General features: G+C 54.5%; 64 protein-coding genes (1 of these 64 cut by a window edge). 42 read left to right on the top strand and 22 right to left on the bottom strand.

Annotation, left to right across the window (positions count from 1 at the left end):
- Nucleotides 1–1178, top strand: partial view of an AAA family ATPase gene (locus tag C443_RS02735; RefSeq protein ID WP_005533589.1) — the 3' portion only. The gene continues 58 nt to the left of window position 1, outside the view; the window shows 1178 of its 1236 coding nt (coding positions 59–1236); the start codon falls outside the window, past its left edge; the stop codon is at nt 1176–1178.
- Nucleotides 1175–2932: a 5-methylcytosine restriction system specificity protein McrC gene (locus C443_RS02730; RefSeq protein ID WP_005533587.1), complete on the top strand. Its 1758-nt coding sequence runs from the start codon at nt 1175–1177 to the stop codon at nt 2930–2932. The genes C443_RS02735 and C443_RS02730 overlap by 4 nt, the downstream gene beginning before the upstream one ends.
- A gap of 25 nt (nt 2933–2957) precedes the next feature.
- On the opposite strand, the gene C443_RS02725 is transcribed toward C443_RS02730, so the two are convergent.
- The 5 genes from C443_RS02725 to C443_RS02705 form a co-directional block, all read right to left on the bottom strand.
- Nucleotides 2958–3785: a hypothetical protein gene (locus C443_RS02725; protein WP_049943856.1), complete on the bottom strand. Its 828-nt coding sequence runs from the start codon at nt 3783–3785 to the stop codon at nt 2958–2960.
- A gap of 2 nt (nt 3786–3787) precedes the next feature.
- A complete protein-coding gene (locus C443_RS02720; RefSeq protein WP_005533585.1) occupies nt 3788–4171 on the bottom strand; it encodes a hypothetical protein in 384 nt (127 codons plus the stop codon).
- Between the two features lie 252 nt (nt 4172–4423).
- A complete protein-coding gene (locus tag C443_RS02715; protein ID WP_204366041.1) occupies nt 4424–5296 on the bottom strand; it encodes a hypothetical protein in 873 nt (290 codons plus the stop codon).
- Nucleotides 5297–5353: 57 nt separating this feature from the next.
- On the bottom strand, nt 5354–8026 hold the full coding sequence (locus tag C443_RS02710; RefSeq protein WP_049943855.1) for a DUF1156 domain-containing protein: 2673 nt from the start codon (nt 8024–8026) through the stop codon (nt 5354–5356).
- Nucleotides 8026–11232, bottom strand: coding sequence for a DUF499 domain-containing protein (locus C443_RS02705; protein WP_005533579.1), 3207 nt, complete (start codon nt 11230–11232; stop codon nt 8026–8028). Before C443_RS02705 ends, C443_RS02710 begins: the two co-directional genes overlap by 1 nt.
- 132 nt (nt 11233–11364) lie before the next feature.
- Here C443_RS02705 and C443_RS02700 point away from each other — a divergent pair, with 132 nt between their 5' ends.
- Both C443_RS02700 and C443_RS02695 read left to right on the top strand, forming a co-directional pair.
- On the top strand, nt 11365–13113 hold the full coding sequence (locus C443_RS02700; protein WP_005533577.1) for a DEAD/DEAH box helicase: 1749 nt from the start codon (nt 11365–11367) through the stop codon (nt 13111–13113).
- Nucleotides 13106–14263 (top strand): hypothetical protein, encoded by a 1158-nt coding sequence (locus C443_RS02695; protein WP_005533575.1) that lies wholly within the window; start codon nt 13106–13108, stop codon nt 14261–14263. The genes C443_RS02700 and C443_RS02695 overlap by 8 nt, the downstream gene beginning before the upstream one ends.
- A 599-nt stretch (nt 14264–14862) precedes the next feature.
- Here C443_RS02695 and C443_RS02690 read toward each other — a convergent pair.
- On the bottom strand, nt 14863–16119 hold the full coding sequence (locus tag C443_RS02690) for a Cdc6/Cdc18 family protein (protein ID WP_005533573.1): 1257 nt from the start codon (nt 16117–16119) through the stop codon (nt 14863–14865).
- Between the two features lie 762 nt (nt 16120–16881).
- On the opposite strand from C443_RS02690, the gene C443_RS02685 reads away from it, so the two are divergent.
- From C443_RS02685 to C443_RS02660, 6 genes are all read left to right on the top strand, one after another.
- Entirely contained in the window at nt 16882–17922 is a 1041-nt protein-coding gene (locus tag C443_RS02685; RefSeq protein WP_005533571.1) for a hypothetical protein, read from the top strand.
- Nucleotides 17923–17974: 52 nt separating this feature from the next.
- Nucleotides 17975–18850: a hypothetical protein gene (locus tag C443_RS02680; RefSeq protein WP_005533568.1), complete on the top strand. Its 876-nt coding sequence runs from the start codon at nt 17975–17977 to the stop codon at nt 18848–18850.
- A gap of 119 nt (nt 18851–18969) precedes the next feature.
- Nucleotides 18970–19233 carry a hypothetical protein gene (locus C443_RS02675; RefSeq protein ID WP_005533566.1) on the top strand — a complete coding sequence of 88 codons (264 nt, stop codon included), beginning with the start codon at nt 18970–18972 and terminating at the stop codon, nt 19231–19233.
- A 130-nt stretch (nt 19234–19363) separates the two neighbouring features.
- Nucleotides 19364–19912, top strand: coding sequence for a hypothetical protein (locus tag C443_RS02670; protein ID WP_005533565.1), 549 nt, complete (start codon nt 19364–19366; stop codon nt 19910–19912).
- Between the two features lie 97 nt (nt 19913–20009).
- Entirely contained in the window at nt 20010–20969 is a 960-nt protein-coding gene (locus tag C443_RS02665; RefSeq protein WP_005533563.1) for an ArdC-like ssDNA-binding domain-containing protein, read from the top strand.
- A gap of 71 nt (nt 20970–21040) precedes the next feature.
- Complete coding sequence (locus tag C443_RS02660; protein ID WP_193363473.1) at nt 21041–21793, top strand: hypothetical protein; 753 nt, start codon at nt 21041–21043, stop codon at nt 21791–21793.
- On the opposite strand, the gene C443_RS02655 is transcribed toward C443_RS02660, so the two are convergent.
- Nucleotides 21758–22645 (bottom strand): hypothetical protein, encoded by an 888-nt coding sequence (locus C443_RS02655; protein WP_005533558.1) that lies wholly within the window; start codon nt 22643–22645, stop codon nt 21758–21760. The two genes, C443_RS02660 and C443_RS02655, sit on opposite strands and share 36 nt — an antisense overlap.
- A gap of 100 nt (nt 22646–22745) precedes the next feature.
- Between C443_RS02655 and C443_RS02650 the strand changes: the two genes are divergently transcribed.
- The 6 genes from C443_RS02650 to C443_RS02625 are packed head-to-tail and all read left to right on the top strand — an operon-like array spanning nt 22746 to nt 27131.
- Complete coding sequence (locus C443_RS02650; RefSeq protein WP_005533557.1) at nt 22746–23687, top strand: DUF6610 family protein; 942 nt, start codon at nt 22746–22748, stop codon at nt 23685–23687.
- A 56-nt stretch (nt 23688–23743) separates the two neighbouring features.
- A complete protein-coding gene (locus tag C443_RS02645) occupies nt 23744–24577 on the top strand; it encodes a DUF6884 domain-containing protein (protein ID WP_005533556.1) in 834 nt (277 codons plus the stop codon).
- Between the two features lie 44 nt (nt 24578–24621).
- Nucleotides 24622–25302, top strand: a complete 681-nt coding sequence (locus tag C443_RS02640) for a hypothetical protein (RefSeq protein ID WP_005533555.1) — start codon at nt 24622–24624, stop codon at nt 25300–25302.
- Nucleotides 25303–25337: 35 nt separating this feature from the next.
- Nucleotides 25338–25802, top strand: a complete 465-nt coding sequence (locus tag C443_RS02635; RefSeq protein ID WP_005533554.1) for a hypothetical protein — start codon at nt 25338–25340, stop codon at nt 25800–25802.
- A gap of 37 nt (nt 25803–25839) precedes the next feature.
- Nucleotides 25840–26604, top strand: coding sequence for a hypothetical protein (locus C443_RS02630; protein ID WP_005533553.1), 765 nt, complete (start codon nt 25840–25842; stop codon nt 26602–26604).
- Nucleotides 26592–27131 carry a hypothetical protein gene (locus C443_RS02625; RefSeq protein WP_005533552.1) on the top strand — a complete coding sequence of 180 codons (540 nt, stop codon included), beginning with the start codon at nt 26592–26594 and terminating at the stop codon, nt 27129–27131. The genes C443_RS02630 and C443_RS02625 overlap by 13 nt, the downstream gene beginning before the upstream one ends.
- A 138-nt stretch (nt 27132–27269) precedes the next feature.
- On the opposite strand, the gene C443_RS21385 is transcribed toward C443_RS02625, so the two are convergent.
- Entirely contained in the window at nt 27270–27419 is a 150-nt protein-coding gene (locus tag C443_RS21385; protein ID WP_160163339.1) for a hypothetical protein, read from the bottom strand.
- Nucleotides 27420–27423: 4 nt separating this feature from the next.
- Entirely contained in the window at nt 27424–28233 is an 810-nt protein-coding gene (locus C443_RS02620; protein ID WP_049943854.1) for a hypothetical protein, read from the bottom strand.
- A 212-nt stretch (nt 28234–28445) separates the two neighbouring features.
- On the opposite strand from C443_RS02620, the gene C443_RS02615 reads away from it, so the two are divergent.
- From C443_RS02615 to C443_RS02545, 15 genes are all read left to right on the top strand, one after another.
- Nucleotides 28446–28703, top strand: a complete 258-nt coding sequence (locus C443_RS02615; protein WP_005533550.1) for a hypothetical protein — start codon at nt 28446–28448, stop codon at nt 28701–28703.
- 328 nt (nt 28704–29031) lie between these two features.
- On the top strand, nt 29032–30660 hold the full coding sequence (locus C443_RS02610) for an LA2681 family HEPN domain-containing protein (RefSeq protein WP_005533546.1): 1629 nt from the start codon (nt 29032–29034) through the stop codon (nt 30658–30660).
- 323 nt (nt 30661–30983) lie between these two features.
- Complete coding sequence (locus C443_RS02605; protein WP_005533545.1) at nt 30984–31274, top strand: hypothetical protein; 291 nt, start codon at nt 30984–30986, stop codon at nt 31272–31274.
- Nucleotides 31271–31585: a hypothetical protein gene (locus C443_RS02600; RefSeq protein ID WP_005533543.1), complete on the top strand. Its 315-nt coding sequence runs from the start codon at nt 31271–31273 to the stop codon at nt 31583–31585. Before C443_RS02605 ends, C443_RS02600 begins: the two co-directional genes overlap by 4 nt.
- The gene (locus C443_RS02595; protein WP_005533541.1) at nt 31576–31782 is read left to right on the top strand and encodes a hypothetical protein; all 207 of its coding nucleotides are present in this window, start codon (nt 31576–31578) and stop codon (nt 31780–31782) included. Before C443_RS02600 ends, C443_RS02595 begins: the two co-directional genes overlap by 10 nt.
- Complete coding sequence (locus tag C443_RS02590) at nt 31779–32015, top strand: hypothetical protein (RefSeq protein ID WP_005533539.1); 237 nt, start codon at nt 31779–31781, stop codon at nt 32013–32015. The genes C443_RS02595 and C443_RS02590 overlap by 4 nt, the downstream gene beginning before the upstream one ends.
- Nucleotides 32016–32071: 56 nt before the next feature.
- On the top strand, nt 32072–32437 hold the full coding sequence (locus C443_RS02585; protein ID WP_005533537.1) for a hypothetical protein: 366 nt from the start codon (nt 32072–32074) through the stop codon (nt 32435–32437).
- Between the two features lie 230 nt (nt 32438–32667).
- Entirely contained in the window at nt 32668–32871 is a 204-nt protein-coding gene (locus tag C443_RS02580) for a hypothetical protein (protein ID WP_005533535.1), read from the top strand.
- Nucleotides 32864–33079 (top strand): hypothetical protein, encoded by a 216-nt coding sequence (locus tag C443_RS02575; RefSeq protein WP_005533533.1) that lies wholly within the window; start codon nt 32864–32866, stop codon nt 33077–33079. The genes C443_RS02580 and C443_RS02575 overlap by 8 nt, the downstream gene beginning before the upstream one ends.
- Before the next feature lie 118 nt (nt 33080–33197).
- The gene (locus C443_RS02570; protein WP_005533532.1) at nt 33198–33395 is read left to right on the top strand and encodes a hypothetical protein; all 198 of its coding nucleotides are present in this window, start codon (nt 33198–33200) and stop codon (nt 33393–33395) included.
- Between the two features lie 128 nt (nt 33396–33523).
- Complete coding sequence (locus C443_RS02565) at nt 33524–34210, top strand: hypothetical protein (protein WP_005533530.1); 687 nt, start codon at nt 33524–33526, stop codon at nt 34208–34210.
- Between the two features lie 52 nt (nt 34211–34262).
- Nucleotides 34263–35162: a transcription initiation factor IIB gene (locus C443_RS02560; protein WP_049943853.1), complete on the top strand. Its 900-nt coding sequence runs from the start codon at nt 34263–34265 to the stop codon at nt 35160–35162.
- Nucleotides 35163–35446: 284 nt separating this feature from the next.
- Nucleotides 35447–35659, top strand: coding sequence for a hypothetical protein (locus C443_RS02555; RefSeq protein WP_005533526.1), 213 nt, complete (start codon nt 35447–35449; stop codon nt 35657–35659).
- Between the two features lie 28 nt (nt 35660–35687).
- On the top strand, nt 35688–35867 hold the full coding sequence (locus C443_RS02550; RefSeq protein ID WP_005533525.1) for a hypothetical protein: 180 nt from the start codon (nt 35688–35690) through the stop codon (nt 35865–35867).
- 74 nt (nt 35868–35941) lie between these two features.
- Nucleotides 35942–36328 carry a hypothetical protein gene (locus tag C443_RS02545; protein ID WP_049943852.1) on the top strand — a complete coding sequence of 129 codons (387 nt, stop codon included), beginning with the start codon at nt 35942–35944 and terminating at the stop codon, nt 36326–36328.
- A 13-nt stretch (nt 36329–36341) separates the two neighbouring features.
- On the opposite strand, the gene C443_RS02540 is transcribed toward C443_RS02545, so the two are convergent.
- Nucleotides 36342–36704 (bottom strand): hypothetical protein, encoded by a 363-nt coding sequence (locus C443_RS02540; protein ID WP_005533523.1) that lies wholly within the window; start codon nt 36702–36704, stop codon nt 36342–36344.
- 106 nt (nt 36705–36810) lie between these two features.
- Between C443_RS02540 and C443_RS02535 the strand changes: the two genes are divergently transcribed.
- The 4 genes from C443_RS02535 to C443_RS02520 all read left to right on the top strand — a co-directional run bounded on the left by C443_RS02535 (nt 36811) and on the right by C443_RS02520 (nt 38697).
- Nucleotides 36811–37251, top strand: a complete 441-nt coding sequence (locus C443_RS02535; RefSeq protein WP_005533521.1) for a hypothetical protein — start codon at nt 36811–36813, stop codon at nt 37249–37251.
- A gap of 51 nt (nt 37252–37302) precedes the next feature.
- Nucleotides 37303–37575 carry a helix-turn-helix transcriptional regulator gene (locus C443_RS02530; protein ID WP_005533519.1) on the top strand — a complete coding sequence of 91 codons (273 nt, stop codon included), beginning with the start codon at nt 37303–37305 and terminating at the stop codon, nt 37573–37575.
- Nucleotides 37576–37632: 57 nt separating this feature from the next.
- Nucleotides 37633–38370, top strand: coding sequence for an N-6 DNA methylase (locus C443_RS02525; RefSeq protein WP_005533517.1), 738 nt, complete (start codon nt 37633–37635; stop codon nt 38368–38370).
- 63 nt (nt 38371–38433) lie between these two features.
- Nucleotides 38434–38697, top strand: coding sequence for a DUF7389 domain-containing protein (locus C443_RS02520; protein ID WP_005533515.1), 264 nt, complete (start codon nt 38434–38436; stop codon nt 38695–38697).
- A gap of 260 nt (nt 38698–38957) precedes the next feature.
- Here C443_RS02520 and C443_RS02515 read toward each other — a convergent pair whose 3' ends face one another.
- Both C443_RS02515 and C443_RS02510 read right to left on the bottom strand, forming a co-directional pair.
- The gene (locus C443_RS02515) at nt 38958–40148 is read right to left on the bottom strand and encodes a Cdc6/Cdc18 family protein (RefSeq protein WP_005533514.1); all 1191 of its coding nucleotides are present in this window, start codon (nt 40146–40148) and stop codon (nt 38958–38960) included.
- A gap of 447 nt (nt 40149–40595) precedes the next feature.
- Nucleotides 40596–41618: a tyrosine-type recombinase/integrase gene (locus C443_RS02510; protein WP_005533511.1), complete on the bottom strand. Its 1023-nt coding sequence runs from the start codon at nt 41616–41618 to the stop codon at nt 40596–40598.
- A 601-nt stretch (nt 41619–42219) separates the two neighbouring features.
- Between C443_RS02510 and C443_RS02505 the strand changes: the two genes are divergently transcribed.
- Together C443_RS02505 and C443_RS02500 are read left to right on the top strand one after the other, a co-directional pair.
- Complete coding sequence (locus C443_RS02505) at nt 42220–43308, top strand: hypothetical protein (protein ID WP_005533509.1); 1089 nt, start codon at nt 42220–42222, stop codon at nt 43306–43308.
- 146 nt (nt 43309–43454) lie between these two features.
- Nucleotides 43455–43997 (top strand): hypothetical protein, encoded by a 543-nt coding sequence (locus C443_RS02500; protein WP_049943851.1) that lies wholly within the window; start codon nt 43455–43457, stop codon nt 43995–43997.
- Nucleotides 43998–44000: 3 nt separating this feature from the next.
- On the opposite strand, the gene C443_RS02495 is transcribed toward C443_RS02500, so the two are convergent.
- From C443_RS02495 to C443_RS02465, 7 genes are all read right to left on the bottom strand, one after another.
- Complete coding sequence (locus C443_RS02495) at nt 44001–44726, bottom strand: hypothetical protein (protein ID WP_005533508.1); 726 nt, start codon at nt 44724–44726, stop codon at nt 44001–44003.
- Nucleotides 44726–45793, bottom strand: coding sequence for a hypothetical protein (locus C443_RS21060; protein ID WP_152423000.1), 1068 nt, complete (start codon nt 45791–45793; stop codon nt 44726–44728). The genes C443_RS02495 and C443_RS21060 overlap by 1 nt, the downstream gene beginning before the upstream one ends.
- Before the next feature lie 237 nt (nt 45794–46030).
- Nucleotides 46031–48076 carry a minichromosome maintenance protein MCM gene (locus C443_RS02485; RefSeq protein WP_005533504.1) on the bottom strand — a complete coding sequence of 682 codons (2046 nt, stop codon included), beginning with the start codon at nt 48074–48076 and terminating at the stop codon, nt 46031–46033.
- A 211-nt stretch (nt 48077–48287) separates the two neighbouring features.
- Nucleotides 48288–48857, bottom strand: a complete 570-nt coding sequence (locus C443_RS02480; RefSeq protein ID WP_318249584.1) for a hypothetical protein — start codon at nt 48855–48857, stop codon at nt 48288–48290.
- Between the two features lie 104 nt (nt 48858–48961).
- Nucleotides 48962–49327, bottom strand: a complete 366-nt coding sequence (locus C443_RS02475; RefSeq protein WP_005533501.1) for a hypothetical protein — start codon at nt 49325–49327, stop codon at nt 48962–48964.
- Nucleotides 49320–50093, bottom strand: coding sequence for a ParA family protein (locus C443_RS02470; protein ID WP_005533498.1), 774 nt, complete (start codon nt 50091–50093; stop codon nt 49320–49322). Before C443_RS02470 ends, C443_RS02475 begins: the two co-directional genes overlap by 8 nt.
- 175 nt (nt 50094–50268) lie before the next feature.
- Nucleotides 50269–50562, bottom strand: a complete 294-nt coding sequence (locus C443_RS02465) for a helix-turn-helix transcriptional regulator (protein ID WP_005533497.1) — start codon at nt 50560–50562, stop codon at nt 50269–50271.
- 149 nt (nt 50563–50711) lie between these two features.
- On the opposite strand from C443_RS02465, the gene C443_RS02460 reads away from it, so the two are divergent.
- The 4 genes from C443_RS02460 to C443_RS02445 all read left to right on the top strand — a co-directional run bounded on the left by C443_RS02460 (nt 50712) and on the right by C443_RS02445 (nt 54138).
- Nucleotides 50712–50999 carry a hypothetical protein gene (locus tag C443_RS02460; RefSeq protein ID WP_005533494.1) on the top strand — a complete coding sequence of 96 codons (288 nt, stop codon included), beginning with the start codon at nt 50712–50714 and terminating at the stop codon, nt 50997–50999.
- 57 nt (nt 51000–51056) lie between these two features.
- A complete protein-coding gene (locus tag C443_RS02455; RefSeq protein ID WP_005533492.1) occupies nt 51057–51881 on the top strand; it encodes a hypothetical protein in 825 nt (274 codons plus the stop codon).
- 599 nt (nt 51882–52480) lie between these two features.
- On the top strand, nt 52481–53062 hold the full coding sequence (locus C443_RS02450; protein WP_005533489.1) for a hypothetical protein: 582 nt from the start codon (nt 52481–52483) through the stop codon (nt 53060–53062).
- Between the two features lie 65 nt (nt 53063–53127).
- Nucleotides 53128–54138, top strand: coding sequence for a hypothetical protein (locus C443_RS02445; protein WP_005533488.1), 1011 nt, complete (start codon nt 53128–53130; stop codon nt 54136–54138).
- Nucleotides 54139–54159: 21 nt separating this feature from the next.
- Here C443_RS02445 and C443_RS02440 read toward each other — a convergent pair whose 3' ends face one another.
- Nucleotides 54160–54420 carry a hypothetical protein gene (locus C443_RS02440; protein WP_005533487.1) on the bottom strand — a complete coding sequence of 87 codons (261 nt, stop codon included), beginning with the start codon at nt 54418–54420 and terminating at the stop codon, nt 54160–54162.
- Between the two features lie 85 nt (nt 54421–54505).
- On the opposite strand from C443_RS02440, the gene C443_RS02435 reads away from it, so the two are divergent.
- A complete protein-coding gene (locus C443_RS02435) occupies nt 54506–54754 on the top strand; it encodes a hypothetical protein (protein ID WP_005533486.1) in 249 nt (82 codons plus the stop codon).
- 229 nt (nt 54755–54983) lie between these two features.
- Here the strand turns inward: C443_RS02435 and C443_RS02430 are convergent, their stop codons facing one another.
- Both C443_RS02430 and C443_RS02425 read right to left on the bottom strand, forming a co-directional pair.
- The gene (locus C443_RS02430; protein ID WP_005533485.1) at nt 54984–55169 is read right to left on the bottom strand and encodes a hypothetical protein; all 186 of its coding nucleotides are present in this window, start codon (nt 55167–55169) and stop codon (nt 54984–54986) included.
- Entirely contained in the window at nt 55166–55423 is a 258-nt protein-coding gene (locus tag C443_RS02425) for a hypothetical protein (RefSeq protein ID WP_152422998.1), read from the bottom strand. Before C443_RS02425 ends, C443_RS02430 begins: the two co-directional genes overlap by 4 nt.
- Between the last annotated feature and the right edge of the window lie 264 nt (nt 55424–55687).

The following is a 55687-nucleotide window of genomic DNA, read 5'->3' as shown; positions in this document are numbered from 1 at the left end:
TTCTCCGGCGTGTCGAAGACGAAGTCGTCAACGCTATCAAGAACGCAGAGAGCGAGGATGTTCTCGAATATCTTATCGAGAAAGAGAAACTGGATACCCGTCACGACGGGCAGCGAGGGCTCGGAGCAGTACGGCGCGCAGTTCTACAGTCCCCAATTGCTTCTGATCGTCTCAAGCGTGTGGTTAGCCTCCGTGGTGACGAAACCCCGGAAGACATTCTTGTCCCGAAAGATGTGATGCGGAACGCGAAAGTGGCCCTTGAAGCAGGGAAGCCAGTCGTTCTCTATGGCCCAACGGGGACAGGCAAGACGACGTTCGCCAAGCAGCTCGCGCGCGAGACTGGCATCGGTTACGCGCTCCACACGGCCACTCCATCGTGGACGCCGTCGGACATCATAGGAGGCATCAGTCCTGATTACACGGGTGACTCACTGAGCTATCGGACCAAACTCGGCTGCGTCTCGGAAGCCGTCCAGCGTGCTCGGAAATTCAACGTCGAGTATGGCGTCATTCTGGACGAGATCACTCGGGCGGATATCTCCAAAATCTTCGGCCCGCTGTACACTGCTATCGAGAATCCCCACCAGACGATTTTCGAGACAGACGAAGGCGAGACCATCGAGCTTGACGAGCGGGTAAACATCATCTGCACGATGAATATGTCCGACCGGACGGTCAACGAGTTGGATAACGCCATCACCCGTCGGTTTGCGATGATCGAACTCGACGAGTACGAGGAGGACAAGCGCCGACAGCTGTTCAAGGACTGGATTACCACGCACGTTAGCGAACAGACCGATTTAGAGGATAGTGACATCCTCCGCCTGTTCGAGCGTGACTATAAGGGTATCAACCACGGTCACGAATCGACCTCACAGGGTTCGATCATGCGATTCGGGCCGATGCACTACCGCGACGTCGCTGTGTTCCTCGGCGTCGCCTGCCGGGAAGGTGGAGAATACGAGCATGATCAGACCGACGCTGTTGGGCAGGCGTTCCGGACATACATTGTCCCGCGGCTCCTGAACGCGGCAGCATTCCCGCAGGTCGAGCGTATCGCAGAACATTATCGTGCTCTGAACGGAGAATTCGAGGACTTCGACCTCTCGCCGGCAGCCGAACTTGCCGAACGGGAACTCGAACAAGAGCGGCGGCAGATGGGCTCTTACGATTCATGAGTGTCGTCGACGAAGTGTATCAGTACGATCAGGACACGTTCAACGTCCCTGAGCGGGGCGAAATTCGGATAGAGGGGTGTCCGGCATCCATCACTGACCAGCTTCGTCGTGCGTCGTTCACGCGGGAGAGTCCGGGTGTCTACACGAAGAGCCAAGCCACACTCGATGACGACAAAGAGTATCAGGTTGTCACGGTCACCGTCGACGGTGAGGACGACGAGGTCCTCCATGTCGAGGCGACTGACATCATTGGCGTGGTGAGCCTGACACCGACGTCGAAGATCCAAGTCGATCCCAAGATCGAATGGGAGCACATCTTCGATATGCTGCTGGCGGTATATGACCAGAATCGGTCTATCGAATATCACGGCATCCCGCTGCAGGACTTCCTCTCGGACGACATCCACCTTGACGACGTGTTCGTTGTGCTGGCGATCAACTACCTCGACGGGCTGGAAACAATACAGCGTAACGGCTACATTCGGGACCTTATCATCCGGCGGCTCGACAGCCTCGACGGTCGCGGGGAAATCGATGTCGAGCAGACGTTGATGAACCACGCACGAGGGAATCTGGAGCCACACTGGATACGCAACGAGACGGAGTACGACAACGCCGCGAACTCCCTGCTGCACTACGCCGGGAAGACCCTCATACGGTTATTCCGGGAAAATGCCGCCGAGAACGACCACCCGGCGTATGATCGAATCTTCTCCGAGGTCCACCGGGAAGTGGAGCGCCTAGAGAGCATGGGCGTTGGCAGCGGGCTGGACCGGATGGACGAGTATCGTCAACTCTCCCTACACGACCTGCCCACGCAACGTCAGTACTACCGAAAGGCGTTCGACGTCGCCAAGGCCATCATGTCGTCGTCGCTCGGCCAGCAGCTCCGTGACGGGCCGCGAGAACTCGTCGTCGACTACGTGCTCAACATGGAATCACTGTTCGAGCAGTACTCGCAGGTCGTCATCGAGCGCGAACTATCGAATATCAAGTCCTACGACCACCTCGATGAACTCGACGACGTGACGCCGGTCAGATCGCCGTCAGTCAATCCCTTTGAGGGCGAGGGGAAAGTCTCTCACCAGCCCGACCACGCGCTGCAGGAAGGCGAGGAGACGCTTGCTGTGCTTGACTCGAAGTACTATGCGGAAGGACATGACCCGGTGAAGGACTCTACGTCGCGGTCGCGGCTGTTCAGCTATGCGTACCTCCTCCACGCCGACCGCTTGGCATTCTTATGTCCGCTGTTGGAACCGAAGCGCCGTCGCGTGGTTCAGACTGGCGCGGAACTGCAGATACTCTCACCCACTGAGTTTTCTCTCGATGCCTACGACAGCGTCGTCCACGGATATCTCCACGAGGTACTTGCTGAGGATGTTCCCGAGCTCGATGCATTCCGAGTTGTCGCAGAGTACGAACTGTGCCTTGACGGCGTCGACGAATCAGATCTGCACCAAGCGAAGCAGATGAGCGGGCCGTTCACGTTCAAGGACGCCAAGGACTTCTCGCTCCGTGTGATCAAGGCCGCCGCCGACGAACACTCCTACGACGTTCGGAATCGGTATGACTTGGAGCAGGAGGGGGGCTGGACGCGGGAGCAAATCGAGCTGAAGTGCGCCGACCGGTATGAGCACGCGACGACCTGTGTGCCTGTATTCTGTCGGGAAGACGGAGAAGAGTGGATCGACCTTTATTTCTTAGTGAATGGTTCGGGTGAAGTCGAGAAGGAAGGGCCATTCAAGTTGTTATAATTTCTTATCATGGTACATTAACCAGTTATAGTGAGAGAACGGTCGCTGGAATATAGCCGAGAACACCCGCAACCAGACCGCTAATGAAAATAATCCAGACAAATTCCCATTTCAAGCCCCATTTTAATTCTTCAAATGAGGTAGCTGCACCATAGTTGATGTATATGTATCGAGTCAAATCTCGGTGAAGGACTATCGAGAATATCACTAAAATCGCGGTTCCGAAGTCATTGAACAACTCGGTAACTAGAATTCCAACAGGTAAGCTGACGAGGAGAAATAGAGACGCCAGTACCGTTATGAGTCCTATACCTCTGAGTGTATTTTCCGGCCGAGGCGATGACTCTTTATCCATTACTACTTCAATCATATTACGACAGTAATCCGCGGTAGACCGGAGTAGTCGACCGACTGGATTTTCGCCAGTCTGTTGATAAATAATTCTCCGCCACGTCTCTACATATTCACCCAAAATAAATTCATCGAGAAGTACAAAAAAGAGAGAGACACCGATACTTAGGCCAACAAACGAAACAACTGGCTGCAGAATTTGAAAGGCTGCTTCAATATAGATACTAATAGCCGCAATTGCTCCGATAAGAGCCACTTGTAGCAGCTTGGCGCTCCATCTAACAGAACGTTTGATTTTTCCGAGATCGGGGGCTGTCGCTCTGTTAGCCATCACTCGAAGTAACATTATTAGAAGGACTAATCCAAGGGCGAACTGAAATATCCAATAATAATTCCATTCAGTACCAAGTCCAAAAACAAACACAGAGACTAGCGTAACTATGATTGACTCCACAGCGACTGCGTCAGAGCCGATACGCTTCTCGTGGTTGTCAGGGGCCACAATCAGAACGGCGTAACCAACCAGTCCCCGTCTTCCTTTCGCTCCAGTTGCGGTCCGAACACTTCTTGCAGTGAGTGAAGCTCGTCTCCGTCTCGGAGGTCGTAGGTCTTCCCACTTCGATGGAACGACCCGTCGACCACGAACTGTACAGTGGGGCTCTGATACTCAAGGTCGTTTGCTCGGCGATCCATCTCACGGGCAAGGTCCGTAATGAGGTCGTCATTTCGGAAGGCGTCTGCGAGGCCGACGACGCTCACCTTATCGGGGACATCGTCGTCTTTGAGTCGCTGGAGGAATTCTTGGACCGGTATCTGGTGGTCAAACGCATCGTACTCACCCTCGATGATGAGATTGTAGCGGCCGGGAATTTGGCCTGGACCTGCCATTCTTGAATTAGACTCTCTCAGCAGCGCATTAAGTAATTGTGCTGTCAGGCGGTTCGGGCTTGATGAATCGTGGATTCCTTGTCTACAGTCTCTCTACCGGTAGCGATGCAAAGTTCTATATGCTGTCGTACGGTATATTTGTATGAGCGCAAAGGTGCTGCGTGGAGCCTGTGTGACCATGGCCCGCAAGCCTGGCGGCGCAAGCCAATAGGCGTCGAAGACGGACGTGGGCACAGGAAACGCATCTGACTTCTACACCTCAGAAAGACGGGTAGCGAGATCTTCATAGCCTTCTCTCCGAGCATACTGTACAATTGGCCGGACAGAGGATTCGAACTGAACTGGTTCACCGCCGCCCATCACACCCTCGAACCAACAGTTCATCCGCGTTGGGACGGTTTCTGCCCTTCGTTGCTCAATTGCTTCCGTGGATACGGGAGTGGAGGAGTTCACGATCTTGTTGTATGCCGGTCCCCAGAGATGGTTGAATTCCTCTTTGGTTACTGGGGCGGTCGGTGTCACCTCAGAACAGTGGCGAGGATGGTCGATTTGGTATGCAAGATGACTCGCACAAAGGTCGGCGAGAAGAGATGTTGGATAGTATAGTTCCGACTGGATACAGGTCGCCATCGGTGGGCACCTATCTGTAATCCCAATCATTGCGCGCCCAAACCGCTCTGCTTTGTCCTCGTTACCGTCGAGGAGTATAAGCGTATCTTCGACTCCCACCTGTTCAGCGAGAACTGCAGACTGGACAGCTTCGACACGCTCTGAATCAGACCCGTCTTGACCGAGATGAGCAGTTGCTTTCAGATACTGACTATTCTCCCGAACGACCGTTTCGAAGAACTCAACGCTGTCTTCGTACGTCAAGTCGTGCGATTTGTCCCGAAACGGGAAGAACGGGTATCCTTCGGCCGCAGCGTAGATACTGTCCAGAATAGCCAACTCATCAGTACGTTCCGCACTCACGGCAACAGTGATAGTGATATCGCCGATGGTGCTCGCATCGATTGCGATGGATCGCTCGTAGGCAGCTTCGCCGGCACGAAATGGACGCACAGATGACTCGAAATCACTCCTTATTGTTCCTTGAGCGTTCCGTTTGCTGATTGTGCCACCCACCGTAGGCCATCGGTCCTATCGCAGTTGTGAAGCGGAAGAATGTAGGTGAGCGTCCAATCAGTAGCTCGTGATGTCCCGATCTCCGAGCACGCGCGTGTAGGTGTCATCGCCAGTCACGTCGGCGAGTCGACCGGCGAGCTCGCGCATGTCGTCGTCGACGTCCCACTTCTCGACGTAGTTCTGGACGGCCTGGCCCTTCTCGTAGCGGTAGCGGAGGAACTGGAGTTTATCGAGGTTCGAGAGGTGGTCGTCGCTGTCGCCGTTGACGCGCTCTTGGATGTACGCCTGACGTTTTTCGTTGTCCCACGTCCCAAGTTCGAAGCCGTCGTCCTGGTTGTACAGGCGCATCTCCTTGAGGTCCTCCGGGTTGGCGTTGGTTCCTCGGGAGAGTTTGTTCACGTCGTCGTAGGAGACGTTGGCCGTGTCCAGCAGGTCGATGAACACGTCCTCGACGCCGATATCGCTGGCCTCCTGGATGATGCCGTAGATCTCCTGGACGACCTCCTTGGCAGACATGATTTCGCCGTCTCGCTGGACCTTCCCGTGGTGCTTGGAATATTCACGATAGCACTCACCCATTTCAATTACCCCAATATCACCTCGTGAGAGTTCTCGATTTTGCTCAAGCTCGCGGCGTGTGTGTCGGGCTGTTTTATATATACGTCGCCGGAGTGAATTCCAACTTGTGCTAGTCCTATTTGCCGAGGGACGAGCAACGACTATAATGTCAAAAGAAACCATCTCTCCTTCCATAAACTTGTTAATATCAGCAGATATTGGGTAGGTTGCTGTTATTTCGAATCCAACATTACATAGAGACTCTAGTAATTCACCCCATGACTCGGAGCTGCTATGATGATAAGTAAATACTAATGCTCCATCTTTTTTCAAAGCTTCTTGTATTCTTGAGAAAGCTTGTTCCAATTCAGATTCAAATTCTTTGTCCCCTTTATCTGATGCAGGATTAACTACGATGCTATCAGATCTTGGGGTGTGTTCTTTCTCAAAGAAGTCATAATCATTTTCCAGCATAGGCTTTAGCCAAACATAAAAGAAGTCAGAGAGTTCTGAGTAGAGGACATTGTTATAATACGGCGGATCAGAGATGACGAAGTCATACTCATTCGTTTCAGATAGATTGCGTACATCACCTTGTTCTACTCTACTATTTTCACCTATTGGCTTCGAAAACGGCTCTGTTTTCTTTGTTTCACCGTCCACGACATATCGTTCAGTTGGCGCTTTAGCATACTCAACAGCAGATTTTAACATACTAAATGAGGATTCAAATGTACCTCTTCCATATTTAGCTCCCCAAACATTACCTTCAGTTGGATACAGAGGTGGGTTCAATCGATTCGTGCGGAATAGATTACTCATGCCATTACGGTTTGCATCATAAGACACCATCATACAGTTTGTACGGAGACTATTAGTCACACAAAGGGTAAACATCTCTCTTAGATTATCATCTTCAATCTCATCGATCTCCTTCAAGAGCTTTGATAGGGAAAGTAGCTGACGCTCATTAAACAGATCTGTCCAATCTTCATACCCATGTCGTGGTAAATTTCCGTTCCCTGACATGGACCCTTCAAATTCGTATGCCATTGTAGACCAGCCTGGTCGAATGGGCTTGTTCGGGACGTACTTTTCAAGTTCAGGTGAGTTCTCCCATTCATTTTTGGCTTCCTCAAATATTTCTCGGTCCTCTTCTACTACCTGTTTATAACCTTTCACTTCACTTCTTTGAGCGCCCTTCTCTTCACAAGTCGGACAATGATACTCTATAGCATATAACCGAAGATTGAAGCCATCTTGTTCTTGGATCCCATCAATTACAGAATATTTTTGTCCACACTCATGGCAGATATAATCGCCATAATCGACGTTTCCTTCAGAAGGATTGAAATTAAATCCACAATCGTTACACACACACTCATCTTGCCAATCATCTACAAGTTGAATTGACTCACAGCTTGGACAAAGAACATTGTGTTTCCCATCATTCTCATATCTCCCTTTTGCTATTCTAAAGTCTCGGTACAAGGGAACAGTGGCTTCACAAGAAGTACAATTTAATTCTTTAACCCAAAAATTGTACATCACATCTGCCTTGTGATCCGAATGGTTTGGACAGGGAGTTCTATAATAATCAAGAATTTGTTCACCTACCGAGTCACGGAGATTGTTAAACATAGACTCGATTTCATCGACACTAGTTGAACCAGCATCCATTGTTTTCTTCGTGATGAACCAAGCAACAGGATTTAGATCACGCCCGACTGATTCAGTACCAAACCGAGATGATTCAACTAATGATGTACCTCCACCTGCAAATGGGTCAAGTATCTTAGTATCATCAACTCGAACATCCTTCGAATACAATTCCCAAAGTCCATCAGGGTCACTTATATCAACGGAATCAATCAAATCTTCAACATCATTATCTATCTCGGTGTAATCAGATAGCGTTTGATTTTCCGTTCCCGGTTCATATACCTCGACGTCTGATTTTTCATTAACTAGAGTATACAAGCAAATAGAACGGAAGACACACCCCAATCTACGGGCCCACCACTTGTGTAAAGTAGATGTCGGTCGATAGTGCTGCTTAGCTCGCCCCTCCTTCTCTGCAATATCGTTAATATGTTCGATAGGAAAACCTCGTTCAATCGGCAGTTCTGTACGCTCTTTTGTACCATCTACTTTCTCTGATTCTTTGGACATTATTTCTGGAAGCTGATTTCGATCTTCAGACTTGACGCCTCGTCGGGCATCCGCTCGAAGAGGTCCTGAACCTTTGTGTAGTCCTGCTCGGACCGCAAGGTCAGGCTCACCTGTGTCCGGTCAACGTCGGCAGTTCCCTGCAGTGCGCCGGGAATCCCCTCTTTGTCGGGGAGCATGAACGTTACGTCGCCGTATTCGACGGACCCGCTCTTGTGGTTGTTGCGCCACTTGGTTCGCATCGCGGCGACGTCGTCGCCGTTGTACTCGAAGCGCCACGTCTCGGCCTCGATGTCGGCTTTCCGGAACGGGTAGCCGGGCACCCAATCCGACGCCTTGTCCGACCCCGTCGTGTTGACGACGTATTCCGGGTCGTCCTCCTTGCCGATGTTCTCCAACAGGAAGGTTCGGACCATGTACTCGGTGACGCTGCTGTCGAATCGGTCGGTGACCTTGTTGACAGTGAACTGTTCGCCGGCGTCCAGCTCGTCTATGTACTCCAGAATCTGCTCGCCGATACGGTCCGGGACCGTCGGGACGATTTTGACCGTCATCGGGTCGCGGTCACCGAGCGAGTCCAGATACCGGCCGCCGGCTTCGAGGACGTAGTTCTCGACGAGGAACTCGTTGACCGCCTCCCGAGCCACGGCCTCCGTTTCGTCCGGTGGAAGGAACACTGTCTCGTCGGCCCGAACCTCGCCGATAATGGTGTCAAGATTCGCGTAGCCGTCGGCGTGGATGCTTTCTTCGATTCGGTCAGTCAGATAGGACGCGCCGACGACTGTCGCCCCGCCCACATCGCGGAGCGTCGCGTCGGACTGTGGCTTGTCGAGAATCTCGTTCCCGTGGACGATGACGTACTGATCTTCGCGGTTCAGTCGACCGATGGCCCGCATGACCACGTCGAGCGTGTCACCATCGATCCATACCTCGCCGTCTTCGACGAGGTCAACCTGGAAATCACCGATGTCGATGGCCGTCGTGCCGCTCCCGAATCGCTGTCGGAGTTCCTGCTCTACGTCATCGACGCCCCACACGTCCACGGCGTCCGTCTGCACGAGTACCGTATCAAGCGAACTTCCGGAGAGGTTGTCTCGGAAGCCCTTGGAGTCACGAGCAAGGACGGGCTTGCCCTCCAGCGCCTCCACCGTCGCGTTCAAGACGTCGTTCGCGCTCCCGGGGATGGGGAGCTGTGGGTCACGGAGGAACTGCTCATAAATGTCCTCGACAGAAATCTCACCACGACGTTCCAGCAGGTCCTCTGCGATATCCCAAATGTGGGACTGCAGATCGAACGGGTCGGCCGCCGCGGATTCGGCGATGTTAGACGCGTCGAGTTCGGCCTCGTCCAGCACGTACACGTCGAGATCCATCGGCGCGGCCATGTCGAACTCGTTGAGCAGGTCGTCACCATCAAGCACCTCTCCGTAGAGGAGCTGGAGTTCTTCACGGAGTTCGTTCTCTTCCTGTTCCTGCATCTCACGGATCGATTCGCGGATTTCTTCATCGAGAGATTCGTCGGCGAGAACCTGCCGTGCACCTTCGATGTAGCGAGCCTTGTCGATATACCGTGTCCCAGATTCGATGGCCTTGTCGCCCGACGGCTGGACAAACACGAGGGTGTTGCGCCACTCACGCCCCCGCCCATCGTTCGTGATGACTTGTTCGACCTCTTCTTGAGTCCACTGATCGTCCTTCACGATAACTTTGACCTCACGGTCGTCGGGGATATCCCGTAGGTCGTTAGTTCTGAACCCGACAGGATGGGCGTTCGACCCGAAGATGTCGGTGATGAAGTCTGCAACCTCGGCCTTCGCAGCCGTTTCAGAGACATCGACAGCAGCGTTGCGAATCAGTGCATTCGGGTTCTGCCGGTCGCGGATAGCATACTTCCCGTTGAGCTTGTGGAGGTGCCACGCGACGCCGTGGAGCCGTTCGAGGTTGAGCACTACGTCGGAGACGAGGTCGCCGGTCTGGTACGCGCCCATGACAATTTCTGAGACCTCAGCACCCTCGCCTTCGCTGGGCTTCAGCGAGTAGAGGAGAATCGTGTTCAGGATGCGACGACCATGGGGGACCTCGTCGGTATCGATGCGACTCTTGATGTCGCCTGTCGCGGCGTTGAGCCGCTCGTAGTTGATCTTCGCCAACTCGTCCTCAAACTCGATGGCGTCGATGTCGCCGTGGGTGATGAGGTCCGTCTGGTCCTGCATCTCCAGCAGAACCTTCGAGAAGAGGTAGATCATCCCCCGCGTGTTCTGGTTTTCCTCGTCTGCGTAGTACCGCGTTTCCAGCGCGTCGAGAAGCACGGGATGGAACGGGTAGAGATCGTGCATCTCCGATAGCAAGTCATCGGGGAGAGAGACATGGTCAGACTGGTCATAGGCGTCGAAGTACCCGTTGACGATCTCCCGGGCTGCGTTCTCCTCGACAGAATCAATTAGACGGTGGCGGAGGACCTCGCGCTTGTCCACCTGATTGTTCATATTAACCTCGACTGCCTGCTCTCGATTCAGAATATCATGGACCTCGGAACCCTCACGGAGCACGGAGACGATAGTGTAGAGTTCAAGATCTGAGAGCGCGGTCGATTCGAGCAGCGACTGGAGGAACGCCTTGTTCGCGCTCTTGCGGTCTCCCTGTAGGGTATCGAACCAGTCCTCAAGCTCGTCGACGAAGAACGCCACCGTCTCGTCGCCGACGGCGTCCTGAATCGTCTGCATATCCGGATAGCCGCCAGATTCGAAGGTACCGGGGTCGTAGTCCAGCGCTTCGAAGAACGGCTCCCATAGGTGCTCGTACTGCTCGTTGTGCATGGCGACCGTGATGGGAATCGCAGACTCCGGAAGTGCATCCTCGAACCCTTCGATGGAGTCTCCGGCCCACGTCCCGGCTGTAGCGGGGTCGTCGAAGCAGTGGTACAGCGCCACCATTTGGTGGGACTTCCCGCTCCCGTATGGTCCATAGAGAATATGCGTCCCACGGGGGTCTTCGCCGGTCAGCGAATCGCGAAGAATCGACAGCGCCTCTCTCAACCCCTGTGTCATCAGCGTCCGCTCAAAGAAGAGATCGGCGTCGGACTCGAACTCCCCATCGTCGTCGACGTTGTAGAGTTTCACCTGCCCGTCGATTTGCCCTTCCTCTCGTAACTCACGGCTCAGGGTGACCGTATCGGCGAGAGTCTGGGACAGCGCCGTTGTTTCTGCCATCTTGATACTCAAATACACATCAGTATGGCGCAATAAACACTATGGTCGTGATTTCGGCTGCAGATACTGACTTGACCGACTCGGCGGGATACTCACAAAACATCTTTTACAATCACTGAATATTGGCTGACCATGGATGGCTACGACCTCGTCGATGTCGAGGTCACCCACGAGTCTGCGGACGATATTCTCGATAGCTTGTCCCAAGGCGCTACCGACCACATACAGAGCGTCCAAGCCACTCGCCTCCAGGCCGGCCAGCCGGACTCTGAACTCCGTGCACTGAAACAGTTAGACGAGAACTCGGTGAAGATGCTCGAACACCAAGTAGATGCTGCGTATCGAGCACTTTTTGAGATGGACGGGAAAGCGCTGCTCGCCGACGAAGTCGGTTTGGGCAAGACCATCGAGGTCGGGATGATTCTGAAGGAGATGCACTTTCGCGAGACGAATGATTCAGTTCTTATCCTGACGCCAGCACAGCTGGCCAAACAGTGGCAGGCCGAACTCAGAGAGAAGTTCGGTCTCGACTTCGTCTGCAACTACGACGACGAGTTCAGCGGTTTCGACAACCACGACTACATCATCGCCAGCATCGATACCGCGAAAAGCGACCGGCATCGCTCGACGGTCCTCAAGCGGGATTGGGACGTGCTTGTCCTCGACGAGGCTCACTATGTCAAGAACGAGGATACGGACCGCTACGACCTCATTGACCGGCTCACCTACAACTATGCGTTCTTCCTGACGGCGACGCCGATTCAAAACGAACTCACCGACCTCTACAATGTCGTCTCATTGCTCCGCCCCGGCCTCTTCGGAACACGAGACGTCTTCCACCAGTACTTCATCGATAGTAGTCAGGAGACGCTCGTCAACCGGGACGAGCTACACGAGCGGTTGCACAAGGTAATGATTCGGAACAGACGAGCCGAAACAGACATCGACTTCACCGACCGGACAGTCGATACGCGAACGTTCGATCCATCGGCGGCGGAGCGAGAACTCTACCAAGCAGTCTCGGACTATGTGAAGGGTGCATACGGGCAAGACCAAGGTCAAAAATTGGTCCTGATGCTATTGCAAAAAGAGGTTGTCAGTAGTCCTGCTGCGCTCAAACATACTATCGAGAAGAGGTTAGACGAGCAGTCGGAACTCACGCATGCCGACGAGTTGGAGTCAATTCTTGACCTCATTGAGGGGATTGAGACAGTAACCAAGCAGGAACGCCTCCTCGACATCGTCGAAGAGGCCCGCAATAACGTCGAGAAGGGTCGTGTCATCGTCTTCACTCAGTTCCGGGCTACACAACGCCAAGTACTCGACAGACTCGCTTCAGAGGGCTACACCGTCCACTCATTCCATGGTGGGCACTCCAGCGAGGAGAAAGAGCAGATTGTGGAGGAATTCGAAGAGGAAGGCGGCGTTCTTGTCTCGACTGACGCGATGAGCGAGGGCCGTAATCTCCAGTTCTGCAATATCCTCGTGAACTACGACCTACCTTGGAACCCGATGCGCGTCGAACAGCGAATCGGCCGTATTCACCGTATCGGGCAAAAACGCAGTGTCTATATCTTTAATATGGCGTTGAAGGATACGGTTGAGGAATATGTTTTGGACCGACTGTATCATAAGATCGACCTCTTCCAGCAGAGTGTCGGCGAACTAAGCTCGATACTGAGCCGACTAGAGGAGTCCGGAACCAGCTTCGAAGATGAAATCTTCGAGCGATTGGTCAACGCTGGTTCCGAGGTTGACTTGGAGAATGACTTCGACGACATGGCTGTTGATCTTCAGGAACAGCGTGACCTAGCCGACAAATTAGAGGAATTCAACAGTGGCGTCTTCGATGGATTCGACTTGGGAGCAAGTGATGACTGACGCTGCCGTGCCCGTGACGCAGTCTGCTGTAGAAATCTTCACTGAGCAGTATCTACGAACGCTCGGCTGCGATATCGACAAGCATGACAATCGATGGGCGGTCACTACTCCGAACGAAGTCGACAGCGAGCTACTGACAGACTCACTAACGCTCGTCTGTGGCAGTGACGTCGGCGACGGGGCGGCCGAGGAACTCCATCCCGAGAGTCAATTTTTCCAGACACTTCTCACCGAGGCGAGCGAGCGGACACCGACGGGGAAAATCTCTCTCGAAACGGACGATGCTGCTGTTCAAATCCCTAGGTGGCTTCAGGGAAGCGACATCGAGGTGAGTTCAGCGGATTTCACACCGTACTACGACCGAACAGCACTCGTGGTACTATTCCGTGTGAGTATTGAGACAGTCAGTGAGTACCAGACAGAACTGCTGCGGGCAGTGGCACTCGATACTCGGTCCGAGGAATTCTTGCCCACGCTGGAGGAAACCTTTCTACAGATCGCATCGCCAGATAATGAAGCGGAAACGAGTAAGCCGATGGATATGCAGGCTGCCGACATCCAGCCTCTTTTCGACACTGCGCGAGAGGAAGTCGTCGACCGAATTCAGGAAACTACCGATGAGATCCATCAGGAAGCTTCCCGAGCAGCCGACGCCGAAGTCGAGGAGTTCCGTCAGATGCAACAGCAGCGTATCCAGGAGTTAGAAGAGCAACTATCGAACCTCTCTGGGAGAATCGACAATTTGAGCCAACAAATCAATAGTAGCAACGAAGGCGAACGCGTCGAAGCGCTCAAAGAGCGCAAAGAACTCAAAACCGAATATGAGGATGTCGACACCGAACTCGATGATTTGCGACAACGTCGTGATAAAGGATTCCCCGAGCGACAGCATGAGATTCGGGCAAGACATGCGCTGGATGTTCAGGTGGAGCCACTGACGATTACCGAAGTCGAATACGAAAGTGGAGACCTCGAAGTGGCTTTAGCCACTGATGAACACACATGGGACTTTGCCGCAGGATATGGATCTGGCGTCGGTATTACTGAAGCGGTCAATTGCAGTAAGTGTGGGAAAGAGTTTACTGAAACAAACCCTGTACGGGATATCGATCAAGGGTTGATTTGCTTAGACTGTTATCGACAAGAATAGATTCGGCGACGATAGGTTGACCATTCTCTGCGGGTATCCTCATCTCCCACCGTCCCATCTGATATCAGAGCACTGATTCCGTTCTCGAGTGGGCTCATGCATCAAATACTCTACTGAGTTTCAGAACAGAAAGGTAGTCCTTTCTACGGGCCCGTCAAAAGGTGGTCAGTTTATGTGTGCGCTGACGCCGCAGGAAGTCTGCTAGAACTCAGTATCTACGCCTGTGTAGTAATATTGAGTGCAGTTTACAACAGAGGGCGGCGGAGGGAAAGAGGGGATGTACGGGGATGGAGCGCGCGAGAGGACATGTCAGAGGGCACTCAGTTGGCTCCATCCCTAAGCGGGGATCGGGTGTGGGCGATGGTAGGCGGGCGTGTCGGATACTTTTCGGGGACCGCCTCCGACTGGCGGCTATCTATTTCTACTGGCTGACCTGTACTAAAACCCTGCAGCGAGTTTCTGCCTCAGAAACTTTGCTTCCAATTGATTCTGTCAGGCACAACGAACCAGCCGGTTTTCGTCTATCCAGACCCTCCACCGTTTCCGGAGCTTTCAGCGACGGAAGTTAGCTCAAGTTCTCTTTGGAATTACAGACTAGATTAGTAGTCGGAGAGGCCCGATTGAAGGAGGTTGTTATCGTCAGCCGTCGATTCGATGATATTCGCGAGTTCTTCGAAGCGAGTCGTTGAGAGGAGAACCTCAAGTACGGCTTGCAGCGGCACGTCAAGCTCATACTCGTGATACCGGCCAGCCGAGAGTCCCTCGTTCCGTTCATAGACGCTGATGAGCCCAAGCATATTCATATCCGAAAGATGGTCACGAACACGGCGTTCGCTCACGCTGTCGGTGTCGAGCCGGTCGCAAATCTTCACGTATCGCTCGTAAAGATTCCGAGAGCGGACAGGAACATTATCGAGTGCTTGGTAGTACGCGAGCGCACAGAGGACGGCATGTCCCTGTGTCGTGAGTTCCTGCATTCCCTCGTAGAGTTGATTCTTTTCCAGTTCGTCCTGAGCGTCTCGGACATGATCCTCAGTTACAGTGTCAGAATCAGCAGCTTGCGCGAGTTCGCCGGCTTCACGGAGCAGCCGGATTGCTTGTCGGGCCGATCCCGTGTCCTGCGCGGCAAAAGCTGCACAGAGCGGGACAGCGTCTTCTGATAAAACATCATTATAGAACGCTTTCTCGGCGCGTGGGTTCAGGATTGAGCGCAGTTGATTCGCATCGTACGGCGGAAACAGAATCTCCTTTTCAGCGAGCGTGTCCTTGACCTTCGGTGAAAGATTGTCCCGGAACTGAAAGTCGTTGCTGATACCAACGATTACTGGACGGACATTGTCGACGTATCCATTCGATCGTGCCCGGGGAAGCCCGTAGAGGATGTCGTCAGAGTGTCCGATGTTATCAATTTCGTCCAAGACAATCACGACGGTCCCACCAAGCGCGTCGAGCTCTTCATACAGAATATCAAAGACCCGCTGCTGAGAGTAGCCGGTGGTACTGATTCGATCTTTGTTCTGTCCTCCACGTAGTTCATTGACAAGGGCAACAGCGACTTGGTAGGACGAGGATAAATTCTCGCAGCTGACCCAGACAGTCGAGAGCATGACGTCGTCATACTCAGCAGCGTCTTGCTCTAGATGCGACAACATAAATTTCGTCGCGACGGTCTTCCCTGTCCCCGTCTTGCCATACAGAAAAATGTTCGACGTCGGTCGGTTATCGATGATTGGTTGGAGGGCTCGCTGATATTTCTCGAGTTCCTTGTCCCGTTCGCGGATATCCTCGGGCTCATAAGAGTCGTCAAGAGGTTCCGCATCAGCGAACACCTGACGATCTCGTTGGAACATCCCCATGGTAGTCTGACATACAGCACAATATAATAAAGCCACCGCTTCCTTAGCTTCCGGAGCGTCCGGAGCTCGCCTATTTAAAAAGGATTGGCATACCACCAGTTCCGGAGCTCCAGTTCTTTATATAACACACTCACTCCACCGTTTCCTAAGCTATGTCTAAAGCACCTAGTCTCCACCCAGCAATACTACTATATAAAGCAAAAGAACTAATACATATACTACGAAACAGTAACCGCAATACTACTAAAATAATCTTCTAGAACAGAGTATATTTAACACGATAGAAAAGAGATTGTGGAGTAACTGGAACTTCCGGCAATCTATACCGTTTCCCCTGTATCCCTCCATCCTTCTTTCGTGGATAGCTTCGGAAACAGTGGAGTGAGGGTTCCGATGATTAGCCGGTCGAAAAAGCTCCGGAAATGGTGGAGTGTCCGTGGTACCTTACACTGTCTGTGTCAATGATATTTTTCCGACCGTGTTCTCAACTTTGAGTTGTTTCCTCCTCTGAGTAGATGCTAAGACCCGTCATGTCAGCGACTCTCTGAGCAGTGGATAACTCCAGAGTAATTAAAGTAGATCAGTGTAATACAGATTAGCTCCGGAAACGGTGGAGGGGGTGATGGAGGTCCACCCCTTCCGTTGTTACTAAAACTGCGATAATCTCCCGATACTGGCGACTTTGGCGACGGTTGCTTCGGAAACGACGGAGGGACGTTTCTAGGTTCAATAGAATTTTGTGTTCCTCTGGCGGGTGAGAGGATGACTGACCTCACACTCGGTACGTTCGGTGACGGAGATAGCGCCGACAACGACCACACTCCCGACGCGGTGAGCATCGCTCGATGTGCGACGACGTGTCGCGCGCCCGATCGCGACGGAGCCAGTTGGGCGTCCCCAGACGTGGACTGGGGCCTCACAACGCAGCGGCCAGTGTCGACGATCAACACGTCGGCTAGTCGAGCACACAAGCAGCAAACTCGGTGGGTTGTCGACGGCGACGTCGGAGAGTACGTCGCCGAGTGCGGAAATGGCGACCTCATACAAATTCCAGCCACGTACGGCGATTTCGACTCAATCGACACACGAGTCACGTTCGTCGACGGACTTGCAGACAGCTACGGGTACGGGATCGACGCCCAAGCACTCGAAAAGGCACTTCGAGTCCTCACCGGCGGTGGGCGGTACACGGCGTCGAAATACTCAGCGATCCTGTGTGGGAAACAGCCGTGGATTCTGACGGGGCCGGAAGGCACACTCCTGTGCAGCTGTATGCCTGTCGAGCGGCCGGAATCTCCGCCCACACAGAAGCTTCGGACGCCGGAAACGACCCTGCAAATCGAGGAGCAGAACCAAGCAGTCCTCACCGGGGCCGCCGAATTTGCACACCTCCTGTCGGATTCGCTCGGTGTCAGTATCGAGACGATGGACTATCACTCAACAACTCGGGACGAGGCTCGCCACTCGTTCGTCGGAGAGGAAGACAAGTTCACCATCCGAGCCAGCGACTTGGCGCAGCTGTACGGGTTGACCACTGATCCATCTGTGATCCAAGCGACAGTCTGCCGTGGAGTCCAACCCCCCAACGGTGGCGACACAGTCTCAGTCGAGTGGGACGGCCCCGAGCATCCAGTCGGATATCTCGATGAGGGAGATGTGGTCGCTGGCTACGGATTTACGTGGGAGCAACCCGACGAGTCATTAGAGGATGTTGCTGTTGTTCGTGAGTATCGAATCACGCAGAACCACTCGCGGTGGACAGTCGACTACCGGACCCATCGACTCACGTCGGTAGTCCCTTAGCGGCGTCAACGGTAGATTTTGTGGCCCCTCCGGGAAGTGGAGGGTAATCGAGATGTCACAGTCACCAGCGAGCAGCAGTACCGAGACAGCAACCACAGACGCCGAAACGGGCGTGTCAGAGACAGCTGATGCCGAGACACCAGCGGACCTGGATACTACGGATCTCCTGACGCTTGACGCCCCACAGTATCTCCAGATCAGCGGAGACGTGCAGTTGTTCGACCAGATCTTCTCGGCAGTAGGCACGGTCACAGACAAGGCACGACTGGGGATTGGGGACTCTGGGATTGCGATTCGAGCAGCTGACTGGCAGGGACACGCGATGGTCGATCTACGTGTCGCTGGGAGTTCGTTCAGTTCTTTCGACGCAGCGACAGGGACGCTCGGGGTAAATGTCGAACGGGTTCGAGATGCACTCTCGATCGGTAATGCGGGCGACCTCGCACAGTTTGCACTAGACTCGGCGAACAGCACACTCGAGATTAACATCGACGGGATAACGCGCACTATCGGACTTGACCCGATTGAATCGCTCCGCTACCCTGTTGAAATGCCGGATATTGATCTTCCAGCAACTGTCCACCTGAGTCCAGACGATCTGTCGCTTGGACTCTCGGCAGCGGATATGCTTGGCGACCGGTTTGACCTCGTAGTGGATTCTGAGGCCGGAGAGATGCGGTTCGTCGCAAGCGGGGACACCGACAGCATGGCCTATCGCCGACCAAAGACTGATCTCATCGCATTCGAGCCTGCGGACGCCGAGGTAAAACTGGATTCCTCATTAGTCAAATCAGCCCACTCTGGCCTTCCAGACGGAACAAATCGGGTGTTGCGCGTCGGAGACGAAGTGCCGCTCGTGCTGAAATCGGAGTTCCCCGACGCTGATGGAGCGATGCAGTTCGTTATTGCACCGAAGCTCCCGAACTGACTCGGCTCCCCATTGTTTTGCGGAAACGGTGGTGTCTTAACCAACACCGACTGCCATACTTCTGTTCTGTTGGTTAACTCCGATTTTGTGTCCCCCAGTCGAGTGAGGGATTTTCCTCCATGGAACCGACCGAAACAATTCCGGACTACGAACGATTCGAGCGTGAACAGATCGCACAGGACCGCGACCGGCAGCGTCCTGATACCGTCGAGATCGACGAGCCACGAGGCCGTGAGGTCGTTACCAGTCTGCTTGAAGCGGGCGTGGTTGAGCCGATTCCAGAGCAAGAGGTCTTGCAGCACGTCTCGTCGGGCAAGTGCTTCGACTCGGACTTGGCGCTGGTGTACTTTCACGAGGGCTGGGAGGCTGCCACCGAGGAGTAGCCGACTCGCAGGCTAACCAACACGCTGCCTCATATACCACTCAGTGTTGGTTAGCGGCAAGGTCCCTTCTCTAACGCGGCGTGCTGGCGCGTCCCGAGAGTTGATACCGCATCGGAATTTTCCAAAGCGTATGGACCGCACTGACTGGCCGACGCCCGGACCAAACGAACCCGTTCCGGCGTGGGACGAGTATCGCCAGCTGCGCAAGGCCGTCCACGACTACCTTGACCACCAACCGGAGGACCCGACGTGGGACGACATCTGGCGAGCGCTTGCCGCGATCACGGGAGAATACCAGCGCGATTCGTTTGCCCAAGCCTTCGACCTCGATGGGGCTGCCGAGACAGCCTGTATCCGGCGTCTTATCACGGGCGACAATGAGTGCCCACACTCACCGCTTGACGCCGACAGCGACCCGAACGGACCGCCTCACAGCCCGCCAGCAGACGACCACGCGACACTCTGGCTTGACGACGGTGAGCCGGTACTGTACTCGATGCACGTCTACCCGGGGAACATCGAGCGACTGGATTCGCAAGAGCCGCCCCACAATCTCTGGTTCGACGTCTTTGAGTTCGCTGCTGAGTGGGGGTTGGAGGTCTCGGTCCTGCCGAAGTCGTGGTACAACCTTGGCTCTGCCATCCACGTCGTCTTCCACCCGCCTGAGAGATACAGGTAGCCAGCTCGCTCTTCTCACACTGAGCTACGGCGTCGATTTTCTGTCCCCCAGTGGCAGTGCGGGGGCGTGCCCGAGAGTGCGTCCCGGAAACAGACCAATGTCAACGATACAGTCAGACACTCCAGAGCAGTCCAGTCAGCAGAGCACCTGCACATTCGACGATTCGGACTCCCGAGACGACGAGATGCGCGAGCAGCTTGATGCGTGGGTCGAGGATCTTGTCGACCTCACGAGCGAGGCACAGGCCAGCGAGCAGTTCCAACAGTGGCTTGATGTGCAGTCGCAGTTCCACGATTACTCGGCACGGAACACCCTACTCATCAAGCTCCAGTGTCCCGAGGCAACACGGGTTGCTGGCTACCAGACTTGGAAAGACGAGTTCGACCGGTACGTCCAGGGCGGCGAGAGTGCGATCTGGATCTGGGCTCCGATCATCACGAAGAAATGCCCCGGATGCGGGAACTCGCCGTCGTACCACGAGAACACGGACTGTGAGTACGACGAGACAGACCCCGAGCAGTGGCGTCGGGGGCTAGTCGGATTCCGGCCAACGTCGGTGTTCGATGTCTCCCAGACCGAAGGCGAGCCGCTTCCCGAACTGGAGACGGAAGCTCACGGCGACCCGGATGGACTCGTTGAAGACCTGTTGGATGCAACCGACGAGATCGGCGTCGACGCACGAATCGTCGCCCCAGAAGAATGGGAGCATGGGTCTGCTCGGGGCGTCTGCCAGCGTCGGAGCGTGATGACCACGAATCCGATGGTCGAAGCGGTCGACCGGGATAATCGGGCCGCTCTTGCGAGTACACTCATTCACGAGTTCGCCCACGCTCATCTTCACTTTGACGTCGACGATGAAACGGAGCGCTCGAAGCGAGAGGTCGAAGCCGAGGCGGTCGCTTACGTCGTGAGTCGCCATTTCGAGTTGGACCCCGACAACTCGGCGTTCTACTTGGCGGCGTGGGACGGCGACGCACCGGAGACGTTGCAGGACCGGCTGAACCGTATTTCATCGACTGCGGCGGAGCTGATCGACGCCGTCGAAGGTGAGAGCTGAGAAGGAGCGGTGTCTTTCCAGACGTGCTTGAGAGCAGTGTTTTGTGACTCCCTTGCTGGGCGAGGGAGAATATGCGTTCCACAGCAACGTCTGGGAGCAGTCCTGTCGGACAGTTCTTGAGTGTGCTGGCAGATTTGCGTGACCAGATTGGAGGGCCGTACTACCTCGGAGATGTCACTGGTCGGTTGGATTGGCCTGACCGAGGGGTGTACTTCTTTTTCTCGCCAGCAAGCGACCTTCGCGCAACGACAGCGGTCGATTGGCGGCTCTCCCGGATCGGCACCGTCGGCGTCAGTGAAGGTTCGTCGAACACACTCTGGAGCCGGCTCAGGCAGCACCGGGGCAACGTTCGGGGCAAGTACGCCGGCGGTGGCAACCATCGCGGGTCGATCTTCCGCTTGCACGTCGGGCGCGCACTGATCGAGAAGCACGGCTGGCACGACGAGTATCCCCACTGGGGCGAGCAGAATCCCGACGCCGGGACGACAGCTGTTCGCGAGCAGGAACACGAACTCGAACAGCGCGTTTCAGAATATATCCGGGATCTGCCGTTTCTCTGGGTGGACGTTCCGGGCAAGCCCGGACCCGAGTGTGACCGTGCCGAGATTGAGTCACATACCATCGCGATGGTTTCGAGGGATCGTCGATCTGCAGGGCCGTCGGACCTCGACTGGCTAGGATATCACTCGCCGAAGTCTGAAGTGTATCAGTCGGGCCTGTGGAACGTCCGGCACGTCTCTGACTCGTTCGACCCGTCGGTCGTGGACCAGTTATCAGAGTACGTCTCGTCAACGGAAGCGCTGGACCACCAGTCGCGGATCTGAGAGCACGTTCCGCAGGGAGGACTCAGTACGCTCGACTACGACCCCGTAGGCAATCCCGACTAGTGGCGCAACCACCGGAATCCACGCCAGTACTGACATGAACGGCTCCGCCGAGAATGCCTGCCAGATTCCAGCGTACATCAAAACAACGCAGACAGATGCAACGGCTGTCGACAGCCGCCAGCGGACTCCAGCCACAAGCCCGGCCAGTGGGAGGCCGTAGAACGCTACGTCACCCACGGGCGAGGGGAAAGGAATGGCGACGGCAATCGCACAAAGATATCCCAGAAACATCGCTGTGCCTCCAACAAATGCGATGGCTAACTGTCGCCATCCAGCACGCTCATCGGTGTCGTCCTGGTCGGACTGCTCGTCGCTTTCCTGTGTCGTCGTGTTGACTGGAAGAGGACTCGTCGACCGTGTCTGGACGTGGTTAACTTCTATACGCGAGACATCACGAGACTGCCCGCTGTCCTCAGTTTCTTCACCTTCGACTTCCTCGGTGATCGGAACGTCACTCTGCAACGCAAGCACTCTGTGGGTGTCCTCTTCGGGACTGTCTGCTGGCTCTTGTCTGGCTGACTCCGGCAGGTTCAGTCGCCCTGTCTGCTTCACGTCGATCTCGCAGAACGCACACACCGTCAGGAGGTTCGTTGTTTTGTTCGTTCCACCGTCCTCGGCAGGGACTCGTCGCAAGACCTCCAAGTCTTCCGGTTGGTACTGGGTTCCACAGTTGGCGCAAGTGTTGTCATCCAACTGCTTCCGGAAGACAATCCGGTACGCCCAGTCTGGAGGGTAGTCGCCCTCGTAGTTCTCAGGGTCGTCGTATTGCGATTCGACGCCTTCCTTCATTCTAACAGACACTTCTTCCCGTCTCCGTATTTAAGCCGGGGGGTAGTTTTTTGCCGCGCCTGCCAGCTGGGCGCGCCGGTCGGTGCGCTCGGTATTCTCCATGTCTTCAGAAGCGCGACGCTCCTGGTCAGCGACGGCTATCGGCGATGCACAGCAGGCTGAGTATATCGGATTCCTCCACCGGGAGCCGTTCGTAATCGATGCTTACCGGCTTGGATTCACCGTCGGCGTTCGCGAGGACTACAGCTACCAGTCCTCGCTACGGAACGTCGACGTCCCGATTGAGATGCTGGATAACGACTTCCGGAATCCTGATTTGGACCGATATATCGAACGCTTCGAGCAGTGCGAGCCATCGGTCGGGATGCTCGGCGACGCATACAACCAGCAGGAAGCGCGACGGTACAACCAAGCCGCACGGGAACTGAAACGGAAGTTTCCGGGGACGGAGGTGATTATCGTCCCGAAGTGCCACGAGGCAATCGAGGAAATCGACGAGGACATTGTACTCGGCTACCCGATGGGCTACTCCGACCAGACTGCAGAGGAATACACGGACATCGTGGACTGGCGAGGACGGCGCGTGCATTTGCTGGGGGCAAGTCCGACGAAGCAGTATCCGGTAATCGAGGAGTTGACCCAACCACGGGTCACTGGGGAGAAACCAGCCGATATCGTCGGCGTGGACTGGAACGGAGTCCATCTGGCGGCGCTGCACGGCGAGTACTTTTCACCACACGGGTACGGGAGTGCGGACCACCTATCCATCCGGGAGACGGTTCAAGTGAGCTTGCGACACATCAGATCATACTGGAAATCGCGGGGGGTATGGCCGGCTACAGAGACAGATCGGAATCCGTTAACAGCGGAACCGATGGACCCAGTCTGGGCCGCTGATGGCACGAGAGCGACCGTAGACGGTCTCGAAGATGCGATCGTCGTTGAGTACGAGAACGGACAGACACTCGCGTATCGGAACCAACACGAGCGAGACAGAATAGAATACCGAGCAGGACTCGCTCCCAGTGTGGTTCACACGTAGGAGAGAACATTCGCACTCTGGGGATTTTGTAGCTCCCAATGGAGTGAGGGAGCCAAATGACTACCACACAAACTGAACGGACCCGTGGCCGCTTCGTACTCATCGGGTGCGGCGACGCGAAAACCGACCAGCCAGTTGCGGCCCGCGATCTGTATACATCGTCATACTTCGTAGTCAAACGATCGTATGCCGAGGCAGCTGTCCAGTGGGCTCGAACTGCTGACCGACGGGCGAACTCCGGGGGCATTCTCTCTGCGGAGCACGGGATCTTGCTGCCCCGACAGACGGTCGCTCCGTACGACACGACCATTGAGGACCTGCGCGGCGACCCCATCGAAGGCGAGACCCATTACCGGCTCCCGTCGGGGGAACGAGCCAAGAGCCAACTAGATCGCTGGGCACTTCGCGTTCATTCGTCGCTGGCTGATTGGCTCCGCCGGCCATACGCTGCCGATCAACAGGAATCTCCGTGTCGAGAGCTGGTCGTTCTGGCTGGCAGTGACTACGTCGACCCACTGCGTAAGCGCGGGATTTTCGATGGACGGCCAACTGCGATTCGGACTGGCCGGGAGACACACACTGCCCTCCCGCCGAAGGCAACCGTCCGGTTCCCGTTTCAGGAGCGCGACTTCGACGGGATGTTCGACCAGATGAACTGGCTTTCAGACCGCACTGAGGAACTTGAAGCAACTGCAAAGCCGGCCCGTCGAACAGAACTCTCAGCCTTCGATGGCGGCTTCGAGCGCGAGTCTGCTACGTGGCAAACCGATCATAGCGATGTCGACGTTGAGGAGACCGAACAGGCAGGACTGGATGCGTTCGAGAGCGTCCCTGAGCGGTTCCTTGCCACGAGGCAGACGAGCCTTACGACCGACGGCGAGGAAGAATAGCCCCCTGCAGTGAGTGATTTTCTGTTCCTCTGGGGGGTGAGAGGATGACAACAACTGATCCGACTCAGACACAGGATGGACAGCTAGACCAGCAAGCCGGGTTCGACTTCAGTAAGCCAAATAAAGAACACGAGATTGAGGCGTCGTACTCGTGGGGGTATGTCGACACCATCTACATGGACGACGACGGCGAACTCGTCCGCTCACAGGATACCGATGGCTACTACCGCGACGACGAATCGTTCGAGTGCACCTGTGGGGAGACATTCAGTTGCGAGGCAGAGGCAGAAGCACATCTTCGAGACAAAGCCTTCCAAGGCCCACCGGTGCCGGTTGCCGGACACCCGGAAGAATTGCGTTGGGAAAACGAGGCGGAGACTGGATTCGACGAGCGTGTCGAATACATTCCAAGCGTGTCAAAGACCGCTGCACAGGTTGTTGAGGGAGCTGACTATCTGATCGCAACGGCACGAGCAACCCTGACGCCGCCGGCCAACCACGAGTTCGACGACTGGGAGTCACTGCAATCTGGCCGCCTGTCGAACCATTGTGGCGACCCGCTGTTCTCGGCACGGCTCTTGTCGAAGGCCATCGCGACGCTTTCGACAGGGTATCAGTACGTCCCAGACCGGTACACGCTGTATTTCCGCGGGCACACAGCACTGTATTTGGAGGGGCCGAGTGGCGGTATTATCATCGCTGAGCGGCTGCCAAGCCTCGACTGACGCGGCAGTTTTCTGTTCCTCCGGCGGGCGAGAGGATGACAGAACATACATCCGAAATCAGTAGTCCATCACCTGCAAGCAGCGCCGTATCGACGGTCGCCGAGCAACTGACTCCGGTCGTCAAGCCCCCTTCGCCGTTTGTCTGGACGGACGACGTGGTGTCTGCATTCGACGGTGCCGTAACCATTCGCCCAGAAGCTGCCCGGTATCCAATCGCTGCAACGGTTGTCGATGGCGCTGAGTATCTTGTCGCAACGGCCCGGGAGACGTTCACTCCGCCAGCTGATTACCGGTTCCAGTCCTGGAACGAACTCCAGTCGGGCCGCCTTGCACTCCGGTCGGGCGAGCCACAGTTCCCACCAGCGGATGTGAGCCGTGCAATCGCAACGCTTGCTGAGCGGCCCACATACCAGCCCGAACGGTTCACACTCTTCTATCGAGGCTCAGAACCGCTCTACATTGAGGGGCCAGATGCCGGAATCGTCATCATCCCGTGGTGACTCTGGGTAGTTTTCTGTTCCTCTGGCGGGTGAGAGGATGACCCACTCAGCATCGACACGACCGCAGTCGTTCCAGCATCGTTCGCCAACAGACATAGGAGAGTGTTCCTGTCCGATCCACGCTGACAGTGATCCGTTCACGGCACCGCTTGGGGTTCGATTCGCTGACCACGTCACCGTTGAGCCAATCGATAGAGAAACCGCGTCCGGCGTGTATGAGGCCCATCACACCTACATGGGCTCGCTCCCGTCGGTCAATCTCACCCACCACGGACTATATTTTCAGGACTCGCTGGTCGGCGCTATCACGTATCGGTATCCGCTGATCTCGAAGAAGCGAATCCGGTACGGCGTCGACGGCCAGCTCTGTCCCGAACCAGTTGAGATCGACGATCTTCCAGCGGAGATTCGAGGCACTGCCCGGCGAGTCCTCCCGTCGACGGACACGCCAGTTGTCGACAGTGAGGTCGTCGCCGGCGACACAATCGTCGAGGCCGCACGGATTTGTCTCGGCGTCCGGATGCCAAACCTCGCCTCAGCGGCGTTGGCTCGCTCACAGGAGCGATTCTTAGCGGGCGACGACCGCGGCACTCGCTTCTTGTTGACGTGGGTTCGCTCGGACTACGACGGGGCGATGGTTCGAGCGCTGAAAGACAAGGGCTGGACCTGTACAGGCTATCGTGAGCCGGGGCAGGCAAGCAACCGCGAGGACAAGCCGATCCGCGAGCGCTACAAATGGCGCTTTCTTTGTCCTGTCGAGACTGCTCGCGAACAGCCAACACTTGCACGGTGGTCCCGGTGACTGACATCCAGCCCGACGCAACGGCTGACCGGTGTCGGTTCTGCGGGGACAGGACAGCCGACATCTACGGCGAGGCACGCACGTACGTCCGGTGGCCCGACGAGGTCGACCGAGAGGACGGTCTGTTCCGGTTTACGATCTGCGAGCAGTGTGCGCTCCAGCGGCGTTCCAACGTCGAGCAGGCGGCTTCGATCTTCCACGAGGCAGATCGAGACTACCTCCTAACCTGTGACGTCTGTGGGGCTGTTGGCTGCCAGTCTGCAAGTACTCGTCGTCCAGCAGCGGACACGTACCGGATTGCGAGTATCGTCACCTGGTCGGTGACGATCAACGGCTTCGACGGAGCAACACACTCCTGTGTCGACTGCAGTCCCATTGTGCCCATAGATTGTGTCAAGTCTCCAGACCGGACGTACAACGACGCAGTGCCCCGTCTCGTTGAACCGCCGTTTGACTCAGTTGCGAAGACAGCGGACGACGCTCCAACTGACAGTGAACAAGTTGAGATCGGTGGCTGGGTCGGCTAGCTGGCTGCGGATTTGTGGTAGGTGAGCTTGTTTCACTGTTGCGTGAGCAATACAGAGAATCTACTCAGCAGATATCGGCACTTGTTTCTCCGCTAATCAAATAGACTAACTAGTCACACGCTGTGGAAGTGAAAACCGCTACTCCTCGTCGACTATTTCTTCGAGTTCCTCTCGCAGCGCTTCTAAGTCCTTATTGCTTGAGCCGCTAATCTCCGAATTCGACGAACTCCCTTGGAATTGCGGCGTGTAGTCTGGGTCGTCTTCGGACGGCCAGTTTGGGGAAACCATATTTTTACCTAAGTGAATCTATGTCGGCATCGTTGATAGTATTTTCCCGAGCGGTACGTTCTGCCTCACGAACGTCCTCGATCACACTTTGGATGTTTCTGATACGGTCGGTGTCAAGGAGACTAACCTCATCGCCAACTACGGCAATGTCCATGTTGTCGCCTACACCCTGCGCTTCACTGGCCTGATTTTTTGCATCAGCGGCCAGCATTAGTGCATCCTCAAGATCTTCGGGTTCGTATCCATTCCGCATGAACGTCAGACTTGCAGAGCCGGCACCGGAACCAATGCACTGAAATCCGAGTGAACGGTGCCGGGTGAGACTCCCGTCCCGAAGTTCGAGTATCTGAGCGCCGTGATCGTCATCAACGCCTGCGATGAGCATGTTCGTTCCGCTCTGAATCTCCTGCTTAAGATCGCTTATCTGTGACATAAATTCAGCGACCATGTCGTCGCTCAGTGGAACACCTTGATTCGTTAATTGATTTAGGGTCAAGTCGTAGTCTGCCAAAATCTTGTTGTCCGCCTCGTCACGAACAATCGCGTGAATCTCTTCAACGAATAGTTCGCCAACTGCTTGAACTGTATCGGGCGGTTGGTCAATGATTCGGTTCCCTACTCGATAGTAGAGTTCATCTGCGTATGAGAGCGTTCCTGCAGCGACAGCTGCCACAGCAGGGTTTCCAGCCGACACCATCTCAAGTTTGCCGTCAGAATGTTCATGCTCGACCGCCCCTGTCGTTACCATTCGGTCTGCTATTAATACTACAGCTGGATCATCGCCGTTGTACGCGGCACCAATTCCAACAGTCATTGAATATTAACTAAAATGCAGCAAAGTTAAATATGGCTTCTGAATTAACCCATCAATCTGTCGTCGGTACTGACCGACTCGCGCTCTGTATGCAGCACGGTCTCGTCAAACTGTCACAAGCTGAGAGATTCAACAAAGCCATTCACATCGATACCGGAGTGTTCGAACTAACCAACACAAACCCTATTTTGTCCGGTTGTGTTGGTTAGTATATGAGCGGCCACGAACACGCCGAGGCAGCGCTGGCGGCGCTGGAACGTATAGACGGTGTGGAGCATGACGAGGCCGTTCGGGACGCCCACCAGAACGCACTCGCCGCCGTCGACGAGCTGGCTGAGGCGCTAGCGGATAATGAGGCCGACGAGATTGAGATTGAGGCCCCGACGGCTGGGACGACGAAGACGAGTGGAAAGAGCGCGTGGATGACACTCGCGACGACGGTGACGTGCCGCCAGGGAAGGGCACGCTGACAACGAAGACAATCGACAAACGAGCATACTACTACCTGCAGTGGCGCGAAGGAGAACAAGTCAAGAGTCAGTATGTCGCGCCGGTGAGCCCGTCGTAGCGCGGTTTTCTCCGGAAACGTGGGTGTGAAAACAGTCGTCCTGAATACGGCAGTTCACTCGGAGGATTGTAGCCGCCACTTGGTCAGTACGGCGTTTATAGAGGCTCTGTCGCTTTGAATACAACCGTATTGTCTTGTCGAGTGTTATAATGAAGTAAGTAGGTCAATCATCTCTACTTTGCGAAGGGTGTGTGCGACGTTTGATTACAATTGGCTGCGAATCCTTCAGTATGACTGACGAGGAGGACATCTGTTTAGAGGATCTTTCTAAGCCGATAGCCGAGAAGCCGAATGAGAATCTTGAACAGCGGTTACAACTGCTTGTAGAGGCAGAGAGAGATGAGTGGAGTGAGTTGGATCCGTCGATGCATCTCCAGTTGACAGGGGCGCTCATCAATTATTCTGAGGACTTGGCTCGGATCGATGGATTAGAGAGGGCGATAGAGTTGAACGAAGAGCTGTCGGTAGAGGATCTTTCAAACTTTCACCGAGCGCAGCGGTACTACCAGTTGGCAAGCGCATATTCTACAAGAGAGGCCTTTGACCCGGATTCGGAGACGGAGTACACGTTCTTCGACTCCGATGATTTAGTGAAATCGATGGCGTATCTGCGGGCAGCTGTTGCTTCGGACTACTTGGATGATCTGCCTGTAGAGAGGATGGTGAAGACGTACACCGATTTCGCTAATTTGCTGTCTCGTCTTGGCCGTGTCGTCGAGGCCTTGAGATGGTACAATAATGCGTTGCAGATGAATCCAGAGCATGCAATAGCGTTGGGGAATCGGGGGCAGTGCAAGATGGAGTACGGGTCACTGCTGTTCACTGAAGGCCACAATCCAATGTTTATGTATTCGGCGTACAGTGACTTGGAAAAGGCGTTAGAGAACTCTGAGGATTTGTATTCGCGCGCTGAGCAAAATTTCCGGTTCCTCAAGCAGAAGGTGGAGCGGTTTTCCGATGACAGGTTGGCAGTTGAGAACAACGACGAATACGATTTAGGAGAGTCAGACCGGAATTCGGAGTATCATCAGTGGGTGCTGGAGAACGGTTTGTACCTGAATCCGTTGAACGATATTTCTAAGCATTCTTCCGTTGCCCACGACTACTTCCATTTGCCGAATATGCTGGTTCCTGATGATGATGACTTCCCGTATCCTGGGATCTACAATCAGGTGAAGCAGGAGTTCGCCTCAGCTCGGTATCTGTACTTTGAAGCCGTGGAGAGCGAGGATGATGGCGGCCACTTCTCCGATAGAGGTGTGAAGCTGCCGGATACTCTGGATTATGCTGTGTACGGGTATCGGACAGAGCAGGTGAAGACGGCACTGCGTCTTTCGTACTCTATCTTCGATAAAGTCGCTGAGATCATCAACCACTATTTCGAGGTCGGCCAGAAGAATCCGAATTTCAATCAGGTTTGGTTCCAGGGCGGGGACTACAAGCAGGGCTTGGCAGAGCCGTTCCAGGATTCGGATAACTGGCCGTTGAACGCCTTGTTTTGGGTTAAGAAGGATTTCCATCACAGCATCAGTGAACGGGATGGGGATTCTGTGGTCACTGTTGCTCACGAACTTCGAAGTCTTAGGAGAATGGCAGAGCACGACTATATGAAAGTTTTCCACGACGATATCGTATCTTCGCCGCCTAATAAGAGAGTAATCGAGGATTCGCTGTATGATGAAGTTGGGAAGAACGAGTTGCAGGATGCTGCGTTAGAGATGTTGAAGCTGAGCCGTGCTACATTGATCTATGTCTCCTTAGCGATTCACCACGAGGAGCGACTGAAGCGTGAAGAGTTGAATGGGAAGGCGTTGCCTGTTGCCGGTGAAGCGATGATTCCGGACCACTTGAAGGAGTGACTCAGTAGCGCCCTCTCCAGCTACCCTAATTAGATAGCGGATTCACGTTTTTATATAGATCTGCGGAAGACTATATTCCGCTCTGTTCAATCCAATGACAGCAAGGGTATCCCGACAGTTGAAGGGGCGGTTATATTGCTCTTCGCCATGGCTGTACTGACCGGAGTCGGGTCAGAAACTATGACTGGTAGGACTTCCGACAATCAATAAGCAGACAGACTGAGCGGGCATTTCGGGCACCTAAGTAGGTAAATAAACCGAATACACGACCGTCTTACCCCTAATTTTGTGTTCCTCTGGCGGGTGAGAGGATGTCCCGAAATATGTCTTGTCGTGGCCCAGAAGGCCTGTCTCGGTCAACCGTTCCGCAGTTCGTCGAGTCCATTGCCACGACTGTTCGAGCACGGTCTGACAGCACTGACATTGAGGCTGCGGTCCTTCGTGCTGTGGCCCGCCGCTCGGACAGCCTTGCCCTGCCGGACGTACTCGAACTTCGCTCACTGCTGGACGTCGACGGCGAACAAGCCGACACTCTAGAGGAACGAGTCGCGACTATCATCAGCGCTATCGACGGCGAACTGGCTGGCTGGAACCGCCAGGAGGTCACTGCATGACGCCAGCTTGTACGGCGACGTTGGGCGATTTCGGCGCTGGTGGTCGCCGGTCGGATGCCCTGATCGACACGGAGGCCGCGGCACAGGAGGCCGTCGCCGGCGAGTGGGAATTTCTCGCCGTCGGAAACGACACAATCGGCTGGCACATTCCCGACACCGGAGCGACAATCCTGCTCAAAGGCGGCGACAATGGCTGGAAGCTCGAACGCGCAACCAAGCTGGTCGGGACGCGAGATTCGCTCGATGAGGGGCTGGAACTTGCCCACTCCTACATGGCGGATCGACCGGAGGGAGCATCGACATGGCGATGATCGAACGCGACAGCTGGCATCGTGAGGAACGCAATCGGGTTCCGGCCGCGCTGGCACGGGCCCGGTTCTGGCAGTCGGTTGCGCCACACAAGGTCGGGTTCTGGGAAGCCGTCGACGAGACGCTGCTGGCTGATTATCCGCACTGTCGGTACAAGCGCAAGACAACACTCGATGACTTCCGGGAGGGAGATGCATGAGCGACGCCGACCCGGTTCTCGACAAACTCCCACCAGAGCGGCTGTTGGACGCCGATAATCTCCAACCAATCGTGGCTGGCATCAACTGTATGCACTCAATCGAGACGGTCCAGCAGTATCTCGCCCACGAGAACCAGCACGAAAACCGGACGCCAGTCCAGTCTCGCCTTCGAGAGCGGGCACGCGAGATTCGTCGCGACAAATCGGATGCTGAGGAGCAAGCCGCCACGTAATTTCTGAGCCCCAACGGGGTGAGGGGCGTCCGACAGCGGGCGCTCTGCTACCGATCATGACTAAGAGCAAGACAGACGAAACGGCCGCACAGCAGTGCGACGACCTCGATATCGACCCCGACGTCGTAGATATCGGTGACGGACTGAAAACAGCCGAAGACGCGCCCGAAGTTGTCGTCGGTGGCGTCGACGCCGAAAACGAGCGCGTGAAGGTGTACTCTTCGTCCGCCGAACTCCGAATCAATCGCTGGGTCAGCATGGACCTGTTCAGCGTCCACTCTCCAAACGAGGACATTCAGACCGACGCCGACCGCGAAGAGTGGCTGAACGAGACGCTGCCGAAGAAGGCCACGCATATCGACGGAAACGTGTACCCACTCAGGTATACCATCGACGAGAACGGGAACGTGATCGCACAATAGTTGAGGAGCCGTACCAGCCCTTCTCTGGCTTTATCTCACACTCACGGTTCCCGAGCGCAAGCGCTCGGGGGACACGCTCCACCTTGGACCGGCAGGCCGGTCCGGCGGTCCCGCTTCTGGAGGCAGGAGGACTCATCGCGATGAATCGAGTGTCGGGGGCGAGCCGCCGTGTGTTTTCTGTGCCCCAGTCGGGTGAGGGGCGTCCGACAGCGGGCGCTCTGCTACCGATTATGTGTGAGAACAAGACAGTCGAGACAACTGCACAGCAGTACGACAACTACCCCGATCCCGACGCCATCATTCACTTTGGCGATGTTTCGGAGGAACTGGTCGAGTTGGTCGAGGAAACGCTGGAGACATCGGAGGTTCTGTCGACCTCTCGCGACGACCTACCTGAAACGACACTACTCGTCGAGGCGGTCGAAAATGAGTGACGACCAGCTGTTCATCGTGGTCGAGGGTGTCGGGCCAGCAGACTTTCCTGAGAACGAGGCGAGTTCCAACAAGCAAGACGAGGCCGTTACTCTCGCAAACGATATCCACGATCTGATTCGTGAGGAGTACGGCAAGGAAGAGATTGAGGGCGTCATCCCAGCGGTCAATCCCGACGCCCACGAGCAGATGCAGGCAACGGAACTCTGACCGAGCGGCGAGAAGGAAGTTTCTTTAGCCGTGGTGCTGGCTGCAACGCCTGCTCAGTCAGTGAGCGTGCGTACAGAACGCCCAAACGACTATCCCCTTTTGTGCTGACATTCAGATCATGAGCAGACTGTTTGAAGAACAGTTTGAAAGCCTCGCTGTGGATTATATGAAGTTTCGGCTTGCTTTGGCGGTGTTTGGGATGACTGCTGTTGGTTTAAATGTACTTGTTGAACCCCTCTGGAGCACACCCTTAGCGTTCCTAACTGTACTTGTTGTTTCTGTTGTTGCAGGTGTCACCGTGTACCGGCTACTGTAATCACTATCCGCTGTACTGAGCACTCTTGTCTGAACTAGAGTTTCGCTTTCATGAACTCTAGTCCCCGGATTTTCTGCGCCCCATCGGGGTGAGGGGCGTCCCACAGAGGGGCGTTCCGCCTGTTACTCATGGCTACCTCAGAATCCAGTAGCGACGCCGGGAGCATCGACGCCAGCGATATCGAGGACGCAGCGCCGAACAGCCGTACCGTTCGGGCGCTGACCGAAGTGATGACTGTGATGGATTCGATTGGGCTGGCACGAAACGCCGACGACCTCTTCCTGGTCAACTCCGGGTCCGGCTCAGAGTACCTTGTCGACACCAGAACAGGCAGTTGCGAGTGCAAGTGGAAGCAGTACAATCCCACGGAAGAATGCAAACACCAGAAGCGAGTCGCCTTCGCGACCGGCGAGCGACCCATCCCACAGTGGATGGACAACGATGCTCTGGACGGCCAGTTCGGGTTGCACGTCGACGGCGAACCCCGGCAAGCAGTCCCCGACGGCGGAGTCATGCAGGTTCAGTTCGACAACGGCGGCGTCACAGACCCGGCAGCAGACCCCTTCGCTGTCCACTCCGACGACGAGCCACGAACGAAGCGAGCGAAACAAGAAGACATCGACGTCTCGTTTCTGGCAAAGCCGGGCCGCTACGAGGTTCACTCAGCATCGGACAGTCGCTACGAGGTAGATGTGCTTGAGGAGACGTGCAGTTGTCCCGATGTCGCTGAGCGGTGCAAGCATCTTCGCCGGGTCGAGATCGAGATCACGGCAGAGCGAGTCCCCCGGCCGGATGGAAAGTTGCCAGACGCGTAACGGCCCAGTAGCGTGTTTTCTGCCCCTCTGGTGAGTGAGAGGCGTATTCTCGATGGCTTCACGAACTGTCCAGACCGAACTGGTTGCATCGCAACAGCCCTGTCCCGAGTGTGGCGGAACACTCGACAGCAGTGGGCGGGAAACGCATTGCACTGACTGCGGCTTGGTGGTCGAGGCCGAACAGGTTGACCGAGGTCCCGAGTGGCGGGCGTACAATCGGGAGGAACAGAAGCGGACAGGGGCTCCCCGAACGGTGACCCGCCACGATCGGGGGCTGTCGACAGATATCGGGTCGGCTGAGAGTTCAGATATCTCGTCGAGACGACGTCGACGGCTTGCTCGCCAGCGACAACTCCACGGCCGGTCAAAGTTCGATAGCAAGCGCGACCGGAACCTCGCACACGGGCTTGGCGAAATCCGACGGATTGGGAGTGCGCTGTCTGAGAGCAAAGCGGTCAAAGAGCAGGCATCGACGTTCTTCCGGGAAGCACAGAAGGCAGACCTCCTTATCGGGCGGTCGATTGAGGGCGGTGCCGCGGCCGCCGTGTACGCTGCCTGCCGATGCAACGGCCTCGTCAGGATGGAGACGGTAGCCGACGTTTCCCGGTGTTCCACGTCGCACATCTGGACCTGCTACCGGACGTTCTTGACCGAGCTTGAACTGCCAATCCCGGTTTCGCTGCCGGTGGACTGGGTGGCGAGGATCTGTTCGGACCTTCCACTGGATGTCAGTCCAAGGATTCGCCAGCGGGCGCTGGCACTGGCTGAGGAGGCGACCAGATCGACGGACATCAACGGGCGACCGGACGGTGTCGCCGCGGGTGCGCTTTACCTCGCCGGCCAGGAGTCAGATATACGATTGACGCAGGCGACCATCAGCGAGACGGCAGACCTCGACATCACGACGACCCGACGGTGGTACCAACAGATTGCGGAGACCATTGTTGAGTGAGCGGCCTTGACCGACTGTTTTGTGTGTCCCAGTCGGGTGCAGGACGGGCCAGAAAGCGCGTCCTGAGAAGATCCATGTCAGTTACCAGTACTTCCGAAACAGTAGCACAGCACGACTCTGGAACTGCTCGCTGGCCGAGCATCCCAATGGGACCCACGCCAGCTGGTGCAGCTACGAAGTCTTCTAGGCGACAACCGCTTGCCCTCAACGAACTTGACCTAGCAAAAAAAAGAACCATTTATCAACTCGGAAGAGGATACTTATCACCAAACTGAATAATATAAATGACGGAACTCAGCATACGCCAGGAAGCAAGTTTCCACTCGTTCCTCACGATAGCCAGTTCGCTAATCGGCCTCGCAATCATGACCTACTATCTTGCACATTCCCAGCACTGGAACGCTGCCATCACCGGTGGAATAACTGCCCTACTCTCCATAATCTTCCACAAGAAGGCAAAAAGTTACAGAAGAAAACTCGACCCCGATCTGCGGTGATCTCACGTCGCTCCCTTGGATATCAACCGTGGTTCCCGACCCGGTCGTGATCGAGACACAGGCACTCAAGTTCGCGGGTGCGCTTTACCTCGCTGGTCAGGAGTCAGATATACGATTGACACAGGCGACCATCAGCGAGACGGCGAACCTCGATATCACGACGACCCGACGGTGGTACCAACAGATTGCGGAGACCATTGTTGAGTGAGCGGCCTTGACCGACTGTTTTGTGTGCCCCAGTCGGGTGCAGGACGGGCCAGCAAGCGCGTCCTGAGAAGATCCATGTCAGTTGCCAGTACTCCTAAGACAGTAGCACAGCACGACTCTGGGACCGTTTTTGACTCACCGCCAGCGCTCCGGTCGCAAGCTAAGGTCGCGTCGTTCGTTGAACAGGTCCTCGTCGAACTTCGCCACGAGGCCGTGGCTGCTCGGTACGTGACTGATCTATACCAAACTGGAGTGAAGACAATCTGGTGTCGGGTCGAGCACACGGCGCTGGACGTCGACGCTGCGTATGTCCAGATCCGAGACGATCCACGACTGAGCGTTGGTATCGAACCGTGTTCGCAGGCGACAGTTCGAGAACGTCTGTGCCAGTGTCTCGATCATGACCGGATCGGGCGCGTCGACGTGCGACCGCTGGCTGGTGTCGAGTTTGAGAGCGGCTGATCCCGTTCAACTGCTACTCTTTTCTTGGCAGGTTAAGCTCGTTGAGAGCAGCGTGCTGGCGAAGAACACAGAGATGCGGGCAGACGGTCGTCGCCTGGAAGACGTCGCAGCTGCACCAGCCGGCGTGGGTGCTGTTAGGGTGCTTGGCAAGCGAGCAGTTTGCAGGCCAGTTGTCGTCGACGGAGACGAGGAACAGGTCTGGACGGCCGCCCTTCGTGACCTCGACAGTGGCATCGAGGGCAGCGTTCCACGTTGCTGACCGGTTGTCTCGGATCTGCTGGAAGTCAAGCTCGCGGGTGCCGCTGGGCTGGCGGGAAACCCGCTGATCTGTGAGCGAACATTCGCTGGTCGTGGTTGGGGACTCGGCTGTTTTCATGATGAGTCCTCGTACTAACATATACACACTCAAACAGCAAAAAAATTGGCTCAGAGGTAATCAGCGGTAGATTTTGTGCTTCTCCGATGGCTGAGAGAATCAAATCATGAGCAGTAAATACCGACATGGTGATACTGGTCCGAAAAAGTTGAAGTGGCGCTGGAAAGACGAAACTGACAATCGGTCGCTGCCCCAGTCGTGGGCCGACAACGGTCGCACAGAACCTCCCGAAGGTGATGAGGTGCAACTGTATGCAATCCAGTGCCGGGCTGGACTCTTACTCGAGTGGTTGGTCAATACACGGACTGGGAAGTTGCTCCGGGGTCCGTTGAGCGAGAAGCCGGGAATCCGCGTGCTGTACGTCACTGCTGACGGTGAGCACGCAGTCCTGAAAGAGTTGGAGGCCCGCGAAGTTGATGATAGTTGGAAGCCACCCAAGCAGTTCACCAGCATTATCGCGAAGCACCCGGACGAGGCTGACCCTGTACCAGACCCCAGTCAGGACCACTATTGCCGCTCGGTCAGGGACCTGTACGATTTGGAGTGACGGTGGCGAGGTCATGGCAATACACTTGTTCTTCGTATTCAACCAGCCAATATGGACGATCTGACAGGGTTTCAACGAGACTTATTGTTCGTGGTCGCTGGGCAATCCGAACCGGCCGGTGTTGCGATCAAAGACGAAATTGAAGAGTATTACCGGAAGGAGATCCACTACGGCCGACTGTATCCGAATCTAGATACGCTCATCGACAAAGGTCTCCTCGAGAAAGGGAAGAAAGACGGACGGACGAATTCTTACCTAATCACCAATCGTGGGCGTCGAGAGCTTCAAGCCCGACTCGACTGGGAACGCCAGTACAACGCCTGACCAGACTCCTGACTGTGGGGTGGCCGGATTTTGTGACTCTCTGTGGGCTGAGAGAGTATGGCTTCGCCACAGATCGACGTTGACGAAATCATTGAAACGCTTGCACAGATTCGCCAGCGTGGGCATAGTGCCCACACGGTCTTCGTGGACTGGGTCAACCTCATGTTCTATGCACTCCAACGGCGGGACGAACCGTACCTGGAGATCGTCGACGACTATCGAGAGCGCGGCGACATGGACTACCCCGACGGGCAGCGCTCGGTCGACCTCTTCTCGAAAGCGTTCGGCCAACACTTCACGCCTCACTCTGTTTGTGAGACGATGGTCGAGATTGCTGGTGTCGTCGACGAGAACGATACCGAGGACCGACAGACGGTTTGTGACCCGGCCTGTGGGAGCGGTCGGATGCTCTTGACTGCCGGTCGGAAACAGCCAGACGCGCTGTTTGTCGGGCAAGACAAGGACCCACTGTGTGCTCGCATGACCGCGCTGAACTGCTGTTTCCTGAATCTGGATGCCTACATCGTGCAAGGTGACTCGCTGACTGTCGAGTTCCAGCGGGCGTGGGAAACGTCGTACTCTCCGATGGGTGGGAGCGTTCGCGAGCTAGACGACGAGGCGGTCGAGGATCTTCACGGGTGGATGACCGACGCCTTCGAGAACACGGTCGAAGGAGGGAGCCAATCCGGCTCAGAACAACAGACAGAGACGGATTCTGGTGACCGGACGCCGCCGGTCATGACGTCTGTCCCGAGTGAACAGGCCAGTTTGGGCGCATTCGAGAGCAGCGATTGACGGCTGTTTTGTGCGCCCCAGTCGGGTGCGGGGCGTTCCAGTGAGAGCGTCCCGAGAAGACCCATGTCAGAAGAACAAGACTCAGAGCCAGACGCGGCTCCAGATTCGGTTGAAAAGGTCGAACGAACGGACTTTGGGTGCAGTATGGAGGCCCGGATGAAACGAGGAACCGGGACGCGAGACGAAGACAGTATGACGATCAAGTCGAAGGGTGAGACTGCTGAGGAGACGATTGTGGAGTTCTACGAACTCTTGGAAGAGTACGAGCAGGAGATCAGTGATCGGCTTCGAGATATCCAGCCTGAGCGAGACGAAGAAGAAGAGTAGGTCATCTCACTCACCACCGCAGGTCAATCTCTGAAACCGCCAACTTGGTGATCAAACGCTTGGACGGCTCTGCAGTTCGAGCTCGAGCAAGGTACGTCAATTTTGAGAGAGCCCCCTCGCTGCCGCAATCTACAACGTCGAACAAGTCGTCAAACAGTGATTTTGTTATGTAGCACTTTGCAGAAGAGGTGTTATCGGCCGTCTGCCAGAGTTTTTCGTGACTTGACCGATATCCCCCGGGGACCCCCCTGTCCGCATAATTAGCTGAGGAAGTCCATCGCATTTCCTAAGCGGTCGTTTTCCTGAAGTACATCGATAGTCATCCCAAGGTCTGCTGATACTTCGAACACATAGTGGTGGCCACCCTGGATACCCTTGTTCTGTTCTATCGCATTGACAACCCCTGCCAGGTCTAGGTCTTGGAGATGGTCACGAACTCGCCGCATGGCAATGGTGTCCGCATCGATTTTGTTAGCGATGTTTTTGTACCGAGAATAAACCTCTCGGGTTCGAGCTGGGGCTTCTCCTTCGGTCTCTAAGGCGACGATGGCCATTAGAGCGAGGTGGTCTTGCGTGGTTAGGTCACGGATTCCTTTCTCGATACTCTTGCGCTCGATGGCTTCTTCGGCTTCTCGGACGTGATTAGCAGTTACTTTGTCGTCACCAGAATTAGCGACCAGTTCACCAGCCTTGTACAGATACCGAATAGCCTGCCGAGCTGAGCCCTTGTCTTGTGCAGCTAGAGCACCACACAGCGGAATCACATCATCGGTGAGAACTCCGTCGTGGAATGCTTTGTCAGCCCGCCGGCTTAGTATTGAGCGGAGTTCATTGGCATCGTAGGGAGAGAAGTGAATTTCCTCGTCGCACAGAGTGTCTTTCACCTTTGGCGAGAGATTGTCTCGAAACTCGAAGTCGTTGCTAATCCCGATGACACTGACCCACATATCTTCAAGAAGGCCGTTGGCCCGTGCTCGTGGGAGTTCATAGAGAATTTCGTCATTAGTTCCAATAGAGTCGATTTCATCTAGTACGATGATGACCGTGCCACCGATATCCTGAAGTTCGTCATAAAGAAGGTCGAACACGGTTTTCAGATCATATCCTCGTGGTTTCGATCCACTGAGTTGGTCAACGAGGTTGGAGGCAACCTGATACGACGAATTATCTTTCGCACACGAATACCGGATCACAGAGAGATCTATATCATTCTCATCAGCGAACCCAGCCAAGCCTTTAAGTTTGAAATTAACCCCAACAGTCTTTCCTTGTCCGGTTTTCCCGTAGACGAACGTGTTATGAGGGGCTGCACCTCGTGCGACAGGAGCAAGGGCATCGTGAAGGGAATCAAGTTCTTTTTCGCGTTCAGGGAGTTTCTCGGGAGTCCAAGTGTCGTATAACACTGTCTCATCAACGAAAATAGAGGATTGGTCAGTGAACGACTTCGACATGGGAACTAACAAGACATGAGGAATTATAAAACCCCTGTGTCTGGAGCGTCCGCATAGTCTGATCTTTATATATGGGGCGGGGGGAGGGGTGTCCGCATAATTAGAGGAACAAGCCGACCCATTGAGAATGAACCCTCAACTACAGGTAGTATGGAGTGTAGAATAGCAAGAGAAATGGATACACCTCTGCTAGCACTTCTCATGATAGAATTTAGATGAGTATACAAATTTATATTTATATTTTTTGCAACCAGCTACATATACCGCTATCACCCAAATCATCCCATCTCTCAGAAATCTACAAACCCTCCTCACACGTCGATAAATCCCTCTAATTGCTGTAATCATATTTATTGTCATGTATTCTTCCCCCTTCTGAATTTGAACCGCCCTCTCTCATTGGTCCGATATTATGCGGACAGGGGGGTCCCCCCCTGTGACCTTCCGTCATTCGCCGGTGATGATATCGTTCGCTTGGTCTCGGGTGCGTTTCGCTGCTTCTTGGGCGTAGCCCTCGTGTGTGGTCTCGATTGACTTGTGACGTAGCACATCTTGTGCCAGCTGTGGATTTTCGCGATAGATTTCTCGTCCGAGGCCACGGCGAGCGCCGTGAGGTTTCAGCGGCTCATCGAAATCGTACTCTGACCACTCACAGAGGTCAGCGAGGATATCCCGGGCCGACTGAGTTGTGATCGACGGCGTCGGGTCAAGCGCTTTTGCCGCGTTGTCTAGTCTAGGGAACACAGCCTCGTCGCCATCGGGCTCTCGAAGTTGCTTCCAGCGTCGGAGTGGATCGAGACCGTCGTCGAGGATCGGCGCAGATTCACGAGTGCGATTCTTCCCGAACACCTGCATCGTACCGGCGTCGAGATCGACGTGCCGCCACCGAAGGCCGTTGCGGTCTTCATCGTCGGAGACGGCGACGAGTTCTGCGCTGCGAGCCCCAGAATAGGCGAGGAGGAAGACAAGTGCTTGATCGCGGTAGGCTGCCGTGCGGTCGATATCCTCGCTCTCGCCGGCTTCATCGACGCGAGCAGTGGCAGTCGCACAGATGGCTTCTCGGTCGCGTGTGGTCCAGTACTGCTGGTCACTCTCTGTCTCGTCGGTCGGAAGCGGGTCTTCGGCGTGGTTGGTCTTGGCCGGGTTTGTCTGGATCAGACCCTCGTAGACAGCCCAAGTGAGGAACGAGCGCAGATAGGCGAAGTACCGTCGTGCTGTCTCTGGGGAGATATCGTCCTGGTCCTCGGCCCGGGCAAGATCACGAGCGTACTGTCGACAGACGTCGTCGTCAATCTCCTCAGAGCTGCTGATTCCGTGCTGGTCGCGACTCCATGCTGCGAATTTCCGGAGGACGCTCGCGACGTTGGTTCGATAGCGTCCGGAGTCGATATCGACGAGTCGCTTGTCGATGGCTGCTTCGAGGGCGTCATCCCCGGGAGTAGCGTCGTACTCAGGCGGAAGACGATTCATGCTTCCCGTACAGCGGGGGTGCGGGTAAAACTGGTGGTGCTTATCTGATTAATACAAACCTATCTACGAAACGAAAAACCGGCGTCTTGGGCCATCTTTGTCGGAATTATCTGATTTAGCGGGGTAGATAAATCACATGGCGCTATATGATTATCACTCAAATTCTGACCTTTATCAAGCAACATATTAGTATCTGGACGGTGATGCTGCGAATATCTGTGAGCCCGTGGATAAGAGCCAAGTCTATCAGTGAAAGCTGAATAAGAAAACCGACTATTGAGAGGGTCATGACCGCTACTTACCACCGGCCATGGCGGTCGGCAGGAAAGGCCAAACAAATCGGTCAGATTAAACAGTATGCCTCTCACGAAGGCCGTATACGGTTGTCAATGAAAAGTCCGACATCATAAGCCACAGTTTGGCCTGGATTGGTTGGCTATAGGCCGATATCGCGGGTACCGTGTCGTAGTTCTTGATGAACTTCGACAGTCGCCTTGGTCAACTTCGACTTGTCTAAAGAGCCATAGTGTGATAGCCTAGTTATCAAAATTCACTCGTTGCTGCGAAGGAAATATATATTGCGTTTACATCGACATTGATTATGCCAGTCGATTTGGGATTGTGGCGGATTCGAGACGATGATGAATTTGAACGAATTTCCTCAAATCGTCTTGATAGAGAAGACCGTTTGGAACAGTTCCTTCTGCAGGATCCGAATGTTCTCGGTCAACCGCTGCTGGTAATTGACCGGCAAATAACCACTCCAGATGGGAAGCGACTCGATTTACTTGCTTTAGATATCAGTGGGGACCTTCATGTGATTGAATTAAAACGCGATCAAACCCCGCGAGAAGTCACGGCTCAGACAATGGACTATGCATCTTGGGCTAGCAATCTTGAATACGAAGATGTGAAACAGCTTTATGAGGACTCTGCGGAAAACAATGACTCGTTTGAAGCCGGATTTGATACTAAGTTCCGTCCAAGTAATGATGACACCCCAATAGGTCCTGGCGAAGTTAATAATCAACATTACTTAACAATTGTAGCCTCGGAACTCGACGGATCCACCCAACGAATCATTGGGTATCTTTCTGAAGAATTTGAGGTGCCGATTAACGCAGTTCGCTTCAACTACTACAGAGAGGATGGTCGGGAGTATATCGCCAGGTCTTGGCTCAATGACCCATATGAGATCGAGGATGAGGAAGAGGAGCAGGAGCAAGAATCTTGGAACGGCCAAGATTTCTATGGCAACTTTGGGGCGAATTCTTATCGAAAATGGAGTGACGCCCGGGAATATGGATTCATCACAGGGGGCGGAGGAGAGTGGTATCACCGGACGATGGGTAAAGCGACAGAAGGCTCTAGAATATTCGTTTACCACCCTGGGGACGGATACATTGGAGTCGGGACAGTAACGCAAGAAAAGACGCCAGCTCATAAGTTCATGATTGAAGATGGAAACAGACCGATCACCGAAGCCCAGCTTGAGGGAGACCTCAGTCAGAATAAAGATGATCCTGATCTTCGAGAGTATCTGATTGGCGTTGATTGGATTGAGACTGTTGATATGAATGATGCTATCTGGGAGAAAGGGATGTATGCAAACCAAAATACAGTCACACGACTGAAAGACCAACAGACACTAGACCGACTCTATGATGAGTTTGGAGTCTCTGCTCCTTAATCAGCAATAATCCTGCTTCGGATGGTTTTGACGGCCTTCTTCAACAATAGAGACGGATTCAAAATTCGTTCTATAGCTATGGGATATCTACCTGATATAGATAATACCGCATTATATTTTATATGGTGGACTGAGAACGCCCCGATATGATCCTCCAATCCATGAATGATTGGCTAATAATCTTGTTTTTACAGGCCTCAGATTATGAAATAATTGGAAATATTCTGCTTCCAATTGCGTTGGCATACATAACCGCAGAAATACAAATAAACCGATCTAGAAAAAAAGAAAAAGCTATCAGAGAGCGTGATTGGCTTGAAAAAACATCCTCAATATGCCATCTTATATTGTGGGAGTTTGAGCATGTGGACGGTGATGTGGATGTAACGGACCGTATCGGTGGTGAATCTTTAAACGAATTTGGGAATATAAATGAAATATCATATCTTGATGACCGCTTCCTTGAACTGATCTCGCATAGTAGTAATGCTCCGTCAACGATATCTAATGACATCATAGACGATATCAAAAAAGTAACCTTTGAGTATGCGAACCCAGAGCCCGATGAAATACCCGGAACAATCTCAATTGGTAATCTCCAAGAGGATCTACAATCAGATATAGAAAATATACAGAATCGGTGTAATCAAAAAGCAAATAAAAAATCAACTAACAAAATCATCAGATAGGTTTCAAGCCTGAATTTTATCACATTGAATAATCCGGAATCTCATATATGGGTGATTTTCTTCTTCAAATATTTCTCGGATTGAACTAGGTATCTCATCCATCTCTGGATTCTCGCCCACAATGACATACCATATACTCGGGAATTCTGGCCAATGAAACACTGATTTGTAGGTGTGTGCAACGATATCATCCTCAACCTGGCCATTGAACAACTCGTTCGTTTCAGCTGGGAAATTAAATTCTCTCCAATCGAATTGCGAATCTAATTCGGTATTTATCTGACGAGAGACACGCTTGACGATGTATGAAATTTGACTAAGCGCTCTTGGAAGCTCTTCAGCGGTCCAATCAGCTGCTCTTTCTTTTGTCTCTTGAATGGTCGACTCAAAATCAACTGGTAGTTCTGTATCGATTTCGTTAGAGACTGCATCTACATTGAATATGGAGTCTAATATTTCGTCTGTCACTTCACCCTCTATCCCATTTTCTTCTAATACAGTCTCCGCCCTTTCTGCCAAAATTCCGAATGTCGATGAAAGGGCTTCAACTATTGAACGAAATTTCCCTCTAATGTAGAGAGAGCTAACTTTATTACAGCTTTTATCTACTATAATTTCATCAGAGGCGCTAGAATCTCCATTTTGTTTGGCGAAGTCTTTCAATACTGAAAGAGTAATAAAAACAGAATCTGGTTGGTCAACCTCTTTCTCATGTATCTCAATACTCATCAGCTCAAGAAGGTGGACTCTATCGGTTCCATCAACTGCTTCGTTTTTGGGTCCAGCTCATTCTGATAATCCGAATTGGAAGGTTTGAGACCAGTGTCTTCTAAAGAACCTTGTAAATCTTCGACTCTTCCTGTCCAATAGCTTTTGTTCTCTTGGACGAACTGCGCATTGTCTTCTTTCAAACTGTCAGCTCTCTCTTTATCCTCGTCTACTGTTTGTGTAGATGCGATACTGGATACCCATGTCCACACACATCCATGATATGTTTTCACTATCTCTTCAAATAATTGACTCTGGCTATACCTCACTATATCATCATACGTCCGCATTCCTATGAGCAAATCTCGGAATGTATTGAGATATTGGGACATGTTTCTTGTGGCATCCTCATTAATCCCTTCAACTCTACGTGCAGAAAGCTCTAAATCACTGATTGGCCCATGACAGGCATCAATCAGCTTTGTAATGGTCTCCTCATCCAAGATCGTTCCTGGAGCCATTTGGTATATGTCGAATAGCTCTTTTTGTATCTTCAGATTGGATAGATACACCTTCTGCCATGCTCCAGGTCCATTTTGATAATCGTCTTCAAGAAACCCATACAGATCTGGACCGAAGGCATCCATCTTATTAATTTGCTCTTCGAAGAACATACAGAATTCTTCGGCTGTTGGGAAGTCACGCCTGTAAGAGGATTCATATGGAGACCCATCTATACACCTATCAAGCCTGCCTGGGTTTAGATTGTCTGGTCTTATACGCCCTATCGGCGTTGCTCTACCATACCGATACCAACTATACATAATTGGTAATTCATCTGATGGACCTGGCAAAGACGTGAAATCATCAATCTCTCGGATAGCAGCTACAGCGAGCTTGTCAATCCAGACAAGGTCCTCATTCACACCTACAAAATTCTTCGTCGACACACTATTTCTTTTAATTTCACCCGAAGGCGTCATATCGGGTCCAGATACCTCTTCACCAACCTCGTATAGGGCTGCCTCAAGCCCAGCCTTAAGATCAGAAATTAGAGGTTCATACTCGTCGGGATAGTATCTGGCCATGATTTTCTATCTGTTCTCGCGCTATGTTTAGACTCCCTCGTTATTTGTTTTGCGGTGATTAACACCTACTACCCCTACGGCTCTGATTTATTACCATTCACTCGAATGGGTCGATGTGAGTGCTATATTTGCTTTCAGCCAGTATGTGATTAATGCTGGTAATGTGCCGGATTCACCATAGACCTCTTGAGGCGAACTCACTGAGAATAACTCGGCACTGGCTGATTCTCACACCTCCTATGTTCTCCTAAACTCACCTTCCATAGAATAGATCCTTCCTTCTTCTTTCAGTCTTCCAACATCACGCACCAGCAATTCATAATCAAATCCTACTCTATCAGCAAGTGTTTCTACTGTCGACCCATCCAACTCCTCTACGAGAGCAAGAATCGTCTCATGCCGCTCACGCTGACTCTTCGACTGTCCCGTCTCGATTATATCTGCATCGAATTCCCCGCTCTCGGGATCATACCCGACCTGCTTCATCGATTTAGTTACCAGTTTGATCGCCCGTTCTACATCCTCAATCTCTACAGTATCCGCCAGCCGAACACGAGCACTCGATTCTGCGAGTCGCTGAATCGCCTCCACCTTGCGGAACGTCACCGGAATCGGTGAATCGTCATCTTGTTCGCCAGCCCCAGCTCGGAACTCGACGAAGAACTGCTTCAGTCGCTCCGCTACCTCATCGTCTTCGATGATCGGACGACAGGTCTGCTTGGCGTGAGCGACGTAGGCCCGCATCACCGACCGCTCAATCGCCGGTTCGACCCGCTGCTGTTCCTCCTCACTCAGTTCCTCACCTAGGGTATGACGGCCTGCAGCCTGCCGACTCTGGACCATGTGGTCGACGACATCCGCATCATCTTCTCGGTCAGGCTGGTCGGACACCATGAACATCAGGTCGAACCGGGAGAGTAGCGTCGGGCCCATGTCGATCTGCTCGCCTTTGGGGCGGTAGCGCTCGAAGCGTCCGTTCTTCGGATTCCCCGCTGCAAGCAACGAAGTCCGAGCGTTCAGCGTGGCGTTGATACCGGCCTTGTTCACGTGGACCTGCTGACTCTCCAGGGCGTCGTGCATCGAGGATACCGCGTCGGACTGCATCTTGTCGATCTCGTCGACGCAGGCGATCCCGCCGTCGGCCAGCACCAGCGCACCGGCTTCCAGCCCCCACTCTGTATCTCCGAAGTCGTCAGCGACCGCCGCTGCTGTCATGCCTGCCGCCGTCGCACCCTTCCCCGAGGCGTACGTCGACCGCGGTGCAATCTGGTCGACGTAGCGGAGGAACGTGGACTTCCCACAACCGGGGTCACCGAGGAGGAGCATATGCCAGTCCCCGCGGTCGCGGCTTCCGTCCGGGTACTCGTGTGCCCAGCCACCGAAGAGCTGCAGCGCGACGGCCAGCTTGACGTGTTCGTCGCCCCGGTGCTTCGGGTTGATCGAGTCGATGAGCAGCTGGTACGGATCACCGCGTTCCCCGTTGGCGATGGCTTTGATTTCGTCGAGGTGTTCCTCTACGTCGACATCGTCGTAGTCGCTCTCCTCTTTCACGACTGAACGCGCGTCGAGGTTCGTGTCGAAGTCGAGCCCTTGGTCGGCTTTGGGCTCTTCTATATCGAGAATCCCGGTCAGTACCACCCTGTCACCAGCGTCGAAGCCCTCAATCAGGTCGTCTTCGAGGTGGGCGTCGACGCTCTGCGCTTCACCACCGTTCGTTTTCTCGGGCGGCTGCTGGATACGAGCATACTGGTGGTCTATCCAGCTACTGGCGTTCGCATCGAGCGAGAACGGACCTTGCCGCTCACACCCCTGACACTGGTGGGGTTCTTCGAGACTCTCTCCGTGCTGTGGAATCGTCGTTTGGCTTCCGCAGCGCTGGCACTCCCAGACGGCTTCGGTGAGGCGCGGCTTCACGTCGGACACCTTCTGGACCTGTCCGCGGATGTCGAGCAACTGGCCGATGTTCTCATGACGGGAGACGCCGGAGGGGTCGAAGACGTGCATCTCCGGGAGGTTGTAGATACGTACGTGAGCGTCGTCGAGTTCGACTGCTACTGGTAAATCGTAGAGACGGAGCGCTTCTTCCAGGTGTCTCTGCAGTTCCTTCGGTTGGTTCCTCACGTCGTCGGCAACGTCGGGGTCAAACCGGTACAGGTCGTCGTAGTCAACGTGGATTGACTTCTGTTCTCTGGGGTAGCGTTGTGCGAGCTGTGCGATCTCTTCCGAGTAGTAGTCCCGGAAGAATTGTATCAATTCTTCGGTGAGTTCGTGGTTTTCGGGCATCGTGTGAATCTGTGAAGTCTTCACAACAGCCGCGGAGGCTGTTGATTTGTATCGACTGCGAGCGGTGCGAGCGGTTTACGAGCGTACTAACAGCTAATCAACAGTTGTTTACACAACCGCCCTACCCTGCAAACTCTAAGGGTTCAGACGATTTCGCTCAGACTGGTCCAATCTGGTGGGGGCTTCCCCCGGAGCATCTGTTGTGAGGACTTCACAGATTCTCGCCTTCCCGGTCAGCCGTGTACTTCCGGGGGACGCTCCCGGCGTCGAGATCGAGCCGTAGCTCTCCGTTTTCGTACTGTAGCGCGCTCCCGTTGATTAGCCGGGCCGCGCGCTCCATGTCCCGGTAGATCGTGGTCCGGTCGATGTTCGGGTAGTGGAGCGCTTCCTCGGCTTCGCCCCGGTCGACGGTCGCTGCAGGCGGCTCGTCGCGCCGCTCACGAGCTTTCGCCGCTCTATGAAGGTGCTGAACCAGCGTCACCGCGCGCTGCTTGCCAGTCATCTTGTCGGCGTTCTCGACGACTTCTAAGATATCGGTGCGGGCATCGAGACGCGCAACTTCCGCCTCCAGTTCGTCGATGCGTTCGTCACGCGCTGCCAGTTCGTCTTCTAGCTCCTCACGTTCGTCGCGTTCCTCGTGAAGCTCCTCACGGAGTCCGGAGACCTGTGTCGAAAGCGCATCGAGCCGCGCTTCCAGCGCCTGAACGGTGGTTTCGAGACTCTCGGCCCCGGGGTTCGCGTCGGGAGAAGCGCCCTCGCCGTCGGGGTTCGAATCGGTCACGCTGACCACCCCCGGGCAGACCCCAGGCTACAGGGGGTTGTCGTTTGGGCATCTAAACCGAGAAGGGTATGCCGCCTCCCGGATTCTGTCGTTCGCAGCTGCAGTTACTGGTCAGCAAGCCCCAATTCTTCTCTGACCGTTGTATTCCGCAGCGACGACTTGATCACAGCAGGATAGAACTTGTTGTTCTTCGGCAGATCCTCGCCATGTTCACGTCGCCACTGGACATTCAATTCAGAGTATCGAAGCTGTAGGTCGTCAACAAGCTCATCTGGCAGATACATATTGACATTCCGTCGTTCACGAACGCCGCCACTCTCTTCCGTCTCACCTGTTTTTTCGCTCTCCGATGCCTTTGCTGTCTTTGATGTCTTTGAGCTATTTGAGCTATCTGTCTGAGTGTTATTTCCACCGTTGCTATCTTCATCATATCGCTGGTCGAATGGGTCCCGGTCGCGTTTGTCAGCCATCGGTCTGTTCCTCCAAGTGGTCTGCAATATCGAGATAGACGTCCTCCATGTCACAATCTTCCTCGTGTTCAAAGATTGAGACACCGTTATTCCACGCTCTCTGTAACGCGACCCGCTTTCTGATTTCAAAGACTTCACAGTTCTCTTTGTCGTCAAAGACGTCTTTGAACCAATCCATCATCTCGTCTGCCTCACCATCGACACCTACCTCATTGGCTACAAGACCAACCTCGTGAATGTCACCAAACGCTTGCTCCATGCTTCGCAGCTGCTGGAATAGGAGTTCTATAGCACGGATGGACGTTGACTTCGCTTGCGCTGGGATCAAGACATGACCTGTCGCTACAATCGCGTTATCGGTCAGAACACCGAGATTTGGTGGACAGTCGACAATAATGAAGTCATATTCGTCGTCGACATTATCGAGAAGCATATCGAGTCGCTCCTCCCGGCGCATCACGTTCGACAGTTCATCCTCAGCGTTGATCATTCGCACGTGTGATGGGACACAGTCCATCTCCTGATGTTCAACAATCAGGTCCTCAAGATCGTCCATCCGGTCGAGGTCGGGCAGGACCTCGAAGAGCGAGTCTTGCTCTGGATCATCATACAGATCCTCGAAGCCCAACCCCTCTGTTGCATGGCCCTGTGGATCAAAGTCGATTAGCAGCACCTCACTGCCCAACTCGTTCAGTGCACCGGCTACATTGAGTGCTGTCGTCGTTTTTCCTGCACCGCCTTTCTGATTACTAACGCTAAGTCTCATAGCCATCTTTTCTCTCTTTGAGAGCAAAACTGTCGGAAAGGTCAAAAAGGTATGTCAGACATAATTTCAAATGGTGCTTTTCGAGCAAGTTCCAGAGTTAGTACGTTACGGGGTTCAGTACAGCGTAGGAGAGTTTTCCTAAGAACTGCGGTTTCAACCTTCTCCCAGTGATTCGCTACGTAGATAACTCGTCAATTGGAGCCAGATACTGATTTTCCCATTCTCGGTGCGCCTGCAGGTCTCGAACCCTGCGCTTTGTCAGGTAGTACTCGTTTGCTAGTCCGTTTTTATCTTCTTTCCTGATGAGCCCCTTTTCTATCATCGCGTCCAGTTGCGGGTAGATACGCCCCGCTGTGACTTCTGTATCGTAGTACTCTTCGAGTTCGGCAGTGATCTCCGTCCCCATCGGAGCATCTAAGCCTGCAATCACTGTCAGCATATCCCGTTCTGTATTGTTCAGGTCGTTCATCACTTGGCAAAATCTAGACAGACCATTGATAATCTTGTGGTCTAATAACTACCCAACCCGGGTTAATCAACCTTCTCAAGAGCTGTACTGACACTTGCCTTATCCACCATGTCAGTTTATCAACCCATCCCGCCTGAGGGTTCCAAACCATGCACAACCTGACAGACAGCCAAAACAAAGCATTGCTCACCGAACTCGCAACCTATCAGAACCGAAGGCTCCTGCTCTGGCAACTCGCAGCTGACGGCCGTTCGTTCTGTGGTGTTCGATTCGTTGCTCGGGAGCACGACCTGCAGAACGCGCCCGTCGACGAACAGGTCCACGCGTTCGTCGACGATATGCTCTCGGACGGTGAAATCCGGCCAGAGTACGATACGATGGCTGACTGGGACGCCCTAGAAGCGGCTCATGGCGACACCGCCGACCAGTTCCTCTAGATCGGACTCCTTCCCGTAGCGATTTTGTGCGGCCTCCATGGCTGGAGGCTTTCCAGTATGTTGCCTACAGCCGAAGTCCCGTTTGAACCGATCTTCGTTGAAGAACCACTGCTTATCCCAAACTACCGAGAGGCGATCATCAGCAACGTCGGCTTACCGTTCTACGCCGATGTTGACCGTCCTGATGAGGTTCCCGCAGACGAGCAAGAACGCACAATCGACCTTGCAGAACGTATCCTGTGCGCCGGCGGCGTCCGAACCGGCTTCGGCCACCACGAAGAGGTCCGAACCTCGATGGAGTCGTGGGCTCCCGATGCCGACGAGGACCGTGACGCCGATCCGGGCTACTGGCGCACACACGTCCTCTTGATGTCGCCCCGCGAGATGAACTTCGGGCAGCTAGACGGTGGACCAGAAGAGAAGCACAAGAAAGCCAAGACAGTGCTTGCTTGGGCCGGAGACTGTATCGACACCGACGTCCTTCAGGAGATCGAGCAGTCCCAAGCAGAGGATATCAAACAGGCGTGGCGAGATGCAGCGGAAGCCGAACTAACTCAGCGCAAGATCGAACAGTTCGCCGAGGAGCCGCCGGAAGGACTCGATGGCTGGCAGCGACTTGACGCTGATCATGATGCCGTTGAAGTGGCCTACGTCGCCGACAACCACGGAACCCCGTCAGTTGCGACCGTGTTTGAAGCCGCTGACGGTGAGCTGAAGGCCCACGAGTTCACGCTGGAAGCGTGGGAGGAGAACGATGGGGATCCTCGCGAGGCCCGGCTGAACCGGTATTGCGTCACCACTGACGGCGACGGGGCCTACGCCCGTCTTCGATCACATCTGCTGACCTTCGAGGTCGAGTCCATGGAGCAACTCGAAGTGTGAGTTGATTTCGCGCTGAGTACATCGAAGGCCGACAGTACGGCTGGTCGTATTCCGCTCTGCTGAATTGATTAGAACATTGTAGGAGCCAGTCATCAGGTGCGGACCAGAGCGTGATTGTATCTTAGTCGCTTTTAATGGTTTCCTCAGGGAGCAGTATCTCGGGTCGTTGACGGCAATCTGCAGCCCGTGCGAACGCTCTAATTCGATCCCACTCGTCGGGTGTGAGGTTGCTATCCATAATTGACAACTACCTGTTTGGAAGCTTAATATTTTATGAATTTAGACGAAATAAATAGTGGTTAAGGGGAAGCAACGAGGACACTCACCAATAAAGAATCATATTAATACAGGTCCACAAAGTGGGTGGTTGACTTTTTGTATAGACCAACCTCAGGAAACCCCTACGACACCTTCTTGAGACCGGTCAAATCCCAGACTTGACACACCGGATTTCGAGTGAAACACCATCGCTGTCTGGTGGTTTTCTCCGGAAACAGTGGTGTGTGCCAATTCTTCAGCAATTGCTCGCCCCGACTGAGAGTTTTTTGCACCCCCAGCCGGGTGAGGGGTGCTCCAGCGAGAGCGTCCTGAAAAGAACCATGGCTTCGAAGACGACCAACAGCAGTCAGACCGGAGAACAGGCAGAACGCAGTGAATCGCAGTCGTTCCCAGAGTTGACAGTCCAAGCCGAAGGGACCGCAGACCGACTTCGGCGCGTGAATGAAACTGGGAAGGCCGATTGTCTCGAAACAGTCGAAGTTGAGCTTGCTGTCGAGTACGACATCGAGTCCTCCGACGAGTGGCGCAGTCTCATCGACCCGGACTATATGCAACACGGACAGACCGTTGAGAAGAGCACGGTCATCGACGACCTGCTTGACAGGCTTGCAGGACACTACCGCCGGCAATCGTCCTCAAGCTACGAGGCCCCGGACTGGAATCTCACGGTGACCGGCTCGGCGACCGCCTGGAGACGTCTCTTCATGGAGTTTACTCAGCTGCGTGGTTCAGATTCCGACCAAGCCGACAAAGGCACTCTTCGTCTCAAACAGTTGCTCGCGACCGATCTTGCAGACACAGGCGCAGCGCTGGCTGCCCTCGAACTCATCGAACAGTACGACCTCGATAGGTCACCAGATCCATTCATCGACGAAGTCGCGGACGGCACGGACGGCGAGTAGCCAGCTCACGCCCAGTCTCGGCTGCATTCGTTTTCTGTGGCCCTCGTGGCTGGAGTTTAAATACGATGACGAACGCAACCAAGCGTGTGACTGATCGAAATCCTGAGTACGACCCCGCGGATATCCTCGGTGCAGCGAGTTCTGACCCTGAAACAAGGGGGAACGGACGGGAACGGGTCCTCGAATCCACCAGGTATCCAGAGGGAACAGAGGATGATGCTCGCACCTGTTCGACCTGTGGACAGGACATTCCACAAGATGAACGCCAGTGTCCGTTCTGCGCTCAAACCGGTATCTCAGAGATTCCTTCTGACGATCAGGATAGCAGCCCACTTGGGGAATGGACATTCGGCCGGGTCGTACTCGCACTCGTCGACGCGAACACTGACTTCCACGCACGGGCACTGGGCGCTGCGGCCTTCTCCGTGTCCAGTAGCATCGCAAGTGGCGAGGATACCTCTCACGGCACGGTGAAGTGTCGAGCGGCCTTTGGCACCGAGCCAGCGTCGAATCTTACTCGCGGTTGGCCCGACCTGCCGACCGAAACCACGCTTGACGAGGAAACTGGACAGGCCCTCTTGAAGACAGCCGACGAGCAGACCAACTGGGACGGCGACGTCCAGCCACGGATCTATCTCGAGGACGGGACAGCGATTACCGACCGCTCGGAGTTCCAGCGTCTCACAGAGGAGTTCCGGCAGGACGATGGGACGTACTGGCTTGTGCCCGGCGTCGTACAGCGCCACCAGGCGAGAGCCGAACCGGAGATAGTTGGTATCGGGTTCTACTGCCGGCAGTGTGGCGCCGTGACGGGACACGAATCCCACGGGTTCGATGGCTTCGAGTGCCATACCCATCTCGACCGTATGATCTGGACCTGTAGAGAGTGTGGACAGCACCGACATGAGCCCGAGAAGGAGGATGACACGGAGAAGGTTACGGGCTATGAGCATCTTCCTGACGGCGTCTCACCCGAGGATATCCACGGCGACGAGCCAGACTTCCAGGAGCGGGAGTTCCAAGATCAGATCAGTGCCTATCGCGAGCGGCACGGGTTCTTCCCGTGGGAGCGGTAGCCTCCACTGTCAAAATCGCAGCTATTCTGACAGTAGGTAATCCAAAACGACACTTGCCCCGTCCTCGGTCCGGGGCACTGTATTCTCCAGCAAGTGCTCATCAGTTTCGTCGACGTCGAGAATACCAGTTTCGACGATCCGGGGACCGTCTTCTCGCTCACCGGTGAGGGTCAGGCACAGCTGACCGTCGACCTTCCCGCCGACGACCGAGATCGCCGCAACGTCAGCAGGAAACGAGACGGTTGTCCAGCCATCTGGTTTCCGAACCCGCAACTCGGTCATTAGTGCTTTTTCTCTCGGCAAACAGCATCAACGCTCCGTCTGGGTCAAGCAGAATTTTCTGACTCCCTTGTGGCCGGAGGACATCATGAGTGACACAGAATCGCCTTCGTTTGAGGAGTATGACTTCAACCACGGTGACCGCGTTCGCGTCGACTGGACGGACGGACAGGGACCACTCGACGAGGTCGTGGGCACTGTCTCAGGAATCTCGCGCAGCGCCGGCGACGTGATCGTCGCTGTCGAGGCCGACGACGATCAGTATCCGGACAATTCGCTCTACTACGGTACTCACGACGCCGCTCCCGAGTGGGTCGAACTGCTAGAGCAATCCTAGTCTGACGGCGGCCCCCTCCAAAGAGAGCCGTCAGCAGAGAGTTATGGCGCAACAGTACTGGTATTTGTCGGCGGTGCTGACTGTTTGATATGGCCGAGCGATAGCTGGGGCTGTGGTTTCAGATGCAGGTCGTGGTAAGGCGCTCGCTCGTCCGTCGTCGACGTCCATTACGGTTCGATGCGAGCGATAAAGTCCACATTTGGTTCGTCTACAAGTGACGCCACCAGTACTACAGCTGCGGCTGGTCAACGACGACGGTGCCACAGCGGGGACAAAGCAGGCGGTCGCGCTGAACAGAATCATCCATGATCCAGTCACTGCCGATTGGGCTGGCGTGCTCGCAGGTCGGACAGAACAGCGCTGTTTTTGAAAACTGCTGGTCGGAGTCGCTGGTGTAGAGTATCGAGTCGGTCATGCGTTTGGAGAGTAGTTGTGCCCGATGACAGCACAGACGATGTTCAGGACGACTAAGCCACTAACCAGTAGGGGCTGTGCTGCAACAACGTTGGTCGCAAGCGTGGCCGCGATAACAAGCGGGAGCGGGATGCTCGCCCAGAAGGCGATTCCCTGGAAGACAGCGACAATCGTTTCGACGATCATCGCTACTAGTGATTGCACGTTCGATCCGGCAGCCGGAGGGCGTGGGAGAGAGAGGTCGGAGGTTGACATTGATACTTCGCTTACTCGACTACTGCACTGGGACCCCGATATAAAGCGCAGACCGTCAGTGTGTATTTGATTCACTTCACTGTCTGCCTGATACTTTACCACCTTTTACGACATTGAGTATTTACGTTGAAACAGACTCAGAATCCTTTAGAGATTTTACAACCGATTATAAACCGAGTAATACAGATTGCATGGTATACTGCTGTCCTGACTGGTTAGTCCCTCACTGGTAGCTTTAATTGGGCGGGTTGTTCCCGGAAAGGG

The sequence above is a fragment of the Haloarcula argentinensis DSM 12282 genome, from assembly GCA_000336895.1.
GTDB lineage: Archaea > Halobacteriota > Halobacteria > Halobacteriales > Haloarculaceae > Haloarcula > Haloarcula argentinensis.
This window is presented reverse-complemented; position numbering and strand designations above follow the sequence as displayed.

Excerpts from the sequence above, each read along its gene's own strand:
- C443_RS02655 (WP_005533558.1), bottom strand. The coding sequence starts at position 22,645 with ATGAAGGAAGGCGTCGAATCGCAATACGACGACCCTGAGAACTACGAG.
- C443_RS02505 (WP_005533509.1), top strand. The coding sequence starts at position 42,220 with ATGCCAGTCGATTTGGGATTGTGGCGGATTCGAGACGATGATGAATTT.
- C443_RS02575 (WP_005533533.1), top strand. The coding sequence starts at position 32,864 with ATGAGTGACGACCAGCTGTTCATCGTGGTCGAGGGTGTCGGGCCAGCA.
- C443_RS02710 (WP_049943855.1), bottom strand. The coding sequence starts at position 8,026 with ATGTCCAAAGAATCAGAGAAAGTAGATGGTACAAAAGAGCGTACAGAA.
- C443_RS02485 (WP_005533504.1), bottom strand. The coding sequence starts at position 48,076 with ATGCCCGAAAACCACGAACTCACCGAAGAATTGATACAATTCTTCCGG.
- C443_RS02450 (WP_005533489.1), top strand. The coding sequence starts at position 52,481 with ATGGCTTCGAAGACGACCAACAGCAGTCAGACCGGAGAACAGGCAGAA.
- C443_RS02695 (WP_005533575.1), top strand. The coding sequence starts at position 13,106 with ATGACTGACGCTGCCGTGCCCGTGACGCAGTCTGCTGTAGAAATCTTC.
- C443_RS02495 (WP_005533508.1), bottom strand. The coding sequence starts at position 44,726 with ATGAGTATTGAGATACATGAGAAAGAGGTTGACCAACCAGATTCTGTT.
- C443_RS02650 (WP_005533557.1), top strand. The coding sequence starts at position 22,746 with ATGTCTTCAGAAGCGCGACGCTCCTGGTCAGCGACGGCTATCGGCGAT.
- C443_RS02660 (WP_193363473.1), top strand. The coding sequence starts at position 21,041 with ATGCGTTCCACAGCAACGTCTGGGAGCAGTCCTGTCGGACAGTTCTTG.
- C443_RS02730 (WP_005533587.1), top strand. The coding sequence starts at position 1,175 with ATGAGTGTCGTCGACGAAGTGTATCAGTACGATCAGGACACGTTCAAC.
- C443_RS02630 (WP_005533553.1), top strand. The coding sequence starts at position 25,840 with ATGACCCACTCAGCATCGACACGACCGCAGTCGTTCCAGCATCGTTCG.
- C443_RS21385 (WP_160163339.1), bottom strand. The coding sequence starts at position 27,419 with ATGGTTTCCCCAAACTGGCCGTCCGAAGACGACCCAGACTACACGCCG.
- C443_RS02665 (WP_005533563.1), top strand. The coding sequence starts at position 20,010 with ATGTCAACGATACAGTCAGACACTCCAGAGCAGTCCAGTCAGCAGAGC.
- C443_RS21060 (WP_152423000.1), bottom strand. The coding sequence starts at position 45,793 with ATGGCCAGATACTATCCCGACGAGTATGAACCTCTAATTTCTGATCTT.
- C443_RS02545 (WP_049943852.1), top strand. The coding sequence starts at position 35,942 with ATGTCAGTTGCCAGTACTCCTAAGACAGTAGCACAGCACGACTCTGGG.
- C443_RS02440 (WP_005533487.1), bottom strand. The coding sequence starts at position 54,420 with ATGACCGAGTTGCGGGTTCGGAAACCAGATGGCTGGACAACCGTCTCG.
- C443_RS02435 (WP_005533486.1), top strand. The coding sequence starts at position 54,506 with ATGAGTGACACAGAATCGCCTTCGTTTGAGGAGTATGACTTCAACCAC.
- C443_RS02470 (WP_005533498.1), bottom strand. The coding sequence starts at position 50,093 with ATGAGACTTAGCGTTAGTAATCAGAAAGGCGGTGCAGGAAAAACGACG.
- C443_RS02535 (WP_005533521.1), top strand. The coding sequence starts at position 36,811 with ATGAGCAGTAAATACCGACATGGTGATACTGGTCCGAAAAAGTTGAAG.
- C443_RS02640 (WP_005533555.1), top strand. The coding sequence starts at position 24,622 with ATGACAACAACTGATCCGACTCAGACACAGGATGGACAGCTAGACCAG.
- C443_RS02705 (WP_005533579.1), bottom strand. The coding sequence starts at position 11,232 with ATGGCAGAAACAACGGCGCTGTCCCAGACTCTCGCCGATACGGTCACC.
- C443_RS02680 (WP_005533568.1), top strand. The coding sequence starts at position 17,975 with ATGTCACAGTCACCAGCGAGCAGCAGTACCGAGACAGCAACCACAGAC.
- C443_RS02580 (WP_005533535.1), top strand. The coding sequence starts at position 32,668 with ATGTGTGAGAACAAGACAGTCGAGACAACTGCACAGCAGTACGACAAC.
- C443_RS02595 (WP_005533541.1), top strand. The coding sequence starts at position 31,576 with ATGGCGATGATCGAACGCGACAGCTGGCATCGTGAGGAACGCAATCGG.
- C443_RS02670 (WP_005533565.1), top strand. The coding sequence starts at position 19,364 with ATGGACCGCACTGACTGGCCGACGCCCGGACCAAACGAACCCGTTCCG.
- C443_RS02620 (WP_049943854.1), bottom strand. The coding sequence starts at position 28,233 with ATGACTGTTGGAATTGGTGCCGCGTACAACGGCGATGATCCAGCTGTA.
- C443_RS02675 (WP_005533566.1), top strand. The coding sequence starts at position 18,970 with ATGGAACCGACCGAAACAATTCCGGACTACGAACGATTCGAGCGTGAA.
- C443_RS02645 (WP_005533556.1), top strand. The coding sequence starts at position 23,744 with ATGACTACCACACAAACTGAACGGACCCGTGGCCGCTTCGTACTCATC.
- C443_RS02565 (WP_005533530.1), top strand. The coding sequence starts at position 33,524 with ATGGCTACCTCAGAATCCAGTAGCGACGCCGGGAGCATCGACGCCAGC.
- C443_RS02515 (WP_005533514.1), bottom strand. The coding sequence starts at position 40,148 with ATGTCGAAGTCGTTCACTGACCAATCCTCTATTTTCGTTGATGAGACA.
- C443_RS02500 (WP_049943851.1), top strand. The coding sequence starts at position 43,455 with ATGATCCTCCAATCCATGAATGATTGGCTAATAATCTTGTTTTTACAG.
- C443_RS02635 (WP_005533554.1), top strand. The coding sequence starts at position 25,338 with ATGACAGAACATACATCCGAAATCAGTAGTCCATCACCTGCAAGCAGC.
- C443_RS02540 (WP_005533523.1), bottom strand. The coding sequence starts at position 36,704 with ATGAAAACAGCCGAGTCCCCAACCACGACCAGCGAATGTTCGCTCACA.
- C443_RS02520 (WP_005533515.1), top strand. The coding sequence starts at position 38,434 with ATGTCAGAAGAACAAGACTCAGAGCCAGACGCGGCTCCAGATTCGGTT.
- C443_RS02425 (WP_152422998.1), bottom strand. The coding sequence starts at position 55,423 with ATGTCAACCTCCGACCTCTCTCTCCCACGCCCTCCGGCTGCCGGATCG.
- C443_RS02590 (WP_005533539.1), top strand. The coding sequence starts at position 31,779 with ATGAGCGACGCCGACCCGGTTCTCGACAAACTCCCACCAGAGCGGCTG.
- C443_RS02585 (WP_005533537.1), top strand. The coding sequence starts at position 32,072 with ATGACTAAGAGCAAGACAGACGAAACGGCCGCACAGCAGTGCGACGAC.
- C443_RS02455 (WP_005533492.1), top strand. The coding sequence starts at position 51,057 with ATGTTGCCTACAGCCGAAGTCCCGTTTGAACCGATCTTCGTTGAAGAA.
- C443_RS02570 (WP_005533532.1), top strand. The coding sequence starts at position 33,198 with ATGAGCAGACTGTTTGAAGAACAGTTTGAAAGCCTCGCTGTGGATTAT.
- C443_RS02475 (WP_005533501.1), bottom strand. The coding sequence starts at position 49,327 with ATGGCTGACAAACGCGACCGGGACCCATTCGACCAGCGATATGATGAA.
- C443_RS02510 (WP_005533511.1), bottom strand. The coding sequence starts at position 41,618 with ATGAATCGTCTTCCGCCTGAGTACGACGCTACTCCCGGGGATGACGCC.
- C443_RS02525 (WP_005533517.1), top strand. The coding sequence starts at position 37,633 with ATGGCTTCGCCACAGATCGACGTTGACGAAATCATTGAAACGCTTGCA.
- C443_RS02600 (WP_005533543.1), top strand. The coding sequence starts at position 31,271 with ATGACGCCAGCTTGTACGGCGACGTTGGGCGATTTCGGCGCTGGTGGT.
- C443_RS02430 (WP_005533485.1), bottom strand. The coding sequence starts at position 55,169 with ATGACCGACTCGATACTCTACACCAGCGACTCCGACCAGCAGTTTTCA.
- C443_RS02465 (WP_005533497.1), bottom strand. The coding sequence starts at position 50,562 with ATGAACGACCTGAACAATACAGAACGGGATATGCTGACAGTGATTGCA.
- C443_RS02720 (WP_005533585.1), bottom strand. The coding sequence starts at position 4,171 with ATGGCAGGTCCAGGCCAAATTCCCGGCCGCTACAATCTCATCATCGAG.
- C443_RS02690 (WP_005533573.1), bottom strand. The coding sequence starts at position 16,119 with ATGGGGATGTTCCAACGAGATCGTCAGGTGTTCGCTGATGCGGAACCT.
- C443_RS02555 (WP_005533526.1), top strand. The coding sequence starts at position 35,447 with ATGACGGAACTCAGCATACGCCAGGAAGCAAGTTTCCACTCGTTCCTC.
- C443_RS02615 (WP_005533550.1), top strand. The coding sequence starts at position 28,446 with ATGAGCGGCCACGAACACGCCGAGGCAGCGCTGGCGGCGCTGGAACGT.
- C443_RS02605 (WP_005533545.1), top strand. The coding sequence starts at position 30,984 with ATGTCTTGTCGTGGCCCAGAAGGCCTGTCTCGGTCAACCGTTCCGCAG.
- C443_RS02685 (WP_005533571.1), top strand. The coding sequence starts at position 16,882 with ATGACTGACCTCACACTCGGTACGTTCGGTGACGGAGATAGCGCCGAC.
- C443_RS02700 (WP_005533577.1), top strand. The coding sequence starts at position 11,365 with ATGGATGGCTACGACCTCGTCGATGTCGAGGTCACCCACGAGTCTGCG.
- C443_RS02445 (WP_005533488.1), top strand. The coding sequence starts at position 53,128 with ATGACGAACGCAACCAAGCGTGTGACTGATCGAAATCCTGAGTACGAC.
- C443_RS02460 (WP_005533494.1), top strand. The coding sequence starts at position 50,712 with ATGCACAACCTGACAGACAGCCAAAACAAAGCATTGCTCACCGAACTC.
- C443_RS02560 (WP_049943853.1), top strand. The coding sequence starts at position 34,263 with ATGGCTTCACGAACTGTCCAGACCGAACTGGTTGCATCGCAACAGCCC.
- C443_RS02610 (WP_005533546.1), top strand. The coding sequence starts at position 29,032 with ATGACTGACGAGGAGGACATCTGTTTAGAGGATCTTTCTAAGCCGATA.
- C443_RS02530 (WP_005533519.1), top strand. The coding sequence starts at position 37,303 with ATGGACGATCTGACAGGGTTTCAACGAGACTTATTGTTCGTGGTCGCT.